This is a genomic window from Mesorhizobium sp. WSM4837 (assembly GCF_055811435.1).
Window position 1 is genome coordinate 1 of the sequence record NZ_JBVVQE010000054.1, and the last position, 49,582, is coordinate 49,582.

The 49,582-nt window shown below is 63.4% G+C and carries 44 protein-coding genes and 1 pseudogene; 19 read left to right on the top strand and 26 right to left on the bottom strand.

What is annotated here, in order from left to right:
• Positions 1–171: 171 nt before the first annotated feature.
• The 5 genes from AC0L3D_RS25900 to AC0L3D_RS25920 form a co-directional block, all read right to left on the bottom strand.
• Positions 172–1,284 (bottom strand): ABC transporter ATP-binding protein, encoded by a 1,113-nt coding sequence (locus AC0L3D_RS25900; RefSeq protein WP_027151436.1) that lies wholly within the window; start codon positions 1,282–1,284, stop codon positions 172–174.
• A 25-nt stretch (positions 1,285–1,309) separates the two neighbouring features.
• Positions 1,310–2,974, bottom strand: coding sequence for a beta-galactosidase BglA (bglA, locus tag AC0L3D_RS25905; RefSeq protein ID WP_473626936.1), 1,665 nt, complete (start codon positions 2,972–2,974; stop codon positions 1,310–1,312).
• Between the two features lie 4 nt (positions 2,975–2,978).
• On the bottom strand, positions 2,979–4,133 hold the full coding sequence (locus AC0L3D_RS25910; RefSeq protein WP_027151438.1) for a carbohydrate ABC transporter permease: 1,155 nt from the start codon (positions 4,131–4,133) through the stop codon (positions 2,979–2,981).
• Position 4,134: 1 nt separating this feature from the next.
• A complete protein-coding gene (locus tag AC0L3D_RS25915) occupies positions 4,135–5,148 on the bottom strand; it encodes a carbohydrate ABC transporter permease (RefSeq protein ID WP_023796848.1) in 1,014 nt (337 codons plus the stop codon).
• Positions 5,149–5,378: 230 nt separating this feature from the next.
• Positions 5,379–6,734 carry an ABC transporter substrate-binding protein gene (locus tag AC0L3D_RS25920; protein WP_473626937.1) on the bottom strand — a complete coding sequence of 452 codons (1,356 nt, stop codon included), beginning with the start codon at positions 6,732–6,734 and terminating at the stop codon, positions 5,379–5,381.
• A 362-nt stretch (positions 6,735–7,096) separates the two neighbouring features.
• On the opposite strand from AC0L3D_RS25920, the gene AC0L3D_RS25925 reads away from it, so the two are divergent.
• The 3 genes from AC0L3D_RS25925 to AC0L3D_RS25935 all read left to right on the top strand — a co-directional run bounded on the left by AC0L3D_RS25925 (position 7,097) and on the right by AC0L3D_RS25935 (position 9,671).
• Complete coding sequence (locus AC0L3D_RS25925; protein ID WP_473646257.1) at positions 7,097–8,119, top strand: substrate-binding domain-containing protein; 1,023 nt, start codon at positions 7,097–7,099, stop codon at positions 8,117–8,119.
• A 351-nt stretch (positions 8,120–8,470) separates the two neighbouring features.
• Positions 8,471–8,893: a GFA family protein gene (locus AC0L3D_RS25930; protein WP_473626940.1), complete on the top strand. Its 423-nt coding sequence runs from the start codon at positions 8,471–8,473 to the stop codon at positions 8,891–8,893.
• Between the two features lie 247 nt (positions 8,894–9,140).
• The gene (locus AC0L3D_RS25935; protein WP_473646259.1) at positions 9,141–9,671 is read left to right on the top strand and encodes an imm11 family protein; all 531 of its coding nucleotides are present in this window, start codon (positions 9,141–9,143) and stop codon (positions 9,669–9,671) included.
• A 158-nt stretch (positions 9,672–9,829) separates the two neighbouring features.
• On the opposite strand, the gene AC0L3D_RS25940 is transcribed toward AC0L3D_RS25935, so the two are convergent.
• From AC0L3D_RS25940 to puuE, 13 genes are all read right to left on the bottom strand, one after another.
• The gene (locus AC0L3D_RS25940; protein ID WP_473626943.1) at positions 9,830–11,308 is read right to left on the bottom strand and encodes a S8 family serine peptidase; all 1,479 of its coding nucleotides are present in this window, start codon (positions 11,306–11,308) and stop codon (positions 9,830–9,832) included.
• Positions 11,298–11,963, bottom strand: a complete 666-nt coding sequence (locus AC0L3D_RS25945; RefSeq protein ID WP_473626945.1) for an anti-sigma factor — start codon at positions 11,961–11,963, stop codon at positions 11,298–11,300. The genes AC0L3D_RS25940 and AC0L3D_RS25945 overlap by 11 nt, the downstream gene beginning before the upstream one ends.
• Entirely contained in the window at positions 11,960–12,526 is a 567-nt protein-coding gene (locus AC0L3D_RS25950; protein ID WP_192355652.1) for a sigma-70 family RNA polymerase sigma factor, read from the bottom strand. The genes AC0L3D_RS25945 and AC0L3D_RS25950 overlap by 4 nt, the downstream gene beginning before the upstream one ends.
• A 324-nt stretch (positions 12,527–12,850) precedes the next feature.
• Positions 12,851–13,690: an alkaline phosphatase family protein gene (locus AC0L3D_RS25955; RefSeq protein WP_473507824.1), complete on the bottom strand. Its 840-nt coding sequence runs from the start codon at positions 13,688–13,690 to the stop codon at positions 12,851–12,853.
• 8 nt (positions 13,691–13,698) lie between these two features.
• Positions 13,699–15,351, bottom strand: coding sequence for an ABC transporter ATP-binding protein (locus AC0L3D_RS25960; RefSeq protein ID WP_473626947.1), 1,653 nt, complete (start codon positions 15,349–15,351; stop codon positions 13,699–13,701).
• The gene (locus AC0L3D_RS25965; RefSeq protein ID WP_128244537.1) at positions 15,351–16,175 is read right to left on the bottom strand and encodes an ABC transporter permease; all 825 of its coding nucleotides are present in this window, start codon (positions 16,173–16,175) and stop codon (positions 15,351–15,353) included. Before AC0L3D_RS25965 ends, AC0L3D_RS25960 begins: the two co-directional genes overlap by 1 nt.
• Before the next feature lie 11 nt (positions 16,176–16,186).
• Entirely contained in the window at positions 16,187–17,146 is a 960-nt protein-coding gene (locus tag AC0L3D_RS25970) for an ABC transporter permease (protein ID WP_023796836.1), read from the bottom strand.
• Positions 17,147–17,162: 16 nt separating this feature from the next.
• Positions 17,163–18,752 (bottom strand): ABC transporter substrate-binding protein, encoded by a 1,590-nt coding sequence (locus AC0L3D_RS25975; protein ID WP_128171041.1) that lies wholly within the window; start codon positions 18,750–18,752, stop codon positions 17,163–17,165.
• Positions 18,753–18,908: 156 nt separating this feature from the next.
• Positions 18,909–20,894: a CocE/NonD family hydrolase gene (locus AC0L3D_RS25980; protein ID WP_473626949.1), complete on the bottom strand. Its 1,986-nt coding sequence runs from the start codon at positions 20,892–20,894 to the stop codon at positions 18,909–18,911.
• A gap of 84 nt (positions 20,895–20,978) precedes the next feature.
• Positions 20,979–21,572 carry a nucleoside deaminase gene (locus tag AC0L3D_RS25985; RefSeq protein WP_473626951.1) on the bottom strand — a complete coding sequence of 198 codons (594 nt, stop codon included), beginning with the start codon at positions 21,570–21,572 and terminating at the stop codon, positions 20,979–20,981.
• On the bottom strand, positions 21,572–22,075 hold the full coding sequence (locus AC0L3D_RS25990; RefSeq protein WP_027151451.1) for an ureidoglycolate lyase: 504 nt from the start codon (positions 22,073–22,075) through the stop codon (positions 21,572–21,574). The genes AC0L3D_RS25985 and AC0L3D_RS25990 overlap by 1 nt, the downstream gene beginning before the upstream one ends.
• Entirely contained in the window at positions 22,072–22,935 is an 864-nt protein-coding gene (locus AC0L3D_RS25995; protein ID WP_473626953.1) for a bifunctional allantoicase/(S)-ureidoglycine aminohydrolase, read from the bottom strand. The genes AC0L3D_RS25990 and AC0L3D_RS25995 overlap by 4 nt, the downstream gene beginning before the upstream one ends.
• 29 nt (positions 22,936–22,964) lie before the next feature.
• Positions 22,965–24,398, bottom strand: coding sequence for an allantoinase PuuE (gene puuE / locus AC0L3D_RS26000; protein ID WP_128172888.1), 1,434 nt, complete (start codon positions 24,396–24,398; stop codon positions 22,965–22,967).
• Between the two features lie 175 nt (positions 24,399–24,573).
• Between puuE and uraH the strand changes: the two genes are divergently transcribed.
• The 4 genes from uraH (at position 24,574) to xdhC (ending at position 29,853) form a co-directional block, all read left to right on the top strand.
• Positions 24,574–24,948, top strand: a complete 375-nt coding sequence (gene uraH / locus AC0L3D_RS26005; RefSeq protein WP_128172889.1) for a hydroxyisourate hydrolase — start codon at positions 24,574–24,576, stop codon at positions 24,946–24,948.
• 3 nt (positions 24,949–24,951) lie between these two features.
• Complete coding sequence (gene xdhA / locus AC0L3D_RS26010; protein WP_473626956.1) at positions 24,952–26,433, top strand: xanthine dehydrogenase small subunit; 1,482 nt, start codon at positions 24,952–24,954, stop codon at positions 26,431–26,433.
• Positions 26,433–28,781, top strand: a complete 2,349-nt coding sequence (xdhB, locus tag AC0L3D_RS26015) for a xanthine dehydrogenase molybdopterin binding subunit (RefSeq protein WP_473626957.1) — start codon at positions 26,433–26,435, stop codon at positions 28,779–28,781. The genes xdhA and xdhB overlap by 1 nt, the downstream gene beginning before the upstream one ends.
• A 76-nt stretch (positions 28,782–28,857) precedes the next feature.
• Positions 28,858–29,853, top strand: coding sequence for a xanthine dehydrogenase accessory protein XdhC (xdhC, locus tag AC0L3D_RS26020; protein ID WP_473626959.1), 996 nt, complete (start codon positions 28,858–28,860; stop codon positions 29,851–29,853).
• Positions 29,854–29,874: 21 nt separating this feature from the next.
• Here the strand turns inward: xdhC and AC0L3D_RS26025 are convergent, their stop codons facing one another.
• A complete protein-coding gene (locus AC0L3D_RS26025) occupies positions 29,875–30,795 on the bottom strand; it encodes a LysR family transcriptional regulator (protein ID WP_023796825.1) in 921 nt (306 codons plus the stop codon).
• 243 nt (positions 30,796–31,038) lie between these two features.
• Between AC0L3D_RS26025 and AC0L3D_RS26030 the strand changes: the two genes are divergently transcribed.
• From AC0L3D_RS26030 to AC0L3D_RS26045, 4 genes are all read left to right on the top strand, one after another.
• Positions 31,039–32,256, top strand: coding sequence for a urate hydroxylase PuuD (locus tag AC0L3D_RS26030; RefSeq protein WP_128168396.1), 1,218 nt, complete (start codon positions 31,039–31,041; stop codon positions 32,254–32,256).
• Between the two features lie 2 nt (positions 32,257–32,258).
• Positions 32,259–33,572 (top strand): guanine deaminase, encoded by a 1,314-nt coding sequence (gene guaD / locus AC0L3D_RS26035; RefSeq protein WP_473626961.1) that lies wholly within the window; start codon positions 32,259–32,261, stop codon positions 33,570–33,572.
• Between the two features lie 74 nt (positions 33,573–33,646).
• Entirely contained in the window at positions 33,647–34,150 is a 504-nt protein-coding gene (locus tag AC0L3D_RS26040; protein WP_473626962.1) for a heme-degrading domain-containing protein, read from the top strand.
• The gene (locus tag AC0L3D_RS26045; RefSeq protein ID WP_473626964.1) at positions 34,147–35,412 is read left to right on the top strand and encodes a glycerate kinase type-2 family protein; all 1,266 of its coding nucleotides are present in this window, start codon (positions 34,147–34,149) and stop codon (positions 35,410–35,412) included. Before AC0L3D_RS26040 ends, AC0L3D_RS26045 begins: the two co-directional genes overlap by 4 nt.
• 3 nt (positions 35,413–35,415) lie before the next feature.
• Here the strand turns inward: AC0L3D_RS26045 and AC0L3D_RS26050 are convergent, their stop codons facing one another.
• The 5 genes from AC0L3D_RS26050 to AC0L3D_RS26070 form a co-directional block, all read right to left on the bottom strand.
• A complete protein-coding gene (locus tag AC0L3D_RS26050; protein WP_280806757.1) occupies positions 35,416–36,138 on the bottom strand; it encodes a UdgX family uracil-DNA binding protein in 723 nt (240 codons plus the stop codon).
• 86 nt (positions 36,139–36,224) lie between these two features.
• Positions 36,225–37,646, bottom strand: coding sequence for a glutamine synthetase family protein (locus AC0L3D_RS26055; RefSeq protein WP_473626965.1), 1,422 nt, complete (start codon positions 37,644–37,646; stop codon positions 36,225–36,227).
• Positions 37,647–37,659: 13 nt separating this feature from the next.
• Positions 37,660–39,042 carry an aspartate aminotransferase family protein gene (locus AC0L3D_RS26060; protein ID WP_473626967.1) on the bottom strand — a complete coding sequence of 461 codons (1,383 nt, stop codon included), beginning with the start codon at positions 39,040–39,042 and terminating at the stop codon, positions 37,660–37,662.
• A 126-nt stretch (positions 39,043–39,168) separates the two neighbouring features.
• Positions 39,169–40,143, bottom strand: a complete 975-nt coding sequence (locus AC0L3D_RS26065; protein ID WP_473626969.1) for a WD40 repeat domain-containing protein — start codon at positions 40,141–40,143, stop codon at positions 39,169–39,171.
• Positions 40,144–40,404: 261 nt separating this feature from the next.
• Positions 40,405–41,463, bottom strand: a complete 1,059-nt coding sequence (locus tag AC0L3D_RS26070) for a CobW family GTP-binding protein (RefSeq protein ID WP_473626971.1) — start codon at positions 41,461–41,463, stop codon at positions 40,405–40,407.
• Between the two features lie 197 nt (positions 41,464–41,660).
• On the opposite strand from AC0L3D_RS26070, the gene AC0L3D_RS26075 reads away from it, so the two are divergent.
• Entirely contained in the window at positions 41,661–42,392 is a 732-nt protein-coding gene (locus AC0L3D_RS26075; RefSeq protein ID WP_287363626.1) for an intradiol ring-cleavage dioxygenase, read from the top strand.
• 218 nt (positions 42,393–42,610) lie between these two features.
• Positions 42,611–43,081: a MarR family winged helix-turn-helix transcriptional regulator gene (locus AC0L3D_RS26080; RefSeq protein ID WP_023796815.1), complete on the top strand. Its 471-nt coding sequence runs from the start codon at positions 42,611–42,613 to the stop codon at positions 43,079–43,081.
• A 16-nt stretch (positions 43,082–43,097) separates the two neighbouring features.
• On the opposite strand, the gene AC0L3D_RS26085 is transcribed toward AC0L3D_RS26080, so the two are convergent.
• Positions 43,098–43,976 (bottom strand): AraC family transcriptional regulator, encoded by an 879-nt coding sequence (locus AC0L3D_RS26085; protein ID WP_473646261.1) that lies wholly within the window; start codon positions 43,974–43,976, stop codon positions 43,098–43,100.
• 35 nt (positions 43,977–44,011) lie between these two features.
• Between AC0L3D_RS26085 and AC0L3D_RS26090 the strand changes: the two genes are divergently transcribed.
• The 5 genes and pseudogenes from AC0L3D_RS26090 to AC0L3D_RS26110 all read left to right on the top strand — a co-directional run bounded on the left by AC0L3D_RS26090 (position 44,012) and on the right by AC0L3D_RS26110 (position 47,181).
• Positions 44,012–44,419, top strand: a complete 408-nt coding sequence (locus AC0L3D_RS26090) for a DUF2000 family protein (RefSeq protein WP_473646263.1) — start codon at positions 44,012–44,014, stop codon at positions 44,417–44,419.
• 50 nt (positions 44,420–44,469) lie between these two features.
• Positions 44,470–44,577 (top strand): annotated as a pseudogene (locus tag AC0L3D_RS26095) (EamA/RhaT family transporter); the annotation flags it as partial.
• Positions 44,578–44,700: 123 nt separating this feature from the next.
• Positions 44,701–45,723 carry a LacI family DNA-binding transcriptional regulator gene (locus tag AC0L3D_RS26100; protein ID WP_077375012.1) on the top strand — a complete coding sequence of 341 codons (1,023 nt, stop codon included), beginning with the start codon at positions 44,701–44,703 and terminating at the stop codon, positions 45,721–45,723.
• Positions 45,720–46,703, top strand: a complete 984-nt coding sequence (locus AC0L3D_RS26105) for a 2-hydroxyacid dehydrogenase (protein ID WP_473646265.1) — start codon at positions 45,720–45,722, stop codon at positions 46,701–46,703. Before AC0L3D_RS26100 ends, AC0L3D_RS26105 begins: the two co-directional genes overlap by 4 nt.
• An 82-nt stretch (positions 46,704–46,785) precedes the next feature.
• Entirely contained in the window at positions 46,786–47,181 is a 396-nt protein-coding gene (locus tag AC0L3D_RS26110) for a hypothetical protein (protein WP_236393435.1), read from the top strand.
• Positions 47,182–47,202: 21 nt separating this feature from the next.
• Here the strand turns inward: AC0L3D_RS26110 and AC0L3D_RS26115 are convergent, their stop codons facing one another.
• Positions 47,203–47,976: a gamma-glutamyl-gamma-aminobutyrate hydrolase family protein gene (locus AC0L3D_RS26115; protein WP_473646267.1), complete on the bottom strand. Its 774-nt coding sequence runs from the start codon at positions 47,974–47,976 to the stop codon at positions 47,203–47,205.
• Between the two features lie 288 nt (positions 47,977–48,264).
• On the opposite strand from AC0L3D_RS26115, the gene AC0L3D_RS26120 reads away from it, so the two are divergent.
• Entirely contained in the window at positions 48,265–49,374 is a 1,110-nt protein-coding gene (locus AC0L3D_RS26120; RefSeq protein WP_473515169.1) for a TRAP transporter substrate-binding protein, read from the top strand.
• Positions 49,375–49,582 lie beyond the last annotated feature (208 nt).

Sequence of the window (49,582 nt, forward strand, 5' to 3'; positions counted from 1 at the left end):
TGCCTTTTACCGCCAACCCCGGCCCCCCCTTTAACTGGTTGCCCCGTCTTTTTGGCGCCCCCCCGGCCCCCCCGGGCCGATAAAACCGCCCCCCCACCCCACACCCGCGGGGGGTTTCCCCCGCCGCTCTTGTTTTTGGGTCACCAAACTCCATCAGTTCGGCTGCCGCTCTCAGGCTGCCTTTGCTTCCGCTTTGTGGAGCGTGAATGAATGTCCGTCGGCATCGAAAATATGCAGGTCGCCGGCATCGGCATTCAACCGCAGCGCAGCGCCGCGCTTGACCTCGACATTGCCTGGCAGCTTGGTCACCAGCGGCAGGTCGGCGCGGCCGATGTCGACATAGACGAGCTGGACCTCGCCGAGCTGCTCGACATAGTCCACTGTTCCCTCGAAAAGATAATCGGCGCCGGTGGCGATCGTCAGATCCTCCGGCCGCACGCCGAAGCTCACCGAAGCGCCCGTCGCCGAGGCCGGCGTGGCGATCGGCACCGTCGCCTTGCGGCCGCCGACATGGCTGACGATGGTCGGGTTGCCTGATTTGTCGATCGTGGCCGGCAGGATGTTCATGGCCGGCGAGCCGATGAACTGGGCGACGAACAGATTGCCGGGTCTCTTGTAGAGCTCCATCGGCGTGCCGACCTGCTCGATATGGCCCTCCTTGAGCACCACGATGCGGTCGGCCAGCGTCATCGCCTCGACCTGGTCGTGGGTGACGTAGATCATCGTTGTAGCAGGCATCGATTCCTTGAGCTTGGCGATCTCGATGCGGGTGGCGACGCGCAGGGCCGCGTCGAGGTTCGACAGCGGCTCGTCGAACAGGAAGACCTTGGGGTTGCGCACGATCGCGCGGCCGATGGCGACGCGCTGGCGCTGGCCGCCCGACATCGCCTTGGGCAGGCGGTCGAGATATTTGGTCAGCTGCAGGATTTCCGCCGCCTGGCGCACTCGCTTGTCGATCTCGGCCTTGCTCTCCTTGCCGATCTTCATCGAGAACGCCATGTTGTCGTAGACGGTCATGTGCGGATAGAGCGCATAGGACTGGAACACCATGGCGATGCCGCGCTTCGACGGCGGCACGTCGTTCACCACCTCGCCGGCGATCTTGAGCTCGCCGGAGGTGATTTCCTCAAGCCCGGCGATCGACCGCAGCAAGGTCGACTTGCCACAGCCCGAAGGGCCGACGAAGACGATGAACTCGCCCGACTTTATGTCGAGGTCGATGCCGTGGAGAATGTTGAGATTGCCGTATGATTTCTTCACTTGCCTTAGCGTGACATCGGCCATGGGTTCCCTCCAGTGAACTGCAAATTCAATCGATACGCCCGAACCAGGCGCCGTAGCCGCCGAGGCGGATAAAGCGGGCGTCAGTCTGTCCCGAAAACCCGTGCCCCGGCAAGGGCTGCAGCGAGCGTCCGCCGAGATCGACTTCGGCCGGTCGGCTGCCGAGATTGAAGGCGCAGACGATCTGCTCATTGCCCTGGCGGCGCGTGAAGGCGACCGTATCGCCCTGGCTTTCGATGAACTCGATGTCGCCCTTGGCCAGCGCCGGATGCAGGCGGCGGAAAGCGAGAAAGCGCCGGTAGTGTTCCAGTAGCGAGCTGTCGTCGCCCTGCTGCACATCGACCGCCTGCGAAAGGTGCTTGGCAGGCACGGGCAGCCAGGGCTTTGCCGTGGAGAAGCCGCCATTGCCGTCGGCGCCATTCCAGACCATCGGCGTGCGGCAGCCGTCGCGGCCCTTGAATTCCGGCCAGAACCGGATGCCGTAGGGGTCCTGCAGGTCCTCGAATTGCAGCTCGGCCTCGCCGAGCCCAAGCTCCTCGCCCTGATAGATGCAGATCGAGCCGCGCAGCGACATCAGCAGCGCCGAGATCACCTTGAGATAAGCGGTCTGGTCGGCCTCGCCGCCCGCCCAGCGCGAGGCAGTGCGCATCACGTCGTGGTTGGAGAAGGCCCAGCACGACCAGCCGTCTCTGGCGACCTCGCCAAAGGCTTCCAGCACCGAACGCACCTTTGCCGCGCTGATCTTTTCAGGCGCCAGGAAGTCGAACGAATAGCACATGTGCACGCGCTTGCTGCCGGCGGTATAAGCCGCCACCACCTCCAGTCCGCGCTGCGAATCGCCGACTTCGCCGACCGCCGCCGTCGCCGGATATTCGTCGAGCAGGGCGCGGAAGCGTTCGAGAAAGCCGAGGTTTTCGGGGCGGCTCTTGTCGTAGAGATGGTCCTGGTAGTTGTAGGGGTTGACGGAAGGAGCGGTCTGGTCGTTGCGCTGTTCGGGCGGCAGCGGCGGATTGTCCTCCAGGCCCTGGCTGTGGAAGTAGAAATTGATGGTGTCGAGGCGGAAACCGTCGACGCCGCGCTCCAGCCAGAAGCGGGTGACATCGAGCAGCGCGTCCTGGACTGCGCGGCTGTGGAAGTTGAGATCGGGCTGCTCGGCCAGGAAATTATGCAGGTAATATTGCTGGCGGCTGGTGTCCCACTGCCAGGCCGAACCGCCGAAGATCGACAGCCAGTTGTTGGGTGGCGTGCCGTCGGGCCTGGCGTCGGCCCAGACATACCAGTCCGCCTTCGGGTTAGTGCGGCTCGAGCGGCTTTCCTTGAACCATGGATGGATGTCGGCCGTATGCGACAGCACCTCGTCGATCATCACCTTGAGCCCGAGCCTGTGCGCCTCGGCGGTCAGGGCGTCGAAATCGGCCAGCGTGCCGAACATCGGATCGACGTCGCAATAGTCGGACACGTCGTAGCCGAAATCCTTCATCGGCGACTTGAAGAACGGCGAGATCCAGATGGCATCGACGCCGAGCGCCGCGATATAGGGCAGCCTGCCGATGATGCCCCTGAGGTCGCCGATGCCGTCGCCGTTCGAGTCCTGATAGCTGCGCGGATAGATCTGGTAGATCACGGCACCTCGCCACCAGTCGCGGTCGACGGCGAGGTCGGGGCTCAACGTCGCTTTCACAGCGGATTGCATGATCTCAACCTCCCTTCACCGAGCCGGCGAGCAGCCCGCGGACGAAATAGCGCTGCAGCGAGAAGAACACGATCAGCGGCACGACAATGGTGATGAAGGCCGATGTCGTCAGGATCTCCCAATCGCCGCCGCGCGAGCCGAGCAGCGCGTTGAGCTTGGCGGTCAGCACGATCTGGTCGCCCTCGGTGCCGAGGAAAACCATCGCGACCAGCAGATCGTTCCACACCCACAGGAACTGGAAGATGGCGAAAGAGGCCAGCACCGGGAACGACAGCGGCAGCACGATCTTGACGAAGATCTCGAAATCGCTGGCGCCGTCGATGCGCGCCGATTCCATGATTTCTCGTGGCAGGCCGGCAATGTAGCTTCTCAAGAGATAGATGGCGAAGGGCAGGCCGAAGCCGGTATGCGCCAGCCAGATGCCGAGATAGGTTTTCGACGGCACGCCGAAGAAGCTGCCGACGCCGTTGTAAAGCTTCAGCAGCGGGATCAACGACATCTGCAGCGGCACGACCAGGAGCCCGATGATCACCGCTATGAGCAACGCCCGGCCGGGAAAGCGCATCCAGGCCAGCGCATAGGCCGCGAACGCCGCGATCAGGATCGGGATGACGGTCGCCGGAATGGTGACGGTCAGCGAATTCATGAAGGAGCGGCCGATGCCCTCCGAAAACAGCACCGTATTGTAATTGTCGGTGGTGAATTTCGGTGGCGCCGACGAGGCGTAGTAGACGCGCTGGCCACGCTCGCCCTCGAACGGCTTGGTCGAGGTCATGACGAAACTACCGTCGGGGTTGAGCTGCAAGGTCTCGCCGTCGCCGAGATCGGCTGTCGTGCCGGCGGGATATTGCGTCGGCGCCGACGACTTGACGCCAAAGGCGCTGATGTCGCGGGCCGGATCATCGCCGAAGATGTTGCCCTCGAGGACGAACTTGCCGTCCTTCTCGACTTGCGCCGAGGCGGGTGGCAGCCGCCCCGCTTCCGTCTGCGTGGAACTGGCGAACGAGTTCCACCAGCCCGAGGCGATGATCTGGTCCTTGTCGCGCAGCGACGAGACGAGAATGCCGAGCGTCGGGATCGTCCAGATCGCGACGAAGAGGAAGACCGCGATATGGACGCCGAAACGGCTGGCAAAGGACTTTCCGGTCGAGACGGCCATCTCAATGTCCTCCCGTCTCTTTGTTGGCCTGGCGGATGTTCCAGATCATGATCGGAATGACCGCGATCATGATGATGATGGCGATGGTGGCGCCACGGCCGAAATCGCCGCCGCCGCGGAACATCCAGTCGAACATCAGATTGGCCAGCACCTGGCTGTTCCATTGGCCGTTGGTCATCGTCAGCACGATGTCGAACACCTTCAGCACCAGGATGGTGATGGTGGTCCAGACAACGGCGATCGTTCCCCAGATCTGCGGCACCATGATCTTCCAGAAGATCTGGAACGGATTGGCGCCGTCGATGACGGCCGCCTCCAGCGTCTCCTCGGGAATGCCCCGCAAGGCAGAGGACAGGATGACCATCGCAAAGCCGGTCTGGATCCAGATCAGGATGATCATCAGGAAGAAATTGTTCCAGAACGGCAGCGATATCCAGACCTGCGGCTGGCCGCCGAAATATTGGATGATGGCGTTGAGCAGGCCGATCTGCGTCTGGCCAGCACCGCGGTACTCGTAGATGAATTTCCAGATGACGCTGGCGCCGACGAACGAGATGGCCAGCGGCAGGAAGATGAGGCTCTTGGCGATGGTGCCCCACCAGATCTTGTCGGTGAGGACGGCGATGATCAGCCCGAGGAAGGTGCAGGCGGCAGGCACGACCGCCAGCCAGATGATGTTGTTGAGGATGGAGGTGCGGAATTCGCGGTCGCCGAACGCCCATTCATAATTGGCGAAGCCGACGAAATTGGCGCCACCGCGATCGAGGAACGACAGCCTCAGCGTCTCCACGACCGGGTAGATCAGGTAGATGGTGAGGATGATCATGGCCGGGCCGACGAACAGCCACGGCCGGATCATCCCCTGCCGGCGCAGATTGTCGATGGCCGCCGCACCTGCAACGCCGCGCGACGGGAAGATGATGTCCACCAGCTTGTTGGCGCCCCAGAAATAGGCGACGCAGCCGCCGACGCCGACGACGATGACGAATATGGCCGAGAAAATCTGAGCCGCCACGGGTCCCTCCCTCTGCGCATGATCCGCCAGTCGGGAATGACTTTGGCGATGCGATCACAGGCCGATTCAGTTATTTGGAACGCGATCGGATGCAAGGCAGGGTTTTGCACTTGCTGGTCGCGCGTCATGCCGGAATGTGCTCATAAAAATTGCTGCTGTGCGGGCCGCCGGTCGGATCCGGGCCATCGAGGCCCGGATCCATGCAGGATCGGACGTTCAGCCGGGACCGCCTACTTGATCGCGTCCCAGCTCTTCTGGATGTCGGTGGCGACATCCTGGGCGGACTTGCCGCCGACGAGATCGATCATGCCGGTCCAGAAGGCGCCGGCGCCGATCTTGCCCGGCATCAGATCGGACCCGTCGAAGCGGAAGGTCGAGGCCTCGGCGAGGATTTCGCCCTGCTTCTTCAGCGCGTCGCTGGCATAGGCGTCCTTGTTGACCGACTTGAACGGCGTCACAAAGCCGCCCTGGGCCATCCAGATCTCATGGGCGAGCGGCATCTTCAGGAATTCGATGAACGCGCGGGCACTCTTGCTATCCTTGGTGATCATGGCAAGCGTGCCGGCGCCGAGCACCGGTGTGCCGAGGTCGGGCTTGGCAGCGTAAGGTGGGAAGTAGAAGAAGTCGGCGTCCTGGCCGATCTCGGTGCCTTCCGGGAAGAAGGTCGGGATGAACGACGCCTGGTGGTGCAAATAGCATTTCGGCGGCACCGAGAACAGGCCTTTCGGGCTGTCGCGAAAATCGGTCGCCGCCACCGCCTTGGCGCCGCCGTCGACCATCTTGTCGTCGGTCGCGATCTTGCCGAAAATGTCGATGGCGTTGACCACCGCGGGGTCGTTGAACGGAATCTCGTTCTTCACCCACTTGTCGTAGGTCTCGGGCGTCTGGGTGCGCAGCATGATGTCCTCGACCCAGTCGGTCGCCGGCCAGCCGGTGGCGCCGCCAGAACCGAGCCCGATGCACCATGGCGTGCCGCCGTCGGCGATGATCTGCTTTTCGAGCTCGGCGAGCTCTTCCTGCGTCTTCGGCACCTCGTAGTCGGCTTCCTCGAAATTGTCCGGCGAGTACCAGACCAGCGATTTCACGTCGGCCTTGTAGGGGAAGGCGAAAAAGCCCGGCTTGCCATCCTTGTCCTTGAAGGTGCCGAGATCGACCCATGACTCGCCGGCGCCGTAATTGTCCTTGATCCAGTTGGCGGTGTCGTCGCCGAGCGGCGTCAGCAGGCCCTTGGACGCCAGATCCTGGATCAGGCCCGGCTGCGGCAGCACGGCGATGTTGGGCGGGCTGCCGGCCTGCGTGTCGATGACGATCTGCTGTTCGTAATTTTCCGACGAGGAGTATTTGACCTCGGCGCCGGTGGCTTCCGAGAAATAGTCGAGAACGGTGCGGATGAGGCCCTCGTCCTCGCCGCGCCATGGCCCGAAGATCGACAGCGTCTCGCCCTTGAGGTCGACTTTCTTGAGCTCTTCGTAATTCGCCCAGTTGAAGCGGGGGTCTTCGCCCGGCTTGAACTTCAGTTCGGCTTGCGCCGGTGCGCCCAGGGCGAGCGCGACAAAGGCGGCGCTCAGCAGAAGCATTTTCCTCATTGGTATTCCCTCCCAGTGGTGACAGGCACCGGACGGAACCTCCATTCCGTCCGCCGACGCAGCAGGACTGTGACTCACTCGGAAAGGAACCGCAACCTTTCGAAGAGTCTTCCAAAGCGCTTTGGTCTTTGCAATCACGCCACTGAATTAATCAGAAGTCAAGAGGCTGGTAAACTAATCGATTTAATTCCACGACCGCAAGAGCAAACAAAGTGCGCTGCAGCACCATTTTGGGCGCTGCAATAGCAAATTTTGCTTCAAACCGGTTAGAAAGGGTGCTTATGATCGTCGCATCGGTAGCGCTCGCCGCCGTGGCGCGAGCGACCCATAGTTAAAGCGCTTTGAGGCTTGGAGGGCCTCCGGTGAACCTCAAACAGCTTTCCCATATGCTGGCGCTTTCGCAGACGACGGTAAGCCGCGCGCTGAACGGCTACCCGGAAGTCAACGAGGAAACGCGCCGGCGGGTGATCGACGCCGCCAAGCGCCACGGCTATCGCCCCAACCCGAGCGCGCGTCGGCTGGCTACCGGCAAGACCGGGATGATCGGTTATGTCTTGCCGACCGGGGCGGCCGTCGACATCGACCCACATTTCGTCGAATTCCTCTCCGGTCTCGGCGACTACGCCCGTTCGCACGAACTCGACCTGGTGCTGTCCCCCGCCGATGCCGACGATCAGGAGACGACCTATCGGCGCATCGTCGCCAACCGGCAGGTCGACGCCGTCTACATCTCCTCGCCGAGGCCGGCCGACCGGCGGGTGGCGCTGGTCAGCACGCTCGGCATCCCCTTTATCGTCCATGGCCGCAGTGAAGGGCTCGATTTCGATTACCCTTTCACCGACATCGACAATGAGGGCGCCTTCCACGAGGCGGCACGGTTGCTCGTCCAACTCGGTCACCGGCGGCTGGCGCTGATCAACGGCGACGGCCGCGAGACCTTCGCCATTCACCGCGAGCGTGGTGTGCGCCGAGCGCTGGCGGCAAGCGGTCTGGCGCTTGGCGAAGGCGATGTCTGTTCCCTCGCCATGACCGAGGAGAACGGCTACCGCGCCGCCAGGCGCTTACTTGAGCAAAGCGATGCGCCGACCGCGATCGCCTGCTCCAGCCTGATCATGGCGCTCGGCGTCGTGCGAGCGGTGCGCGATCTCGGCCTGACCATTCCGGGCGACCTGTCGCTGATCGCCCATGACGACGTCTTCCCTTGGCTGAAGCCGGAGAATTTTTCGGTGCCGTTGTCGACGACGCGTTCGTCGATCCGTTTGGCCGGCGCTCGTATCGCCGAGCGGCTGGCGGCGCGGATTTCGGGGTTGGAGGAGGGCGCCCGCGGCGAAGTCTGGCCGGTCGACCTGGTCATCAGGGGATCGGTCGCCGGCGCACCTGGCTAAGGATCACTCGATCGACTGAGTTCGACCCTTTGGGACCTGCGCGGTCTTGCGGGAGTATGACAAGGTCGCTCGCGAATGCGCGCGACGGCGTCGATCTTCCCGCTATCTGCCTCGCCTGGTCGAACTGGAACTGATCGACCGCCATCGCCGTGTAGTCGAGAGACGCATCAGAAAGGCCCGGGAAATGCGCTGCGGTTGACAGCTTCCGTGAGCCGCATCATTGTTGGCGTTGCGCATCTCGATCCTCGATAGGGTCACGTCCTACGCGTTGCCTGTCTGCAACAGCGGTTCGAACTGCGCCTCACCCCTACACCGCAAAGTTGTTTCACCGAGAAAGACGGAGGATTCTTCATGGCCGATGCCCAATGCGTATGCGGCGCACTCAGACTTATGATGCGAGAGCCAACAAAATTGGTTGCCGCGTGTCATTGTTTAGCTTGCCAACGGCGAACCGGTACATCATTCAGCGTCAACGCGTTCTATGCGACTGATACCGTCGCGATTTCGGGAGCTGCAAGGGAGTTCATTCGCGTTGCCGATAGCGGCCGCAATGTACGCATGTATTTTTGCCCGACCTGTGGTTCGACAGTCTATTGGAAGCCTGATGCTCTGCCTACGATGATCGGCGTAGCCGTTGGCGCATTGGCCGATCCAAACTTCCCGGCCCCAACCGTGTCGATCTTCGAGCGATATCAACATCATTGGGTAACTCTTGCGGAAGAGGTCGAGCGCTTCCAGGCAAGTCTGATACAACAGTACTCGCCTGATATCTGACGCCCGCGGCGAAGCCTGGCCGGTCGATCTGGTGGTCAGGGGATCGGTCGCCGGCGCACCGGCCTAGTGGTCAAACTCAATCACTCTGAGCGACCGAGTTCGACCCGGTTGCGGACCTTCCGACGATTACCAGCAGTTGCTAACCTTGCTTGCCAGCAATTTCTAACTATTCCGAAATCGCCGGCGCCGACCAGGGCGCGGACTTCGGACGTCGCGGCGATCCAGTCGATGGTGCGATCGCCGGAAGGTGTTCCCGGCCGGGTTCGAATTCCATCCGGTCACGAATTCGGCGAGGCTGGAAGATGGAACGTGGGTGGACAAATCGGCCACCTACCAGGGCGTCCCGATCGATCCCACCCACCTGCCCACGAAGATAAAGGTGGGAGGGGGGAAGATCATGCCGGCGGACCTGATGATGCACAACTCCTTCTTCGTCAGTGGCAAATTCCGTGAGGTGGTCGAGAAACTGGAGCCCGGCCTGCATCAATTCGTTCCAGTCGAGCTGCTGTGGAAGGACGGCAGCCATGCCGCCTCCTATTTCTGGTTTTACCCATGCAACCGCATCGACGGCACGGATAGAGAGCAAACGACGCATGAGTTCCGCGAAAAGTCGGGACTCTGGATGAACAGACCCGGTGGTTCCTATGTCGTCAATCTGCAGCGGGTCCGCGGGCGCAACGTCTGGATCGACCCGCGCATGAGCGGGTTTGATCTTCCTTTCGTGTCAGAAACCTTCAAGCTGGCAATGTCAGAGGCCGGTATCAGAGGCATCGGCTAGCACGCGATGGAGACGACATAGCGCAAGGCCGCACTCCACCCATCTCGGTCATTTGCGGCAACCGGCTGATTGAGTTTTGACCCCAATATCTGTTGCCGAAAATTATGCAGCGGCTGGGAAAACGACGTGCATAAAAGCAGATGCTTCAAGCCCGAGACTTATTCTTTCGCCGCCTCGGCCGCCTTGGTATTGAGCAGGCCATAGCCGAAATCATTGTCTCGTCCCTTGGGGCCGAGATCCCTTGCCGTGGCGGCCAGCGCTTTCTCGACCCAGTCGGCGGAACGGTCGGGTGCGGTATGCAGCAGATTGGCGATCGCGCCGGTGACGATCGCTGCGGCAAACGAGGTGCCGGTGACGACATCCGAACCGGCGCCGCTCGGCGCCACCATCTCGACGCCGGGAGCGGAGAGGAAGACGTAGGCGCCGCGATTGGCCTGCTGCATCAGCCCGTCCTTGGCATCGGTGGCGGTCACCGCGATGACGCCGTCGAAGGCGGCCGGATAGCCGTAGGGCGCCTTCGGTCCGTTGTTGCCGGCGGCGGCGACCAGCACGATGCCCAAGGCGCGAGCATTGCGGCAGGCGACGCCGAGCAGGTCGTTCTTCGGGCCGACGAAGCTCATATTGATGATGCGGACGTCCTGCTCCGCCGCCCAGTCGAGCGCCGCAAGGATGACGTCCATCGTCGATTTGCCGCCCTCGAAGGCGCGGGCGTGGTAGATCCTGGCGCCCGGCGCCATGCCTTTGAGCGCGCCGACGCCGGCGATCAGGCCGTCGATCGAGGTGCCGTGATCGCGCGCCTCGATCGGCACGTCGGGCATGGCGTCGAACTGATCGGCGATGACGCCGGAGAGTGCTGGATTGGTGTCGTCGATGGCGGTGTCGACGACGGCAATGCGCACGTTCTCGCCGCTCGCCCCTTTCGCATCGAGCGCAATGCGCTCGAAGGCATAGTTGACGATGGTGGCTGCCTGCTGCAGCGAGTAGATATGGTTGGGCTCGCGCCGCAAAGCACGGCCGTCGGCGGCAAGCTGCGCCAGCACGACGCCGACCGGACGGCCATCGGGAATGCCGAAGCGCACCAGCGTGGAGCCGAGCAACTGAGACTGGCGCTGCGAGCGCACCTCGAGGCCAAAGGAGGCGGCGATCTGCTGGACGGCATCGCCCTCCACCGTCACCAGCACCTCGTCCGGCACGAAATCACCGACGATGGCGCGCGGCGGCTCGGCCGCGACGAGATCGCTGGGCGAAACGATCGGGCCGCCCGCCGCAGCGGCTTGTATTGCTGTCGCACCGGCAGGCGGGACCGGCGGCGGCAACGCACCGCTGGCCGGATCGCGGCGCGGATCGGGCGTCGGCAGCGGCGCTTGGCCGCCGCCGATCGGATTGGGGAACAGGTCGACGATCAGCGCGGGAAGAAGCACGGCATTTGTCGCGGCAAGACCTGCGCCGGGCCTTTCGCCGCTGCCATCCTTTGTGTCGCGCTTGATGCAGTCGGCCGCCGTCGCCCCTCGGTTGAGGCAATCGATTTCAGTCTGCGTAAGGTTCGGATCATTGGTCTGCGCCAAGGCCGGCACAGCGCCGATTATCATCGCCGCCACGAGCAGCGCCGCAAATCGGATGACCGCCCTAGCCGCCATCGACCGGTTTCCTTCCCTCGACCACAGCCTCCGCGAAAGGCTGGGCGGCAATCAGGCCGAGCACTTTTTCATAGTCGGCTGCGGTCGCGGCCGGGATGCCAAGACGGAAGACACCTTCGGCGGTTGGGCCGGCGGCAATCTTCAGCTGGTGCTCGCCAAGAAAAGCGACAATGTCGGCTATCTTCGCATCCGGCTTGAACGTGACCAGCGCGAACGGCATTTTCGCAAGATCGCCTTGCTGGCCGGCAATTTCGAAATCGCTGTCGATGCCGCCAGGCTGCTCAAACGACTGCACCACAACAAGCGCCAGCAGAGCCGCGGCCGCAGCCCAGGCAACGCCGGCGGGAACTGCCGTGAAGCGGCCCCACGCTTGCGCCAGCCAGGACGCCGCCGGCGCGCGCGCTGGACCGGCCTCGGCGTCGAGCGCCCGGGCGAAGCGGCTGAGCGCATCGGCCGGCGGACGGATCGCTTCATTGGATGCAGCGGTGCCGGAGAATTCGGCTTCGGCCTCGCCGAGTGCGGCAAGCGCTGCCGGGTCGGTCGCCAGCCATTCCTCGACGGCTTCGAGCTCTGCACCTTCCAGCGAGCCATTCAGATAGAACGGCAGCAGCGTTTCCATTTCATCGCGGCGCGACATCTTTTCAGCGGCGCTCATGGCCACCCCCTGTCGTAACCGGCGGCCTTGAGGGCCTCGCCAAGTTTCTTGCGGGCGTAGAACATTCTGGTCTTGACGGTGGCGACCGGGATACCGAGCACCTCGCCGATCTCGCTCACCGACTGTCCGTGGTAGTAGGCAAGGTCGATCACCGTTCGGTGTTCTTCCGGCAAGGCATCGACGAAGCGCCGCAACGCGGCGCCCTTGTCTTCCTTCATGGTGACGACTTCCGGCGTATCGGCGCCGTCGGCGATCTGGGCGGCGTCATCGTCGTCGATCCAGTCTTCCTTTTTCTTGCGCAACGACGACAGCGCCTTGAAGCGGGCGATGCCGAGCAGCCACGTCGAGACTTCCGAGCGCCCCTCGAAGCCGGGCGCCTGGCGCCAGAGTTCGAGAAACACCTCGTTGGCGATATCGTCGGCCATCATTTCCGATCCGGTCTGGCGCACCACGAAACGGTAGACCCGCGCGTGGTGGCGCATGAACAGGAGCCGCACGGCGGCGCGGTCGCCCTTCGCGACCCGGCCGACAAGCGCACGATCGGTTTCCGTCGCTGCCGTCATGGCCGATCGAGCCGCCTGGCTCCTGTCTGCTCTGTCGCTGATCGGCCCAAAAAGGTTCACCGCTTTCCGCCCAAATTCCCTGAAAGCTAGCCGAAGAGCGGCAGTGTTGCCAGAGGGAGGTTCTTCCCTTCTCCCCCTGTGGGAGAAGGTGGCCGAGCGAAGCTCGGTCGGATGAGGGGTGCTGGACGGATCGCTACACCGAAGAAATAAGCGCTTCAAATCCCTCAATATTTTCACGCCGAGTTTCTTCCAACACCCCTCATCCGTCTTGCCGCTTCGCGACAATCCACCTTCTCCCACAAGGGGAGAAGGGAAGACGCGCGCTCAGTCGAGGAACGGCCTGGCCTTCATTGTCGCGGGCACCGGGACGCCGAGGCGCGCAAGCACCGTCGGCGCAAGCTGCAGCTGGTCTAGCAGCGTGTCGGCCTCCGGCCCGTTGCCCTGTCCGAAATAATACAGAGCAAAATCCTGCATCTCGTCGTCGTGGCCGCCATGATGGCCGCGATCGGTCTGGCCGTGATCGGCGGTCACGATGACCTCGTAGCCGGCTTTCCGCCAGCGCGGCAGGAAGGCGGCGAGCATGCCGTCCATCGCATAGACGGCATGGTCCATCTCATGGCAGTCATGGCCGAAGCGGTGGCCCATCGAGTCCAGCGTGCAGGTGTGCAGGATGCCGTAGTCGATGCCGTGGCGTCTGGTCAGCATGGTCAGCGTCGCGAACAGGTCGACGTCGCTCGGCGTCATCTGGTTGCGGGCATTGTAGCCGGTCATGGTGTGGAACCGGCCATGGGTGATCGGCCCGCCCGGCTCGTCGAACTCCATGTCCTCGACCAGATCGAACGGATAGGCCCGGAAGAATTCGGACCAGTAGGAATGGGTGACCGCACCTGTCTTGCCGCCGGCCCTGCTGACCTCGGAGAAGATATCCGGCTGCTCGACGCGGAAGCGGTTCTCGTTGGTCAAGATGCCATGCACCTGCGGCGCTACGCCAGTGTGGATCGAGGCATAGCAGCAGGCAGAGGTCGACGGCAGCACGGAACGCATCTTCCAGACGCGCGCTTCGCCCGATTGCACCCAGCCTTCGAGGTTGCCCATCAGCCGGCGCCAGTTGCGGTAAGGCACGCCGTCGAGGATGATCAGCAGAAGTTTTGTCTTCAGCGCCACCGGTGTGTCTAATTGCCCGCGCTGGCCATGCGCCGTCCCTTGATCGCCTTTTCCAGCCAGCCGATCTCCATTTCGGGGACTGAGGACAAGAGAAGGTCGGTATAGGCATCGAACGGCGGCGCCAGCACCTGGCTCTTGGCGCCATAGCGCACCACCTCGCCGCGATACATCACCGCGATCGAATCGGCGATCGACTTCACCGTCGCGAGGTCGTGGGTGATGAACAAATAGGCGACGTTTTCCTCCTTCTGCAGCTCGAGCAGCAGCTTCAGGATGCCGTTGGCGACCAGCGGGTCGAGCGCCGAGGTCACCTCGTCGCAGATGATCAGCTTCGGCTTGGCGGCAAGCGAACGGGCGATGCAGACACGCTGCTTCTGGCCGCCGGAAAGCTCGGCCGGGTAGCGGTCGATGAAACCCTTGCCCATCTCGATCTTGTCGAGCAGCTCGGCGACGCGCTTGTCGCGCTCGCGGCCGCGCAAACCAAAATAGAATTCGAGCGGCCGGCCGATGATGGTGCCGACGGTCTGGCGCGGGTTCATCGCCACGTCGGCCATCTGGTAGATCATCTGCAACTGGCGCAGATCCTCCTTGGGCCGATCGGCAAGCCGGTTGGCGAGCGGCCGCCCGTCGAAGGTGACGGTGCCTTGTTCGGGCGGCAGAAGGCCGGTGATGGCGCGCGCCAGCGTCGACTTGCCCGAGCCGGACTCGCCGACCACCGCCAGCGTCTGGCCAGGATAGATGTCGACCGAGACGTTCTTCAGCACCTTGATGTGGCTGCGGCCATAGGCGGCGGTGATGTTCTTGACCGACAGGAACGGCGTCGTGCCGGGCCTTTGCTCCTGGTGCTCGATCTCGTGCACTGACACCAGCGCATTGGTGTATTCCTGGCGCGGCTCCTTGATGATCTGGCGGGTGCCGCCCCATTCGACCAGCCGGCCATGGCGCAGCACCATGATCTCGTCCGAGACCTGGGCGACCACGGCAAGGTCATGAGTGATGTACAGCGCCGCGACATGCGTGTCGCGGATGGCGTCCTTGATCGCCGCCAGCACGTCGATCTGCGTCGTCACGTCGAGCGCCGTGGTCGGCTCGTCGAAGACGATCAGGTCGGGCTCGGAGCACAGCGCCATCGCAGTCATCACGCGCTGCAGCTGGCCGCCTGACACCTGGTGCGGAAACCGTTCGCCGATGCTTTCGGGGTTCGGCAGGCTGAGCTTCTTGAACAGCGCGATGGCGCGCTTTTCGGCCGCGGCCCGTGTCGCCGTGCCATGCAGCAGCGTCGCCTCGACGACCTGGTCCATCAGCCTGTGCGCCGGGTTGAAGGCGGCGGCAGCCGATTGCGCGACATAGCAGACCTCGCGGCCGCGCAGCTTGCGAAAGCCCTCCTTGCCGCCTTTGAGGATGTCGCGGCCGTTGAGGATGACTTCGCCGCCGGTGATCCGCACGCCGCCGCGGCCATAGCCCATCGACGCCAGGCCGATGGTCGACTTGCCGGCTCCAGACTCGCCGATCAGGCCGAGCACCTTGCCCTTCTCGAGCGACAGCGAGACGTCGTGGACCAGCACGATGTTCTTCGGCGCTTCGCCCGGCGGGAACACGGTGGCCTCGATGCGCAGATTGCGGATATCGAGCAGCACGGACTTTGCTCGCTGGTCAGCCATTACCCGCGCCCTCCCTTCAGGCTCGTCGTGCGGTTGAGCACCCAGTCGGCGACAAGGTTGACGGAAATCGCCAGCATGGCGATCGCCGCGGCAGGGATGAGCGCCGCCGCGATGCCGAAGACGATGCCGTCCTTGTTTTCCTTGACCATGCCGCCCCAGTCGGCGCTAGGCGGCTGCACGCCGAGGCCGAGAAAGGACAGCGTCGACAGGAACAGCACGGCATAGATGAAGCGCAGGCCGAGTTCCGAAACCAGCGGCGACAACGCATTGGGCAGGATCTCGCGGAAGATGATCCACACGCTGCCTTCGCCGCGCAGCTTGGCCGCCTCGACGAAATCCATGACGTTGATGTCGACGGCGACCGCCCGCGACAGGCGGTAGACACGGGTCGAGTCGAGAATGCCCATGACCAGGATCAGCGTCACCAGATTGGTTGGCAGCACGGAGAGCACGACGAGGCCCATGATCAGCGTCGGGATAGACATCAGGAGATCGACAAGGCGCGACATAAGCGTGTCGAACCAGCCGCCGAAAACCGCCGCCGAGAAGCCAAGGATGGCGCCGAGCGAGAAGGACAGCGCGGTGGCCAGCACCGCGATGAACAGCGTGACGCGGGCGCCGTAGATCATGCGCGAAAGAAGGTCGCGGCCGAGGTTGTCGGTGCCCAGCAAATGTGTCGCTGACATCGGTGCCCAGACGTCGCCGACGATCTCGCCATTGCCGTAAGGCGCGATCCAGGGCGCGAAGATCGCCGCCAGCACGAACAATGCCGTCAGCACCAGGCCGATCAGCGCAGGGATGGGGATGCGTTTTATGTCGAGCACAGCGCCGCCCCTCACTTCGGATGTCTGAGACGCGGATTGGCGACGATCGCCGCTATGTCCGCAATGATGTTCAGGCTGATATAAACCGCGGCGAAGATCAGGCCGACCGCCTGCACCACCGGTACGTCACGCTTGGTGACGTGGTCGACGAGATACTGCCCCATGCCCGGATAGACGAAGATCACTTCGACAACGACGACGCCGACGATCAGGTAGGCGAGGTTGAGCATGACGACGTTGATGATCGGCGCAATCGCATTGGGGAAGGCATGCCTGCGAATGACGGCGAATGCCGAAAGCCCCTTGAGCTCCGCCGTCTCGACATAAGCCGATTGCATGACATTGAGGATCGCGGCGCGCGTCATGCGCATCATGTGGGCGAGCACCACCAGCGTCAGTGCCGCCGCCGGCAGCATGATCGCCTGCATGCGCTCGCCGAACGGCATCCCATCATAGACCGTCGAGATGCCGGGGAAGATCTGGTATTTCACGGCAAAGAAATAGACGAGCACATAGCCGATGAAGAATTCGGGAAACGAGGTCGAGGCAAGCGCCAGTCCGGAGATCAGCTTGTCGACCCAGCCATTGCGGTAACGCACCGCAATCAGGCCGAGGATGATCGCCAGCGGCACGGCAACGACCGCCGCCCAGAAGGCGAGGAACAGCGTGTTCCACAACCGCCCCTTGATCGACGTCGCAATATCCTGCCCGCTGGACATGGCGGTGCCGAGATCACCGGTCACGACGCCGCCGAGCCAGCGGAAATAGCGGATAAAGGCCGGATCGTTGAGGCCGAGCTGCTCGCGCAAATTGGCAAGCGACTCCGGTGTCGCCGACTGTCCGAGGATGGCTTGCGCGACGTCGCCGGGCAGGATCTGGGTGCCGGCGAAGATCAGGACCGATACGGCCAACAGCAGGAGGATGCCCAGCGCAATGCGCTGGGCCACCAGTTTCACGATGGGTGAGGACATATCCGCAAGGCCGGGCTCAGGCTTCGAGCCAGCACTTTGCCAGAGCGTACCCGTTCATCAGCTCCTGATGCGGATCGTCGACCCAGCCGGCGACCTTGGCGCCCGTCGCGTCGATGAACTGGTTGAACATCGGCAGGATCAGGCCACCTTCGTCGCGGACGAGCATCGCCATGTCGCGATACATCGCCTTGCGCTTGGCTTCGTCGAGCTCGGCACGCGCCGCCAGCACCATCTTGTCGAACTCGGGACGCTTGAAACGCGTGTCGTTCCAGTCGGCCGTCGACAGGTACGCAGTCGAGTACATCTGGTCCTGCGTCGAGCGTCCGCCCCAGTAGGAGGCGCAGAAGGGCTGCTTGTTCCATACTTCCGACCAGTAGCCGTCGCCCGGCTCGCGCTTGATCTCCAGCGTGATGCCGGCCTTGGCCGCGCTTTGCTGGAACAGCTGCGCGGCATCGACGGCGCCGGGGAAGGCGACGTCCGATGTCCTGAGCAGGACGGCGCCGTCATGGCCCGACTTCTTGAAATGAAACTTGGCCTTGTCGGGATCGTATTTGCGCTGCTCGATGTCCTCGGAAAACAGCGGATAGGCCGAGTTGATCGGGAAGTCGTTGCCGAGCGAGCCATAGCCTCTGAGGATCTTGTCGAGCATCTCCTCGCGGTCGATCGCCAGCTTCAGCGCCATGCGCAAATCGTTGTTGTCGAACGGCGCCGTGTTGCAATGCATGATGAAGACGTAGTGGCCAGGACCCGCATGGTTGCGGATGGTGACGCCGGGCAGCCGCTTGATCAGGTCGACGATCTTCGGCTCGACGCGGTTGATCATGTTGACCTGGCCGCCCTGCAAGGCCGAAGTGCGCGCCGTGGCGTCGTTGATGACGATGATCTCGATCTGGTCGGCATGGCCCATCTTGTCGGCCTGCCAGTAATTGGCGAATCGCTCGCCGCCATGGCGCACGCCGGGCTCGTTGGTGGTGATCTTGTAGGGTCCGGCCGAGATGCCGGCGTCGGCCTTGTCCTTGCCGCCATTGGGCTGGATGATCAAATGGTAATCGCTAAGCAGATAGGGCAGGTCGGCATTGGCTTCTTTCAGCGTCAGCACGACTTCCTTGCCGCTGGCCTTGATGCTCTCGATGCCTTTCATGTAGCCGAGCGCGCCCGACTTCGACTTCTCGTCCGAATGGCGTTCGAGTGTGGCGGCGACGTCCTCGGCGGTTACCGTCTTGCCGTTATGGAATTCGACGCCGTCGCGAATCTTCAGCGTCCAGACCTTGGCGTCGTCAGACGAGCCGATCTCCTCGGCGATGCGGTTCTCGAGCGTGCCTTCCGGGGAAAGCTCGACGATCAGTTCGCCCCACATCTTGCCGAAGGCGAACGGCACCTGCGTCATGAACAGGGCCGGATCGAGGCTGTTGGTGGACTCGCCGCCGACCAGGCCGGCCTTCAACGTGCCGCCCTTGACCGGACCCGCGGCGCGCGCTGCACTTGAAAGCAGCGAGTTGGCGAAGGTCGCGGTGACGCCGAGCGCTGCCGCCCGGCCGAGAAAATCACGACGGCTCAGTTTGCCGGATGCGACGCGCAGGCTAAGAAATTCCAGTTCGTTTGACATGTTGAGTTCCTCACTCTGTTGGTTCGACCTTGTGGTCGTTTTTTATGGTTTCTTGTGAGGAGAATAATGACCGCAAGGGACCGCCGTAAGCAAGACCGAATGCGACATGCCGTGGCGTAAATCGTACGTCGCAATTGGACCAATCCGCATAAGCGCTCAAAGCAGATCGCGCGGGATTTTCTCTTCGAAATTACGCTCGAAAACCAGTTCCTCGCCTTCATAGGCTTCGATTCTGGCGCTAATAATGAAGTTTTGCGCATCGGACCGCATCTCGGCTGACGTTTCTGTGCGCACCGACCATCCATTTCGCGACAGCGTCTGCGTCCAGTGCGTCTTGCCCGACGCTGACAGTGGATTGTCAGGATGGATCGCCCATGTCTCGCGGGCGACGCTGCCATTGGCGAGGCCATGCTCCAGGTCGCGCACCTCGCCGAAATCGTCGACAATGGAAAGCGTGACGATTCCGGTCTTCTCGTCGCGATCAACATGACGCTCCGAATTGGCGGCACGGACCGTTTCGGTTGCCCAGGGCACGGCTGCCTCGGGCGTAGGGAACGTGACTTCGTCGCCTTGCGCCGGCGGACGCAGCGGCAGCTTCAGCGTAGCCGCCGAAAGGTCGAGCCGAACCGGTTCCGGCGATGGCCAGATCATCGGCCAGTAGGCGTTCGAAACGGCAATACGCAGGCGATGGCCTGATGGCACGCGATAGGCGCATTGGTCGAGCACCACCCGCGCCAAAACGGTCTCTTCCGGCACCAGCGCCTCGGGGAATTCATGCGAGTTGCGGTGCGTCAGGTTGAGCACGCCGTAGGAGATCAATTCGGATGCGCCGTCAGGATGCACGTCGCACAGCCGCACCGCGATGTTCGCCTGCGGTCGATCCGAGGCGACCTGGATCAAAACCTCCGGCGCGCCGACAATGTCGATCGCCTCGCCGAGCGGGGGCTGGTCGAAACACACCGACAGCGTATCGTCGGGGCGCTGGTCGCCGGGCAGTTCCGGCCCGAAGGTGAAGGGGAAATATTCGCCGCCGGCGAGGCCGCAGCTTTGTGGCGAAGCCACGATTGCAGGCCTGGCGCCTTCCGGGATCAGTTCGATGGCCTCAGCCTTGATGTTGGGCGATGGCCAGTCTGCTTCGGCAACCCAGCGGCCGGGCCGCTCGGGATGCCAACGCGCGGGGCGCACGCTGTCCATCACATAGGCGCGGTAGGCCGGGTCGGCCTCGACGCCGGTGTCGATGCCTTTCAACCACCGGTCCCACCAGCGCAAGGCCTCCTGCAGGAAGCCGATCGCTGGTTTCGGTGCGGCGTAATGCGGGTACTTGTGGATCCACGGGCCGACGATGCCCTTGACCGGCGCCTCGATATTGGCCGCGAGGTAGGAAATCGTATTGCGATAGCCGTCATGCCAGCCGCCGATCGACAGCACGGCGGCTTGGATGGCGGAATAGTCCTCGCAGATCGAACCGCGCTTCCAATAGGCGTCGCGGTGCTGGTGTCTCAGCCACAGCGGCGCCAGGAAGGGCTGGTTCTCCAGCCGGGTCAGCCATAGGTCGCGCCATCTGTTGTCGCCGGCCAGCAGCGGGTCCGGTGGCCGCGACGAATAGGACAGCATGGTCGAGGCCCAGCCGAAATTCTCGATCAGCAGGCAGCCGCCCTTGTAGTGGATGTCGTCGGCATAGCGGTCGACGGTCGAGCACAGGCTGATGACTGCCTTCAACGCCGGCGGCTGCTTGGCTGCAACCTGCAGGCAGTTGAAGCCGCCCCAGGAGATGCCCATCATGCCGACATTGCCGTTGCACCAGGGCTGGGCGGCCGCCCAGGCTATCACATCGCAGGCGTCCTGCAATTCCTGCTCCGAATATTCGTCGTCCATCAGCCCTTCGGAATCGCCATTGCCGCGCATGTCGACGCGGATCGATGCATAGCCATAGCCGGCGAAATAGGGATGCGTCAGCTGATCGCGAAAGATCGTGCCGTCGCGCTTGCGGTAGGGCAGGTGCTCGAGGATCGCCGGCACCGGATCGTCGGCGGCATCGGCCGGCATCCACACGCGCGCCGACAGCCGGCAGCCATCCGGCATGCCGATGCCCATGTCCGGAAACTCGACGACCTTGCGGGGAAATTCAGTGACGGTTTTCATGCGGGCGACTCCAGGACCGCCAAATGATGGAGCCCGTGGGACGTCGTCGTGGGCCAGCCAACGAATTCGATTGGTCAATCCGCGTCAACTCAACGGAATGTCGTTTTCGTCCTTGCTCGCCTGGTAAGCGCTGGACAGTTCGTCGTAGCGCGCCGAGATCTTGCCGATCCGTGCTTCCAGCCGCTTGCGCTCGGCCCCGGGCAGCGACCGCACCAGTCTTCGGATCGAAAAGCTCTTCCAATAGGCGTTCTCGGCATTGTAGCCGCCAGGGTCGAGGGTGAAGACCTCCTTCAGGATCTTCAGGTCGTGTGGGATGGCGAAGCTGTCGCGCGAATCCTCGTGCGAAAACAGATAGTAGAAATTGTCGAAGCCGGTCCAGGTGATCGCCGACAGGCAGAGCGAGCAGGGTTCGTGCGTGGCGAGGAAGATCGCGTCCTTGGTGTCGACGCGCTCGGCCTTCGGCATTTCGTAGAACCGCTTCAGGCAGTGCACCTCGCCATGCCAGAGCGGATTTTCCGCCTCGTTGTTGGTTTCGGCGAGCACCAGCGAGCGGTCATCCTTTCTCAAGATCGCCGCGCCGAACAGCTTGTTGCCATGGGCGACGCCTTCGGCCGTCTTCGGCACGATGTCATGCTCGATGACGTCGAGCAGGCGGTCGATCAGCGAAGTATCGGCCATTATTGGCTCCTGTCCGGCAGATCGATCTCGTAACCGTGCGAGAAATGGCACTCTTCGAGGTTGGAGCCGTCGCCACCGCGGTCGACGACGAGAAAATCCTGGGCCTCACCGATCGGCGTCAGCACGCCGTGCCACCGATTGCGTGGGTAATTGACGCCTTGCCCGGGCGCGGTGATGAATGCGTGCGGCTCTCCTGGGCCTTCGTCGCTGTCATGGCAGACGACGACCAGGAACGGCCGTGGCGACAGCGGGATGAAAGCCTGGCTGCCGAACGGGTGACGCTCGACCATGGTGAGCTTCAGCGGAAAATCGTAAGGCGTGCCGCGCACCATAGAGATCAGCACGCGCGCATTCGGTCCCTGCGCCTCGGCGGTGGCGAGGTCGTGGTAGCGTTCCGCCTTGCCGCCATTGATCGGGTAGTGATTGTCGCCGCCCATATCGATGACGTCGCCGAATTCAGCGAAGTTCTCGCGGGTCAGCGGGCGCGCCACAATGCGGCTCATGGCGCGCGCCTCGCGACGCCGGCGCCGCCAAGCTTGGCATGCCGGTTGACGTCCTTGTAGAGCAGATATCGGAACTGGCTCGGACCGCCGGCATAGCAGGCCTGCGGGCAGAAGGCGCGCAGCCACATATAGTCGCCGGCCTCGACCTCGACCCAGTCCTGGTTAAGGCGGTAGACCGCCTTGCCCTCCAGCACATAGAGGCCGTGCTCCATGACATGGGTCTCGGCGAAGGGGATGACCGCGCCCGGCTCGAGTGTAACCAGGGTGATGTGCATGTCGTGGCGCATGTCTTCGGGATCGACGAAACGCGTTGTCGCCCATCTGCCTTCGGTGCCGGGCATGGGCGTGGGCGCGATGTCCTGTTCGTTTGCAAAAAGGGCTTGCGGCGTATCGATGCCCTCCACGGATTCGTAGGCTTTTCGGATCCAGTGGAAACGAACGGGTGCGCCGCCCTCGTTGCGAACGGTCCATCCGCTGGCCGGCGGCAGGAAAGCAAAGCCGCCCGGCTGCAGGACATGTTTCTCGCCAGCCAGCAAAACGGTCAGCTCGCCCTCGACCACGAACAGGGCGCCCTCGGCGCCGGCATCCGGTTCCGGCCGGTCGCTGCCGCCGCCGGGCGCGACCTCGACGATGTATTGCGAAAACGTCTCGGCAAAACCCGACAGCGGGCGCGACAGCACCCAGACGCGGGTCTCGTCCCAGAACGGCAGGGCGCTGGTGACGATGTCCTGCATCACCCCCCGTGGAATGACGGCATAGGCCTCGGTGAAGACGGCCCGGCCGGTCAGCAGCTCACTCTGGCCGGAGTGGCCGCCCTGCGGCGCGTAATAGGTTCGGTCGGCCATTTTCATCGTATCCATCAGTTCAGAGCCTGTTGCGGAAGCCAGGCCTATTGCGGAAGCATGTCCTTGAGGCGGAGCAGTGCGATACGCTCGACCTGTTTGCAGGCGGTTTCGAATTCAACGCCGCGGCTGTTGCCGATGCGCGCCTCGAACTCCGCCAGGATTTCTTCCTTGGTCTTGCCTTTCACCGCGATGATGAAGGGGAAGCCGAAACTGGTGACGTAGGCGGCATTGAGCTTGGAGAACAGCTCGCGCTCTTTATCGGTCAGCGCCTCGAGCCCGGCGGAAGCCTGTTCCCTGGCCGATTCCGTTGTCAGCCGCTTGGCCTGAGCCAGTTTTCCGGCAAGGTCGGGGTGGGCGTTGAGCACGGAGAGCCGCTCGGTCTCGCTGGCGCCGCGAAAGACACGGCACAGCGCATTGTGCAGACCGCCGGCACTGTCATGCGCCGGACCGAGCTCCAGCTCATAGGCGCGCTCGGCGATCCACGGCGAATGCTCGAATACGCCGCCGAATGCCTGGACGAAAGCCTCGAATTCCATCTTCGACGGGCGCAGCGTCGGTGGCCGGAACGGATGGTTCTCTTGCCAGTGCCTTGCAATGTCGATGCGTCGCGCCAGCCAGACCCTGTCGTGCGATTTGACGTAGTTGACGAAGCGCTTCAGCGCCGCGACCCGGCCCGGCCTGCCGACGAGGCGGCAGTGGAGGCCGATATTCATCATGCGCGGCCGCCCTGCCTTGCCCTCGGCATAGAGCGTGTCGAAACTATCCCTGAGATAGGCGAAGAACTGGTCGCCCGAGTTGAAGCCCTGCGGCGTGGCGAAACGCATGTCGTTGGCGTCGAGCGTATAGGGGATGATGAGCTGCGGCTTTGCCGACCCGTCCGGCCCACCATGCTCGAACCAGTACGGCAGCTCGTCGTCATAGGTGTCCGACACATAGTCGAAGCCGCCCTCTTCCGCCGCCAGCCGCACGGTGTTGATCGACGTGCGGCCGGTGTACCAGCCGGTCGGCCGTGCCCCGGTCACCTCGTAGTGCAGCCGGATTGCCTCGTCCATGTCGCGGCGCTCGTCCTCCGGCGCATGGTCGCGGTAGTCGATCCATCTCAGCCCGTGCGAGGCGATCTCCCAGCCGGCCTCCTGCATCGCCACGACCTGGTCGGGCGAACGCGCCAGTGCTGTGGCGACGCCGTAGCAGGTGATCGGCACCTCAGCCTCGGTGAACAGGCGCAGCAATCGCCAGAAGCCGGCGCGGGCGCCATATTCGTAGATCGATTCCATGTTCCGGTGGCGCTGCCCGGGCCAGGGTGCAGCGCCGACGATCTCGGACAGGAAGGCTTCCGAAGCCTTGTCGCCGTGCAGGACGCAATTTTCGCCGCCTTCCTCGTAATTGACGACGAACTGCACCGCGACATGCGCCCTGCCGGGCCATTTCGGATCCGGCGGATTGGCGCCGTAGCCGCGCATGTCTCGTTCGTAACGCATTGTCGCTCCTGCCGGATAGTGTGATCAGGATAGTCGAAAGGATTGCTTGCGCATTCCCCCGAAAATTTTTGAAAGTGTTTTTGCAGCACTTCACTCGACCGGGACTTATGCATCGCCTTTAATTGGCGCACAATTCGTCAAGCACGTTTTGAGTGTACCGGAATGGGAGCAGCCAGTGGCGGAAACGTCGAAAGCCGAAGGCGGACGTCTGACGACCCATGTCCTCGACACCGCGACCGGCCGGCCGGCGGCCGGCCTGTCGATCGAGCTTTACCGCATCAACGACGACATGCGGACGCATCTGAAGACAGCGATCACCAATGCCGACGGCCGCTGTGACGCGCCGCTGCTTGCCGACGCGGAATTCAGCACCGGCGAATACGAGCTGGTCTTCGCCGCCGGCGACTATCTGCGCCGGCAGGGGCTGAGACTGCCGGAACCGGCCTTCCTCGACAGCGTGCCGATCCGCTTCGGCATGGCCGAGCCGATGCACTATCATGTGCCGCTGCTCATATCGCCCTACGGCTATTCGACCTATCGCGGGAGTTGAGGCATGGCCACGCTCAACATACGCAGCGAGATACGCTTCATTCTCAATGGCGAGCAAATTGCGCTGACCACGGTCGCGCCCGACGAGACCTTGCTCGACTGGCTGCGGCTCGAGCGCTCGCTGCGCGGCACCAAGGAAGGCTGCGCCGAGGGCGACTGCGGCGCTTGCACCGTGCTGGTCGGAAGACTGTCAGGCGGCCGGCTGGTCTATGAAAGCGTCAATGCCTGCATCCGCTTCCTTGGCTCGCTCGATCGCACGCATGTGGTAACCGTCGAGCATCTGCGCGGCGACGGCGAAAAACTGCATCCGGTGCAGCAGGCGATGGTCGATTTCCACGGCTCGCAATGCGGCTTCTGCACGCCGGGCTTCGTCATGTCGCTTTATGCCCTGTGGATGCGGTCACCGGAGCCGTCGGATGCAGCCATCGAAAAGGCGCTTCAGGGCAATCTCTGCCGCTGCACCGGCTACGAGGCGATCATGCGGGCGGCACGTGCCATCTCCAGCTACGGCAAGGCGGCAAAGGATCCGCTGGCAGCGGAGCGCGAGGCGATCACGAGCAAGCTCGAAGCGATGAAAGACGGTTCGCGCATCGAGATCGGCGCCGGCAAGCAGCGCCTGGTCGTCCCGGCCGATGCCGACGACCTCGCCGCCGTGCTCGACAAGGAGCCGGGCGCCACCATCGTTGCCGGTTCGACCGATGTCGGCCTGTGGGTGACCAAGCACATGCGCGAGATTGCGCCGGCGATCTTCATCGGCAATCTCGACGGGCTGTGCCGGATTTCCGAAGACAAGGGCATCATCTCGATCGGCTCTGGTGTCACCTACACCGAGGCTTTCTCAATGCTGGCGAAACGCATCCCGGCGCTGGGCCCGCTGTTCGATCGCATCGGCGGCGACCAGGTGCGCAACATGGGCACGATCGGCGGCAACATCGCCAATGGCTCGCCGATCGGCGACACGCCGCCGCCGCTGATCGCACTCGGCGCGCGGCTGACGCTGCGCCGCGGCAACAAGCGGCGGACGATCTCGCTTGAAGACTTCTTCATCGCCTATGGCAAGCAGGACCGACAGCCGGGCGAATTCGTCGAGGCCGTGCATGTCCCAGTGCCGGGCAGGGATACCAAATTCGCCGTCTACAAGATCACCAAGCGCCGTGACGAGGACATCACCGCCGCACTTGGCGCATTCCTGCTGGCCCTGGCCAAGGACGGCACGGTGGCGGAGGTGCGCATCGCCTATGGCGGCATGGCGGCAACGCCGAAGCGGGCTTTCGGCGTGGAAAAGGCGCTGCTCGGCAGGCCCTGGACGGAACCGATGGTCGAGACCGCCATGGCCGAGTACGCCAAAGACTTTACCCCGCTGACCGACATGCGGGCGAGCGCCGAATACCGGGCGCTGGCGGCGCGCAACCTGCTGTTGCGGTTCTTGGCCGAGACCAGCGGCACCAAAGCACCGATCCAGATATCGCGCCACGAGGCGGCGTGATGACCAAGCACGCTCCAAACCTCAAGTCGCAGAAAATCGCTGGTGGCGTTGCCACCGACCAGCGTCATGATTCCGCGCACAAGCATGTCCGCGGCACGGCCGTCTATATCGATGACATGCCGGAATCATCCGGCATGCTGCATGGCTGCCTCGGGCTTTCGACGGCCACGCATGCCACCATCAGCAGCATGGACCTGGCGGCGGTGCGCGCAGCACCCGGCGTCGTCGACGTGCTGACGGCGAGCGACGTGCCGGGCGAAAACGACATTTCGCCGACCGGCCGCCACGACGAACCGGTGCTGGCCGACGGCAAGGTGCAGTTCTTCGGCCAACCGATCTTTTGCGTCATCGCCGAAACCCGCGAGCAGGCGCGCCGCGCCACAAGGCAGGCCAAGGTCGAATACAAGGAATTGCCTTTCGTCACCGACATCGGCGTCCTCGATCCCAGGAAGGACAAGCTGGTCACGCCGCCGCTGACCCTGAGGCGCGGCGATGCCGCGGCTGCGATCAGGGCGGCGCCGCGCCGGCTGAAAGGAAAAATGCGCATCGGCGGCCAGGACCATTTTTATCTCGAAGGCCAGATCGCCATGGCCATTCCCGGCGAGGATCAGGACGTCACGATTTATTCGTCGACCCAGCATCCGAGCGAAATCCAGCACATGGTCAGCCATGCGCTCGGCGTGCCGAGCCATGCCGTCACGGTCGAGATCCGCCGCATGGGCGGCGGCTTTGGCGGCAAGGAAACGCAAGGCAACCAGTTTGCCGCGCTCGCGGCGATTGCTGCGAAAAAACACCATCGCGCGGTGAAAATCCGGCCCGACCGTGACGACGACATGATCGCCACCGGCAAGCGCCATGACTTCCTCGTCGATTACGAGGTCGGCTTCGACGACGAGGGCAATATCCTCGGCGTCGATTTCATGTTTGCGGCGCGCTGCGGCTTCTCGGCGGACCTGTCGGGCCCGGTCACCGATCGCGCGCTGTTCCACTGCGACAACACCTATTTCTGGCCGGCGGTTCATGCGCAATCGGCGCCGCTCTACACCAACACCGTGTCGAACACCGCCTTCCGCGGCTTCGGCGGGCCGCAAGGCATGGTCGGCGCCGAGCGTGTCATCGAAGAGGTCGCCTTTGCCGTTGGCAAGGACCCGCTCGAGATTCGCAAGAAGAATTTTTATGGCACCAGCGACCGCAACGTCACGCCCTATCACCAGACGGTCGAGGACAACATCATCCACCGCATCGTCGCCGAGCTGAATGCGAGTTGCGACTATGCGAGGCGTCGCCGCACCATTGAAGCTTTCAACGCCAACAGCCGCTTCATCAAGCGTGGATTGGCGCTGACGCCGGTCAAGTTCGGCATCTCGTTTACCGCGACGCACTACAATCAGGCCGGCGCGCTGGTGCATGTGTACACCGACGGTTCGGTGCATCTGAACCATGGCGGCACCGAGATGGGGCAAGGTCTCTACGTCAAGGTGGCGCAGGTGGTGGCGGAAGAATTCCAGATCGACCTCAACCAGGTAAAGATCACCGCGACCACGACCGGGAAGGTCCCGAACACCTCGGCGACGGCCGCATCGTCCGGTTCCGACCTCAACGGTATGGCGGCGCAGAACGCGGCCCGGCAGATCAAGGAGCGGTTGACCAACTTCGCAGCCGAAAAATACCAGGTGCCGCGCGACCAGGTGCTGTTCCTGCCCAACCGGGTGCGCATTGGCAACCAGGAGATCGCCTTCGCCGATCTCATCAGGCAGGCCTATATGGCGCGCATCCAGCTTTCGGCGGCGGGCTTCTACAAGACGCCGAGAATCCATTGGGATCGCGACAAGGGCGAGGGTCGTCCCTTCTACTATTTCGCCTATGGCGCCGCGTGCTCGGAAGTCTCGGTCGACACGCTGACCGGCGAATATGTCGTCGAGCGCACCGACATCCTGCACGAGACCGGACGCTCGCTGAACCGCGCCATCGACCTTGGCCAGGTCGAAGGCGGCTTCATCCAGGGCATGGGATGGCTGACGACGGAGGAGCTTTGGTGGGACGAAAACGGCCGGCTGCGCACCCATGCGCCGTCGACCTACAAGATTCCGCTCGCCTCGGACCGACCGAAGATCTTCAATGTGACGCTGGCCGATTGGCCGGAAGCGAGCGAGCCGACGGTGCACCGCTCCAAGGCGGTCGGCGAGCCGCCGCTGCCGCTCGGCATCTCGGTGCTGCATGCGCTGTCGGATGCGGTGGCAAGCGTTGCCGACCACCGGATCTGCCCGCGCCTCGACCCACCGGCGACGCCGGAGCGGGTGCTGATGGCGATCGAACGGCTGAAGAGGGAAGCCAAGGCTGGTGCTTGAAGTCGGTCCCGGGTTCGTACAAGGCGTGCAATCCGGGCCGAAAAACCCTATGTTTCCCGATAGGGAAAGCAAAAACATGACCTCGAAAGTGCAAACCCTGAAAGCATTTCTTGGCGGCGCCGGCCGTGTCGCGCTGGTCGAGGTGGCCGGGACCAAAGGCTCGACGCCCCGCGAGAAGGGCGCCTTCATGCTCGTCTCGGGCGCGGCGATTTTTGGCACGATCGGCGGCGGCCAGCTCGAATTCATCGCGATCGATAAGGCACGGCAGCTGCTTTTCTCCCCCCTTGAGGGGGAGATGGCCGCGGAGCGGCCAGAGGGGGTCGGTAGAGGAAGCACGCGACCTAAGAAAATGTCGAGCACTGGCGCGGCGACCCCACCCGACGGCTTCGCCGCCACCCTCCCCTCAAGGGGGAGGGATGTCCGCGCTACCCTCGATGTCCCGCTCGGGCCCGAGATCGGGCAGTGCTGCGGCGGCAGGGTCGAGGTGCTGATCCGGCTGGTCGACACGGCGTTGGCGCAAGAGCTGGTCGCGGCGGCGGACGCCGAGCAGGCGCAGCTGCCGCATGTCTACATCTTCGGCGGCGGCCATGTTGGCCAGGCGCTAGCCTCGGCGGTGGCCTTGCTGCCGGTCCGTGTCGTCGTTGTCGAGACGCGGGCCGAGGCGCTGGAGGGCATGCCGGACACGGTCGAAACCAGCCTGACGCCAATGCCCGAGGCGATGGTGCGCAAGGCTTCGGCTGGCGCCGCATTCGTCGTCCTCACTCACGACCACGCACTGGATTTCCTGATCGTCGCCGAGGCACTGAAACGCCGGGATGCCGCCTATGTCGGCATGATCGGCTCGAAGACCAAGAAGGCGACATTCAGGAACTGGTTCCTGAAGGCGGCGGACGGCAGCGAGGCGCAATTTGCCGGCCTCGTCTCGCCGATCGGCGGCGATGCGGTCAAGGACAAGCGTCCGCAAGTCATTGCGGCCTTGGCGGCGGCCGAGATCATGACGGCACTGGCCGCCCATGCTGGCGCGCGAGCCGCGCCGCACCCCGTCTCTCGTGGCAAGGCAATGGCCGGCTGACGGCCAGAATTCGAGCAACGCTCATTTGCCGGCCAGAATTTCCTTGATCAGCCGTTGGCAGCGCTCGGCCATGAAATCGAGCAGCAGCCGCACCTTCGGGTCCTGCAGCTTCTTGTGCGGGTAGACGGCGGCGAACTGCACCGGCGTCGGTGGAGTGTCGGGCAGGATCACCTTCAGACGGCGGTCGCGGATGAACGGCTCGACCTCGAAGCGCGGCTTGTTGATGATGCCGCGGCCCGACAGCGCCCAGCCGGTCAGCACGTCGCCATCGTCGGTGTCATAGGGTCCGTGCACCTCGAATTTCCGCGGACCGTCGGCCGTCTGCAGCGTCCACACATATTCGCGCGCGCCGGCGTAGCGCAGCATCAGGCAGTCGTGTTTGCTGGCGATCAGTTCCTGCGGCTCGGTCGGTTCGCCGCGCGTCTCCAGATATTTCGGCGCCGCCACCAGCACCCGCTCGCACTCCATGATGCCGCGCATTCTCAGGCTGGAATCCTCGATGATACCCAGTCTGAACGCGACGTCGATGCCTTCCTTCATGATGTCGACATTGTGGTCCGAAAGCCTCAGCCGAACCTCGATGTCAGGATATTTGTCGTGGAAATCGGGGATTCCCGACGCCACCAGCCGCCGGCCGAGGCCAAGCGGCGCTGTCACCTTGATGGTGCCACGCGGCTGGCCGGACAAAGCGCTGACAGCGGCTTCCGCCTCGGTGACCGCCTCAAGCACCTGCTTGGCGCCGGAGTAGAACACCGTGCCGTGCTCGGTCGGCATCAATTGCCGCGTCGTGCGATTGAACAGCCTGACACCGAGATGTTTTTCGAGCTCCTTGATGCGGTTGGAGGCGACCGCTGGCGAAATGCGCATGTCGCGCCCCGCCGCCGACAGATTGCCGAGCTCGACGACGCGAACGAAGACGGAGATGTTGTCGAGATAGGCCATGCGGCTTTGGGGCTCTCATGCGGCTGCGCAGGGATAACCCTAGTGCATGACCCCGAAAAATCGGAATCGATTTTCGGAAAGGATCATGCACCAGATAAAAGTTCTACAGCGTCCTTTGCGCGTCCAAGGGACGCGCGGCGCTGTAGTATTTTCCATTTTTTTTTGAAAGTCATCGTGCCGCTCGGCCCTTTCCGTTTGCGCTCCAGTCCGTAAAGTCACCCAATCGGCAGGGACGACTTTTCAATGATCGATTTTGCGATTTTCTGGGACTGGCTGAGTTTCGCCGTGCGCTGGCTGCATGTCGTCACCAGCATAGCCTGGATCGGCTCGTCCTTCTATTTCGTCGCGCTCGATCTCGGCTTGCGCCAGCGTCCGGGCATGCCTGTCGGCGCCTTCGGCGAAGAATGGCAGGTGCATGGCGGCGGCTTCTACCACATCCAGAAATATCTCGTGGCGCCGACCGAAATGCCTGAGCACCTGACCTGGTTCAAATGGGAATCCTACGCTACCTGGCTGTCGGGCTTTGCCATGCTGTGCGTCGTCTACTATGCCGGCGCGGACCTCTTCCTGATCGATCCCAACGTGCTTGCCATGTCGGTGCCTACAGGCATCTTGCTGTCGCTGGCGACGATCGGCGTCGGCTGGGTGGTCTACGATCTCTTATGCCGTTCGCCGCTTGGCAGGAGCGACACCGGCCTGATGCTGGTGCTCTATGGCGTGCTGGTGTTCATCGCCTGGGGTCTTACCCATCTGTTCACCGGCCGCGCCGCTTTCCTGCATCTTGGCGCCATCACCGCGACGATCATGTCGGCCAATGTCTTCATGGTCATCATTCCGAACCAGAAGATCGTCGTCGCCGATCTGATCGCCGGCAGGAAGCCAGATCCGAAATACGGCAAGATCGCCAAGCAGCGCTCGCTGCACAACAATTACCTGACGCTGCCCGTTCTCTTCCTGATGCTGTCGAACCACTACCCGCTGGCGTTTGCTACCCAGTTCAACTGGGTGATCGCCTCGTTGGTTTTCATCATCGGCGTGCTGATCCGGCACTATTTCAACACCATGCATGCGCGCAAGGGCAACCCGACCTGGATCTGGCTGGCTGCCGCCGTCCTGTTCGTCGTCATCATCTGGCTGTCAACCGCGCCGAAAGTGCTGACCGGCGAAGTCAAGGCGTCCTCGACGGCACAGGTCTATATCGCCTCGGCGCATTTTCCCGCAGTGCGCGATACGGTGCTTGGCCGTTGCTCGATGTGCCATGCGCAGGAGCCGTCCTACGAGGGCATCTATCACGCGCCGAAAGGTGTGATGCTCGACACGGACGCCGGTATCGCCGGGCAGGCCCGCGAGATCTACCTGCAGGCCGGCCGCAGCCACGCGATGCCGCCCGCCAACGTCACCCATATCACCGACAAGGAGCGGACGCTGCTGGTGGCATGGTTCGAGGAGGCGGGGAAATAAGCATGACCAGCACCCTCCTGCGCGGCCGCACGCTGTCCTTCCTGCGCTGGCCTGAGACCGTCGACGACCATTCCGCCTGGCGCTACGAGGACGACGGCGGCCTGCTGCTTCGCAACGGCAGGATCGTTGCCGCGGGCGCCTATGCCGACGTCGAGAAAAAGGCTGATGAAGGCGCAAAAAAGATCGACCACCGTCCGCATGTGCTGCTGCCTGGTTTCATCGACCCGCATGCGCATTTTCCGCAGATGCAGGTCATCGCCTCCTACGGCGCCGAACTGCTCGACTGGCTGAATACTTACACCTTTCCCGAGGAAACCAAATTCCAGAACGCCCAGCATGGCCGCCGCATCGCCAGGCTGTTCCTCGACGAGATGCTGCGCCACGGCACGACGACCGTCGCCGCCTATTGCTCGGTGCACAAGGAATCGGCCGAGGCGTTCTTCGCCGAGTCGCATCACCGCAACATGCTCAACATCGCCGGCAAGGTGATGATGGATCGCAACGCACCGGAGGGCGTGCTCGACACGCCGCAATCGGCCTATGACGACAGCAAGGCGCTGATTAAGGAGTGGCATGGCAAGGGGCGCCAGCACTATGCCATCACGCCGCGCTTCGCCATCACCTCCTCGCCCGAACAGTTGGAAATGGCGGGCGCGCTCTGCCGCGAATATCCTGATCTGCACATGCAGACGCATCTGTCGGAAAACCACGCCGAGATCGCCTTTACACTGCAACTCTATCCGCAGGCACGCGACTATACCGATGTTTACGAGCGCTATGGGCTGCTCGGGCGCAAAAGCCTGTTCGGCCACTGCATCCATCTTTCGGAACGCGAGGCGGATGCGCTTTCGGACACGGGCTCGGTCGCCGTGTTCTGTCCGACCTCGAACCTGTTCCTCGGCTCGGGCCTGTTCGATTATCAGCGTTACCGCCGCCGCGAAAAACCACTCCGCATCGCCACCGCCACCGATATCGGCGGCGGCACTAATTACTCGATGCTGCGCACCATGGATGAGGGCTACAAGGTGATCGCGCTGAACGGCGAGAAGCTCAATCCGTTCCAGTCGTTCTGGCAACTCACCCGCGGCAATGCCGAGGCGCTGTCGATCGTGGAAAGGATCGGCACGCTCGACCAAGGCAGCGATGCCGACATCGTCGTCCTCGATGCCCGCGCCACGCCGGCCATGCGGCTGCGGATGGAGACGGCGGACACGCTGGCGGAGGAGCTGTTTCTGCTGCAGACGCTGGGCGACGACCGTGCCGTGCGCGAGGTCTACGTCGCCGGGCGGGCGATGAAGACCGATATGGCGGTTTAGCTATCCCACACGCCCCGCTTGACCCAGCGGCAGCCATCGGTCAAAGGGTGCCGCGACGTTGATAGGGGAACGACATGGCGGTTGCAGACGATATCGCTCTGATCCAGAAACAGGAAGCCGAGCTTGTCTTCTCGGTCTTCGACGAAGCTGTCGCCTTCAAGATCGGCTCGACGATCCGCGACCGGGCACTGGCCCAGAGCTTGCCGATCATCGTCGACATCAGGACCTTCGACCGGCCGCTGTTCTACGCGGCAATGCCGGGCTCGAACGCCTCCAATCCGGATTGGGCGCGGCGCAAGATCAACGTGGTGCAGCGGTTCCTGAAAAGCACCTACCGCATGGTGCTGGAGCAGCAGCGTCCCGACCGCAGCTTCAAGCCAGGCGAGGGGCTCGACATATCGGACTATGTGCTGGCCGGTGGTGGCTTTCCCATAACGGTCAAAGGTTCCGGCGTCATCGGTGTGATCGCGGTCTCGGGCCTGCCGGAGCGTGAGGATCACGGCGTCGTCGTCGATGCGCTGTGCAGCCACCTCGGCGTCGACGGGCGCGAGCTGGCACTGCCGCCGGAAGCAAAATGACGGCGCTCGATCCCAAATCCTTCCTCGCCGCCATCTTCAATGCCGCCGTTGCCGCCGCTGATCCGCAGAGGACGATCAGGGATCATCTGCCGGCAATGCCGAAGGGGCGCACCATCGTCATTGGTGCAGGAAAAGGCTCGGCGCAGATGGCGGCGGCTTTCGAAAAAGTGTGGGACGGGCGGATCGAAGGGCTGGTCGTCACCCGCTACGGCTATGGCGCGGCATGCCAGCGCATCGAGATCATCGAGGCGGCGCATCCGATGCCGGATGCCGCAGGGCTCGAAGCGTCGCGCCGGCTGCTCGAAAAGGTGCAGGGGCTGACCGCGGACGATCTGGTCGTGGCGCTCATCTCCGGCGGTGGCTCGGCGCTGCTGCCGGCGCCCGCCGAAGGTCTGACGCTGGCTGACGAGATCGCCGTCAACGAGGCGCTGCTCGCCTGCGGCGCGCCGATCGCCGCCATGAACACCATCCGCAAGCATGTTTCCACCATCAAGGGCGGCAGGCTGGCGGCAGCTGCCTATCCGGCAAAGCTGGTATCTTTGGTGGTCTCCGACATTCCCGGCGACAATCCGGCGCTTGTCGCTTCCGGCCCGACCGTTCCCGATTCCGGCAACCGCCAAGAGGCGCTGGCATCGATCGCCGCCTATGGCATGAAACTGCCGGCTGCCGTGATGGCGCATATCAATTCGCCGGCCGCCGATGCGCCGCGCGTCGATGATCCGCGTTTTTCGCGCAACGAAGTGCATCTGATCGCCTCGGCCGGTGTCTCGCTGGAAGCGGCTGCGGCCGAAGCCAGGCGCCATGGCATCGAGGCGGCCATCCTCTCCGATTCCATCGAGGGCGAAGCGCGCGAAGTTGGGGGTGTCCATGCGGCAATCGCCCGTGAAGTCGCGACGCGCAACCGGCCTTTCCCGAAGCCCGTGCTGATTCTATCAGGCGGCGAGACGACGGTGACCGTGCGGGCGAAGGGCAAGGGCGGTCGTAACACCGAGTTTCTGCTTGCCTTCGCCATCGGCATCAGCGGCATGGAGGGCGCCCATGCACTGGCCGCTGACACCGATGGCATCGACGGTTCGCAGGACAATGCCGGCGCCTTTGCCGACGGCTCGACGGTGTCGCGGATGCGGGCGGCAGGCGTCGATGCCAAGGCGATGCTTGCCGGCAACAATGCCTGGACGGCATTCAACGCCGTCGGCGATCTCTTCGTGCCCGGCCCGACCGGGACGAACGTCAATGATTTGAGGGCAATCCTGATCAGATAGGGGTCAGGCGGCCATCAGCTTTTTCACTGCCTTCATGTCCTGCAGGAACCGCTCGCGTTCGGCCTGCTTGTCCGCCGGCTCGCGAATACGCAGGATGAAGGACGGGTGGATGGTGACGAACACAGGCAAGCCATCGTCCCGATCCACGACCGCGCCGCGCATCTTCATGATCGGCACGACCTTGCCGAGCAGTGACTGCGCCGCCGTTGCGCCGAGCGCCACCGCCAGATTGGGCTTGATCAGATCGAGTTCCCTGTCGAGCCACCAGCGGCAGGCCTGTACCTCGCCGGTATTCGGCTTCGAGTGGATGCGCCGCTTGCCGCGCGGCTCGAACTTGAAATGCTTGACCGCATTGGTGACATAGACTTTCAGCCGGTCGACGCCGGCATCGTCCAGGATGGCGTCGAAGACTTTTCCCGCCGGACCGACGAAAGGTTTGCCGGCCAGATCCTCCTGGTCGCCTGGCTGTTCACCGACGAAAACCACCTTGGCCTTGTCAGGCCCTTCGCCGAACACGGTCTGCGTTGCGTTGCGCCACAGCGGGCAGCGGCGACAGGCCTTCGCCACTTCGCTGAGTTCGGGAATGGTGCTTGCGCCATCGTCTTCTGCCGTCTCAGGCAATTCAGGCTTGGGCCAGCGTCTTGCCTGCACCTTGGCGTGGTGTGGAGAATTTGTCTGCATCCTGGCGATCATGGCTGATGCGGCCTTGCCCGCTGCTGCGATCAGATGCGGAATGAGCGAAGCCCCCGAAAGGTTCCTTCAAATAGCCGGGACCCGGCTTTCGCTGGGCGAATGACCGGCGATGCGATGCCTCACACCTCGTGCAGATAGAGATGATAATCCAGTTCGCTGACCGTACGCGCCACCCGCAGATATTCGGATTGCTTGATCGCCACGAATGTTCGGTGCAGATCTTCCCCCAGCGCCGCTTTGAGGAATGTCGAGGCCCTTGCCGCCTCGATCGCGGCGCGCCAGTCCACCGGCATGGTGGTGCGCGTGATTGCTGATTCGTAGCCATTGCCGGTGGTTTCGGGGCCTGGATCGAGGCTCTCATCGAGACCCTTGACGATGCCGGCCAGCACGGTTGCCGCCACCAGATAGGGGTTGGCGTCGACGCCCGACGGCCGGTGCTCGATGCGCCGGTTTTTTGCGTCGCCAGCCGGCACGCGCAATGCCACCGAGCGGTTGTTGACGCCCCAGGTCGGCGCCACCGGCGCATAGGATTGCGAAACGAAACGCCGCCATGAATTGGCGTGCGGTGCAAACACCAGCATCGATTCGGCCATGGTCTGGATGAGGCCGCCCAGTCCGCGCAGCAGCGGCAAGGACCAGGTCTCGCCGCTGGCTTCGGCAAAGACGTTGTTGCCGGCCTTGTCCTGCAGCGAGACATGGAAATGCATCCCGGAGCCGGCGTATTTCTCGATCGGCTTGGCCATGAAGCAGGCGGTGACGCCGTGGCGGCGCGCCTGCGCCCGCACCAGCCGCTTCAGCATGACGAGGTCGTCGGCGGCCCGCATCACGTCCTTGCGATAGTTAAGCGTCAGTTCGTACTGGCCGGGCGCATATTCGGAAATGACCGTCTCGGCCGGGATGCCTTGCACCCTGGCCGCGGCATAGATATCGGAAAACAGCGGCTCCATGCCGTGCAGATGGTCGACGGAATAGACCTCTGTCTTGGCCGAGCGGCGGCCGTCGAGCACCGCGTGCGCCGGCTGCACCTTGCCGTCGGCGTCGCGCTCGTTGGCAAGCAGGAAGAATTCGAGCTCGAAGGCGCCGGCCGGATGCAGGCCCTTGGCCGCCAGTATCTCCACCTGCCGGCCCAACGCCAGGCGCGGGTCGGAGGACATCGGCTGGCCATCGAGATGGTACATCGCCATCAGCACCTGGCCGCGCGGCGGCTGTGTGCCGAACAGCGGCACCAGCGTGCCGGGGATCGGCCATGCCCGCAGGTCGCCGTCGCCCGTCGTCCAGATCAGTCCGGTCTCGTGCACGTCCTCGCCGGTGATGTCGAGGCCGAGGATCGAGATCGGCATATGCCTGCCGCCCTCGAAGATGCTCATCAACTCGTGCCGGCGCACGATCTTGCCACGCCCGACGCCATTGGCATCGGTCAGCACGATGTCGAACGCTTCGATCTCGGGATGGGCGTCGAGAAAGGTATGCGCCTCGGCGGGCGTTGAGCCCGAAGGGGAGGCGATGATGGCGTTCAAAGTTTGCTTGTGCGCTTCTCTCATGTGCAAGCTTGTCTCATGCCGCGAGCCTTGCCGCAACCGCGCCGAAGGCGGTGATCAGGCGGTTCACTTGGGCAGCGCTGGTCGCCGGCGAGATCAGCATCATGTTGTGGAACGGCGCGATCAGCACGCCGCGATTGACCAGCGCGACATGGACAGCCGCTTCGAGCGCCGGTGCGTGCGCTGCTTCCGCCTCGCCGCCATTCCTCAGCGGGCCGGGTGCGCAGATGAACTCGACGCGGGCGCCGACTCGGGCAACATGCCAAGGCAGGCGGTAACGGGCGATGACGGTGGTCAGCCCGGCGTCGAGCCGCCGCGCCAGATGGTCCATATGGCTATAGTTCTCGTCGGTCATCACCTCTTCGAGCGTGGCGCGCATCGCTGCGAACTGCAGTGGATTGGCCGAGAGCGTCGTGCCCATGCCGGAATAGCCTGGTTCCTTGGTCCTGACATAGTCGGCATAGCGGGTGGCGACGCCATCGCTCATGCCCCAGACGCTGGCTGGCACGCCGCCGGCGATTGGCTTGCCGAGCACGAACAGGTCCGGCTCCAGGCCATGTTTCCTGGTGTAGCCGCCGGGACCGGTCGAGATCGTGTGCGTCTCGTCGATCAGAAGCAGGGTGCCAGCGGCGCGGGTGAGACGCCGCAGCGCGTTGTGGAAGCCGGGATCGGGCAGCACCATGCAGGAATTGGTCAGCACCGGCTCGGTGACGACACAGGCGATTTGCTGGTCCCGGAGTGCTGTCTCAAGCGCCGGCACATCGTTGAACTCGACGACATCGGTCGCCCCGGTCAGGTCGCGGAATTCGCCGGCCAGTCCTGGCCGGTTGGCCGGTCTGCCGTCGACCAGGCGCACCATCGTCTCGTCGACCGAGCCGTGATAGCAGCCGTTGAAGACCAGGATCTTGCCCCGGCCGGTGATGGCGCGGGCGACGCGCAGCGCGAAGCGGTTGGCATCGGTCGCCGTTGTCGCAATCTGCCAGAACGGCAGGCCGAAGTGCTGTTGCAGCAGCGGGCCGATGGCGAGTGCATCTTCCGAAGGCAGCATGTAGGTCAGGCCGCGTCCGGCCTGCCTACGGATGGCGTGGGCGACCGGCGGCGGCGAGTGGCCGAACATCGAGCCGGTGTCGCCGAGGCAGAAATCGTCGAGCCGATTGCCGTCGATGTCAGTGATTGTGGCGCCTCTGGCGCTGTCGACCAGTATCGGGAACGGCGTCGGCCAGTCGTTCATCCAGTGCATCGGCACCCCGCCGAAGAAGCCCGGCAGGCCGTTGCCGACCTTGGCTGCTGATTTCGGCCTTGCCTTGCGGAAGGCTTCGGCCTCGGTCTCGCGCAGATCCGCGATGCGAGCAGTGCTGATGCCACCGATCGCCATCTTTGAATGGTCGATTGTATGCATGAATACCCCCTCATGCGTCACTCTAGCCAATCGACGGCCGGAACCGCAATTGGCCGCGCGGTTCAGTGACAGAGGGCAATAGGGGAATGTGTTCCTACTCCCTTACTGCCCTACTCCCCTACGGCCCTAGGCCGAAATATCGATGACGCCGCAGTCGCCGGCGGCGCTGCCGAAGGCGACGCGGCGTTCCTCCTTGTCCCACATCATCGAGGTAATGGCGCCCTTGCCCGGTCGGCGCAGAAGCACCTCCTTGGCGTCCGCGAAACGCACCGCCATCACCATGCCGTCGTCATAGCCGACGGCGACGACATCCTGGCTCGGATGGCAGGCGACCGAGGTCACCATGGCGTTGCCGCGCGTGCCGAGTTCCAGCGGCGCCTTGCCCATCGGCCCGTCCTTGCCCGAAAACGGCCAGACGATCGCCGCCGGGGCTCCGGAACTGGCCAGCCATTTTCCCTTGGGCGCCCATGCCAGGCTTTTGACTTTGCCGGGATAGCCGGTCATCCGCATGTGCTTGCCATCGGCGAGCTTCCAGCCATGCAGCGCGTTCTCCTGCATGGTGGTGACGAGGAAGGCGCCATCCGGCGAGAAGGTGATGCCGGTATGGGCGCCGGCCCATTCCAGCTCGACCGGCTTGCCGTTCGCCGCCGGGAAATGCAGCGTCGCGCCATTGTAGCGGGCGACGCCGAAGCGCATCCCCTTGGGCGAGAACGCCAGCCCCTCTACCGAACGCGGATGCAGGAATTCCTTGGTCTTGCCGTCGGAGAAACGCACGAAGGCGATCTTGCCCGAGGCATAGGCGATGGCGCCCTGTGGTCCGGCGGCAACGCTGGTGATCCATTTCTTCCCGGCGCTTGCCAATTCTGCCGCATTGCCGCCGGCGGTAACGGAAAAAATCTTGCCGTCCTCGCCGCCGGTGATCAGCCGGTCGTTGGCCGCATCGTGGAAGGCGGCGAGAAGCCCGTCATTGGCCTGCGCCGTCTTGTGGCCATGGTCCAGCCGATGGATTGTGCCGTCGGCCAGTGCGAAATGCGGCACGTCGCCAAGGAAGACGGCGGCGATGCAATGTCCCTGGAGATCAAGCGGGGCGACTGTCGGCATGGGAGATTCCGTTCGAGATTTCCGCTGGTCGTCTACCTCCGCGGGGGAGCCGCCAGCGCGGATAGGTGCAGCTTGCCTTCTCTCCTTGTTGTGGGAGAAGGTGGATTGGCGCGCAGCGCCAAGACGGTTGAGGGGTGCTGGACGGAGTGCCGTCGTTGCCAAGCTGGAACACCCCTCATCCGACCGAGCTTCGCTCGGCCACCTTCTCCCACAAGGGGAGAAGGAGAGAACGTGCAGCGCTAGCGTTATAAGGCCCGAAAATCAAGCCGCCTGGCAGGCATCAAAACTCTTCTTCAGCCGCTCGGCGTCGAGTTCGCGGCCGATGAAGACCAGCCGGCTCTCGTGCTTCTCGCCGTCCTTCCAGGCGCGCTGGTGGTCGCCCTCGATGATCATGTGCACGCCCTGAATGACGTAGCGCTCGTCATCGCCTTTAAGCGCGATGATCCCTTTCAGACGCAGGATGTTAGGGCCTTCCATCTGGGTGATCTTCTCGATCCAGGGGAAGAATTTTTTCGGGTCCATCTCGCCGCCCCGCAGAGACACCGACTGCACCGTCACGTCATGGATATCGGACGGGTGCGCGTGGTCATGGTGATGATGCCCGTCATGATCGTGATGATCATGGTCATGATGGTCATGATCATGATGGTCGTGGTCGTCACGCGCCTCGAGGAAATGCGGATCGTTCTCCAGCGCCCGGGAAAGGTCGAAGGCGCCGCGGTCGAGCACCTCGGACAGCGCCACGCCGGCGCGCGTGGTGCGATGAATCCGGGCCGCCGGGTTGATCGCGCGGATCGTCGCCTCGACCTTGCTCAGTTCCTCCGGCGTGACGAGATCGGTCTTGTTGAGCACGACGACATCGGCAAAGGCGATCTGGTCCTCGGCTTCGCGGGAATCCTTCAGCCGCAACGGCAGGTGCTTGGCGTCGACCAGCGCCACCACCGCGTCGAGCCTGGTCTTGGAGCGCACGTCGTCGTCCATGAAGAAGGTCTGCGCCACCGGCACCGGATCGGCGAGGCCGGTCGTCTCGATCACGATGGCGTCGAAGCGGCCTGGCCGGCGCATCAAGCCCTCGACGACGCGGATCAGGTCGCCGCGCACCGTGCAGCAGACGCAACCATTGTTCATCTCGTAGATTTCCTCGTCGGATTCCACGATCAACTCGTTGTCGATGCCGATCTCACCGAACTCATTGACGATGACGGCGTAGCGCTTGCCGTGGCTTTCCGAAAGGATGCGGTTTAGCAGCGTCGTCTTGCCGGCGCCAAGATAGCCGGTGAGAACGGTTACGGGGATTTGTATCGTCTGTGCATCGCTCATGTTGGGCCTCGAAAAGGATTGTTGGCTCCATATAGGATGCACGCCGTGCTTTTGCACGTGGCAACCGATGGGCCAAACAGGTCGCCAACATTGCCGGGTTTTCCCAAATTTGCTGGGTTTTCATTGGCGTTGGCTGGTCTCACTGACTAGATAAGACCAAGCCAGCTTGCTCGACAGAAACCAAAAAGAGGCGCCGGATGTCCGACAAACCGTCCTCCTTGCCGTTGAGCCGGCGCCAGGCGCTTGGCCTCATTGCCGTTAGCGCGAGCGGCGGTGTCTTTCTGCCGGGCATCGCGCTGGCGCAGCAGGCCTCGCCCTATGCCGCGCTTGCCCTGTTCGACAGCGGCGCCGGCGTCTGCGCGATCACACCGGAAGCGACCGAGGGCCCGTTCTATTTCGACCCGAAGCTCGAACGCGCCGATATCACCGAAGGCAAAGCGGGCATTGCCCTCAATCTGCGGCTGCAGGTCATCGACGCAGGCTGCCGGCCGCTTGCCGGCGCGCGGGTCGATATCTGGCATTGCGACGCGCAAGGCCATTATTCAGGCTATCCGGGACAAGGCGACGGCCAGGATGTCGATACGTCAGGCCAGAGTTTTCTGCGCGGTTGGCAAAAGACCGATGACAGCGGCATCGTCTCGTTCGCCACCATCTATCCCGGCTGGTATCGCGGCCGCACCACCCACATCCATTTCAAAGTCTTCCCCAACGACAATTCGGTGATGACCGGCCAGCTGTTTTTCCCCGACGGCCTGAGCGAACAGATATTCACTACTGTCGCGCCCTACACCGACCGGTCCGGCAAGCGGGATACGTCGAACGCCAGGGACGGAATCGCGCGGCGCGCCGGGCCGCTTTCGCAGGCGGCGCTGCGCGAGGTGGCGGACGCCTACCAGGCCTTGATGATCGTCGCGGTGAGGGCTGATTGAGACCCGCATCGGTGCGGCGTTCCTGCCGAACCCGACCACCTGCGCTGAAAAGTCGTTTGTCATCTAACTGAAATAAACATCTGGCATTAGCCTCGGCGGACACCGCATTGCTTGCCGGCAAAGCTGTTTTGCAAAGCCGGATCTTTTTTGATCGTCCATTGCCAACCGGGCGGCTGCCTCTATGCTGTCCACACCGGTTCGGCCGAAGAGGGATAGCCATGGCCAAGGCGGACAAGACTGCGACAATGAGCCGGCTGCATTCGGCGGCGCGGCTGGCGCGTACGGCACTCGCCGCGCGGCTTTTGGCGCACGGCTTCTATGCCGGCCAGGACCAGATCATGCTGGCGCTCGACCGTGAGGACGGGCAGACGCCCGGCAATCTTGCCGGTCGCCTCGGTGTTCGCCCGCCGACCATCACCAAGACCATCAACCGGCTGCAGGCGCAAGGCTTTCTGGAAAAACGCGCTTCTTCCGCCGATGCCCGCCAGGCCCATATCTTTCTGACCGACACTGGCCGCGAAATCATTCATGCCATCGAGAAATCGGTGAAGAAGACCGAGAAGCAGGCGCTGAAGGGGCTCGATAAAAAGGACCAGAAGGCGCTGTTCAAGCTGCTCGCCCGCGTTGAGGCGAACCTCTCGAACGGAGAGATGGTTCTCGTCGATGACGAGATCGACGCCGACGAATGATCCGCGGCTGACGCCATCAGGCAGCGGCTGCTGACGATCCATGCACCAATGCCGACCAGCGGCCCGGCGTGACACCGAACGCCTTCTTGAAGTGCCTGCTGAAATGACTTTGGTCGTTGAAACCGGCCGCTATTGCGATCTGCGCCAATGACTCGCTCGCCTCGATCATGCGGCGTGCTCGTTGAAGCCGGCGCATCAAGAGAAAGCGGTGCGGACTGGTGGAGAAAGCGGCACGGAAATGCCGCGACAGGGCGTAGCGATCGAGCCCGGTGATCGCCTCCAACTCGTCGGAACGGACGGTACGGAAAACATTTTCTTCCAGATAGTCGCGTGCCAGGCTGACAGCCCGCCACGCTGTCCTTGGGATCGGTTTCGCCGGCCGGCCTGAATGCCGTGCCAGGCTTTGCATCAATTGCGTGACGAAGTCGGCGACAAACAGATCGTCCAGCTTCTGGTCCAACGGCCCCAGCGCCGAAAGCAGCCGCGTGCGGAAAACAGGATCCGTCACCACGGCATTCCTGACGAAAGGCAGCGATGCGCCTGTCTGATCGAGGCAGTCCAGCACGATGGACGGCTCCAGATAAAGTATCCTGTAACGCAAACCGTCTTCAGTGCCGGCGCCGCCATCGTGCAATTCGTCGGGATGGAGCACGATAATCTGGCCGGGCAGGCTGTGATGCGTCGCGCCGCGATACCGGAAAGTCTGGACGCCATGCAGCGTCACGCCGATGGCGTAGGTATCGTGACGATGGAGATCGAAGGCGCTGCCGTGGAACCGGGCCTCGATACGCTCCATTCCGACGCAATCGGGCGCCGAGATGACGCAGTTCTCAGCCGCGTCAACGCACAAACGTCCAAGACCCTGAAAGGCCTCGCCATCTAGACCGTGTGACATCACTTCATTCACAAACCTCGAATGGCAAATGTCTCATGTTCGACACGAAATTTGCAATCGTGCTGCAGGATAACCTTCCGGTCTGGCAAAAGCTCAACGTAACCGCGTTCCTGACCAGCGGCATCGTCGCTCAGTATAGCGACATCATCGGCGAACCCTATCGCGACCGCGCCGGCAATATCTATAATCCGCTCTCGATCCAGCCGATCATTGTGCTTTCGGCCGATCGCTCGACGCCCAGTGCGATCCACCGGCGGGCGCTGGAGCGCGGTGTGACGACCTCGCTCTACGTCGACGAAATGTTTTCGACCGGCCACGACGCGGCGAACCGCGCCGTCTTTGCCGAGTTCGCACCCGACGATGCCAAGGTCGTCGGAATCGCGCTGCGCGCCGAAAGGAAGCTTGTCGACAAGATCACCAAGGGTGCCCGCATGCATCCCTGATGCATATCGACACTGGTTCATCCTGTTGACGCTCGGTGTCCTCGGTGCTCGTCATCGTCGCCAGCGGCTTTTATATCGTTCATCGCGAGCACCGGCTTCGCGTGCGCAACCGCGCTGCCCTCGACGTCGAGGTGGATGCGCTGGCAAAAAAACTTTGATTTGTTTCGGAAGGGTGGCATAAGGCCGCGTTTAAACTGTTTAGACCATGATCCCGAAAACGGGCATCCGGTTTTCGCTGGAGATCATGGATTAGCTCTGGATCGTCGGGGGAGCGCAAGGCGCTGGCACAGAAGATCAAGCTTTCGACGATCGCGGATGCGCTCGGTGTGTCCACGGCCACGGTCTCGCTGGCCCTGCGCGACAGCCCGCTGGTTGCTGGAATCACCCGCGACCGCATCAAGGAACATGCCCGCGCCATCGGCTATATCTACAATCGCCGCGCCGCCAGCTTGCGCACCTCGCGTTCGGGCATCGTCGGCGTCGTCGTCCACGACATCATGAATCCTTTTTTCGCCGAGATCCTGCGCTCGATCGAAAGCGAGCTCGACCGCAGCCGGCAGACCTTCATCCTGTCGAACCATTACGACCAGCTCGAAAAGCAGCGCACCTTCATAGACACGCTTCTGCAGCTTGGCGCCGACGGCGTCATCATGTCGCCGGCCATCGGCACGCCGCCCGAAGACATCTTCATGGCCGAGGAAAACGGCCTGCCGGCGGTGCTGATCGCACGCACCGTCGAAGGCGCTGACGTGCCGGTGTTTCGTGGCGACGACGCCTATGGCACCGGGCTAGCCACCAACCATCTGATCTCGCTCGGCCATAAACGCATCGCCATGATCGGCGGCACCGACCAGACCTCGACCGGCCGCGACCGCTACCAGGGCTATCTCAACGCCATGGAGGCGGCAGGGCTGGAGGTCAGGCCGTCCTGGCGCATCCCCGGCCCCCGCACCAAACAGGCTGGCTTCGAGGCCGCCGGGCAGTTCTTGGCGCTGAAGGACAAGCCGACCGCGGCCTGCTGCTGGAACGACCTCGTCGCCATCGGCCTGATGAACGGCATTGCACGCGCCGGACTCGTGCCGGGCATTGACATATCCGTGACCGGCTACGACGATCTCGAGGAAGCAGCGATCGCGACGCCGGCGCTGACCACCGTGTGGAATGGCCAGCGTGAAGTTGGCCGCCGCGCCGCCAGCGCGCTGCTCGACAAGCTCAATGGGCAGATGGTGCGGCCGTCGCAGGAACTGATCAAGCCGGAACTGCATGTGCGCCAGTCGACCGGCAAACCAGTGGAACGTGCATGACAAAAGCCGAACAGCAGCAAGCAGTCGCCATTCTGGTGCCGGGCCAATTCAACGAGCACGCGGTCGGCCGCATCGACCAGACGTTCAGCCGCGCCTGGATCGAACGGCCGGATGCGTCGCTGGTCACCGACGAGATGCGCCGGACGGTGCGCGGCATTGCCGCCTTTGGCGGGATCAACGCAGCCCTCATCGACGCGCTGCCGAATCTCGAGATCATCGCCAATTTCGGCGTCGGCTATGATTCGGTCGATGCCCGTCACGCAGCGCAGCGCGGCGTCATGGTCACCAACACGCCGGATGTGCTGACCGAGGAGGTCGCCGATACGGCGATCGGGCTTTTGATCAACACCGTTCGCGAGCTGCCGCGCGCCGAGACCTGGCTGCGCGACGGCAGTTGGGCACGCGATGGCAACTATCCGCTGAGCCGGCTGACCTTGCGCGGCCGTCGTGTCGGTATTTTCGGCATGGGCCGCATCGGTCTCGCCATTGCGCGCCGGCTGGAGGCCTTTGGGCTGCCGATCGCCTATCACAACCGGCGCCAGGTCGAAGGCTTGCCCTACGAATACCACGGCACGCTGAAAGGCCTTGCCGAGGCGGTCGATACGCTGATCTCGGTGGCGCCCGGCGGCGCCTCGACGGAAAAGGCGGTCAACGCCGAGATCCTGTCGGCGCTCGGCCCGAATGGCGTCTTCGTCAACATCGGTCGCGGCAGCACGGTCGACGAGGCAGCTCTTGCCGCGGCGCTTGCCGGCGGCACCATCGCCGCTGCCGGGCTCGACGTCTTCGCTGACGAGCCGAACGTGCCGCCGGCGCTGCTCGCCGCCCCCAACACTTCACTTTTGCCGCATGTCGGCTCAGCTTCGGAACATACCCGCCGCGCCATGGCCGATCTGTGCGTCGACAATCTGATTTCCTGGTTTTCGAAGGGGAGGGCGTTGACGCCGGTGCCGGAAACGGAAAAGCTCAAGGCGCGCAGCTGAGCGGCACGCTTTCCTATTTGTTAACCACGGTTTAACGCTTTGAAATCATCTTTATCTATCGCCAAACACCCGGAGAACGCAGATGAAAGCACTTGCTGCATTGATAGCGGTGGTCGCGCTGTTCGGCAGCGTTCAGCTGTTTCACAGCGGCGCAGGCGAAGGCCGCACAGCCGATGAGTCAGCGCAGTCGCCCGGCGACTACCGGCTGGTGGCCAATGGTGACGAAGCGTCCTGCGCGGTCAAGCGCGGCACTGAGGTTGCGCATGGCCTGTCGCTGTTGACAGTCACTGCGAATTGCCACCGGGTCTTGCCCGGCATCGAGCGCGCGAAATTCTGGCGCGAGCAGGATGATGGCACGGTCACCTTCAGCGCGAACGGCATCGACCCGATCGTCACTTTCGGCGTCGCCGACGGCGACGGTTATGAATCCTACGCACCAGCCCTGCCGCTGCTGTCGCTGGCGGCTAGCAGCGATTGACGTTGACGTCCGACGGCTGAACTATTCCGCGGCGGCCCGTGCGCCAGATTTCGCCGCGGCGTGCAGGCGCACCGCGTCGCCAAAGGCGCGGAATATCCTTGCTGAGACGCTGTCCGACTTGACCCAGTATTCGGGATGCCACTGGACGCCGACGGCGAACGCGCGGGCGTCGCGCACCGAAACCGCCTCGACCGTGCCATCGCTGGCGACCGCCTCTATCTGCAGCTTCGGGCCGAGCCGGTCGATGGCCTGGCGGTGCACCGAATTGACCATGATGTCGCCTGCCCCGAACACGCCGGCGAGGCAGCTTCCGGGCTTGATCGAAATGGTCTGGCGGATGGCGAAGCGTTCGTCCTGATTGTCGCTCGCCGGTGCCCGATGGTCCAGCGATCCGTCGCGCTCCTGGATTTCTGCGGCCAGCGTGCCGCCCAGCGCCACATTCATCTCCTGGATGCCGCGGCAGATGGCGAGCAGCGGCACGCCGCGCTCCACTGCCTTGCGGATCAGCGGCAGCGTCGTGGCGTCGCGGGCCGGATCGTAGGGGCCGTTGGCCTCGCTGGCATCGCCGCCATAGTGCGAGGGATGAACATTGGACTTCGAGCCGGTGATCATGACGCCGTCGACCGATGACAGGAGTTCATCGAAATCGAGCCGGTCGCCGAAGGACGGCACCAGCACCGGGAACACGCCGGCCGCCGAAAGCGCCGCCTCCAGATACTGCTGCGGAGCGGCATGCCAGGTGTAGTTGTCGAACTGGCGGACGTCGGTCGATATGGCGACTAGCGGCTGCTGCATTTTTAATCCGGGTCCATTCAGTGCAAGGATTGTTCTGCCTTTTAAAATAGGCGATCCGACGGCGCTTTGCCATGACAAGTTCGGCATGTCGCATGGGCCACGGAAGGGCGTTAGACTTAAGTTGCAGGAGGTGTGTTCGCGCCCGCGTTTTTCGCGAAAACGCCGCCGGCAAAACCGGCTCCCATGGCTGGACTCGACTTCTTGCCCGTGTATTGTTTGCCGCGAAGCCGATCCGGGGTACAGAGCATCTCCCGAACGTCGGTCTGTTGATCCAATAGGGAGGACTTCATGGATCGTCGATCATTCATCCGCAAGGCCGGTGTGACCGGTGTCGGCGCTGCGGCGGCTACGGCGGCGCTTGCCGCGCCGGCTATCGCCCAAACCAACCCGAAAGTGACATGGCGCCTGGCGTCGTCCTTCCCGAAGTCCCTCGATACGATCTATGGCGGCGCCGAGGTCTTTTCCAGGATGCTCTCAGAGGCGACCGACGGCAACTTCCAGGTGCAGGTCTTCGCTGCCGGTGAACTGGTGCCCGGCCTGCAGGTCGCGGATGCCACCACCGCCGGCACCGTCGAGGCCTGCCATACGGTGGCATATTATTATTGGGGCAAGGACCCGACCTGGGCTTTGGGTGCCGCGGTTCCGTTCTCGCTCAACGCGCGCGGCATCAATGCCTGGCACTACCACGGCGGCGGCATCGACCTGTTCAACGAGTTTCTCGCCACGCAGGGCCTTTTTGGCTTGCCCGGTGGCAATACCGGCGTGCAGATGGGCGGCTGGTTCCGCAAGGAAATCAACACCGTCGCCGACCTTTCGGGCCTCAAGATGCGCATCGGTGGCTTTGCCGGCAAAGTGGTGCAAAGGCTCGGGGTCGTGCCGCAGCAGATCGCCGGCGGCGACATCTATCCAGCGCTGGAAAAAGGCACCATCGACGCCGCCGAATGGGTCGGCCCTTATGACGATGAGAAGCTCGGCTTCTACAAGGTCGCGCCCAATTATTATTATCCTGGTTGGTGGGAAGGCGGGCCGACTGTCCATCTGATGTTCAACAAGGCGAAATACGAGGAGCTTTCGCCGGCCTACAAGGCGCTGGTGCGCACCGCCGCGCAGGCCGCCGACGCCAACATGCTGCAGAAATACGACTTTCTGAATCCGGCGGCCGTCAGGCGGCTGGTGTCAGCGGGCGCCAAATTGCGTCCGTTCAGCCCGGAAATCCTGGCAGCCTGCTTCGAAAAGGCAAACGAGGTCTATGCCGAGATGGAAGCCTCAAACGCGCCGTTCAAGAAGATATGGGACTCGATCAAGGCGTTCCGCAAGGAGCACTATCTCTGGGCGCAGGTGGCCGAGTACAATTACGACACCTTCATGATGGTCCAGCAGCGCTCCGCCAAGCTCTGACAACAGTTTGGCGCCCCCCCGTGTTAGGGCGCCGGGCGCCCCACCGCGGGGATTTTGTGTTAAGCGCGGGCCCCCCCCCCCCCGGGCCCCCCCCGGCCCCCGCCCCCCGGGGGGGCTGGGCCCGGCCCCACCCCCCCCCCCCCCCCGGGCCGTCCGGGGCGGTGATGCCTTTGGCCGCCAGCCGCGGCCGCGGCGAGCAATCGTATTT

Coding starts and splice junctions, on each gene's coding strand:
- AC0L3D_RS25900 (WP_027151436.1), bottom strand. CDS start 1,284: ATGGCCGATGTCACGCTAAGGCAAGTGAAGAAATCATACGGCAATCTC.
- bglA (WP_473626936.1), bottom strand. CDS start 2,974: ATGCAATCCGCTGTGAAAGCGACGTTGAGCCCCGACCTCGCCGTCGAC.
- AC0L3D_RS25910 (WP_027151438.1), bottom strand. CDS start 4,133: ATGGCCGTCTCGACCGGAAAGTCCTTTGCCAGCCGTTTCGGCGTCCAT.
- AC0L3D_RS25920 (WP_473626937.1), bottom strand. CDS start 6,734: ATGAGGAAAATGCTTCTGCTGAGCGCCGCCTTTGTCGCGCTCGCCCTG.
- AC0L3D_RS25930 (WP_473626940.1), top strand. CDS start 8,471: ATGGCCGATGCCCAATGCGTATGCGGCGCACTCAGACTTATGATGCGA.
- AC0L3D_RS25940 (WP_473626943.1), bottom strand. CDS start 11,308: ATGGCGGCTAGGGCGGTCATCCGATTTGCGGCGCTGCTCGTGGCGGCG.
- AC0L3D_RS25945 (WP_473626945.1), bottom strand. CDS start 11,963: ATGAGCGCCGCTGAAAAGATGTCGCGCCGCGATGAAATGGAAACGCTG.
- AC0L3D_RS25950 (WP_192355652.1), bottom strand. CDS start 12,526: ATGACGGCAGCGACGGAAACCGATCGTGCGCTTGTCGGCCGGGTCGCG.
- AC0L3D_RS25960 (WP_473626947.1), bottom strand. CDS start 15,351: ATGGCTGACCAGCGAGCAAAGTCCGTGCTGCTCGATATCCGCAATCTG.
- AC0L3D_RS25970 (WP_023796836.1), bottom strand. CDS start 17,146: ATGTCCTCACCCATCGTGAAACTGGTGGCCCAGCGCATTGCGCTGGGC.
- AC0L3D_RS25975 (WP_128171041.1), bottom strand. CDS start 18,752: ATGTCAAACGAACTGGAATTTCTTAGCCTGCGCGTCGCATCCGGCAAA.
- AC0L3D_RS25980 (WP_473626949.1), bottom strand. CDS start 20,894: ATGAAAACCGTCACTGAATTTCCCCGCAAGGTCGTCGAGTTTCCGGAC.
- AC0L3D_RS25985 (WP_473626951.1), bottom strand. CDS start 21,572: ATGGCCGATACTTCGCTGATCGACCGCCTGCTCGACGTCATCGAGCAT.
- AC0L3D_RS25990 (WP_027151451.1), bottom strand. CDS start 22,075: ATGAGCCGCATTGTGGCGCGCCCGCTGACCCGCGAGAACTTCGCTGAA.
- AC0L3D_RS25995 (WP_473626953.1), bottom strand. CDS start 22,935: ATGGATACGATGAAAATGGCCGACCGAACCTATTACGCGCCGCAGGGC.
- puuE (WP_128172888.1), bottom strand. CDS start 24,398: ATGCGTTACGAACGAGACATGCGCGGCTACGGCGCCAATCCGCCGGAT.
- xdhA (WP_473626956.1), top strand. CDS start 24,952: ATGGCCACGCTCAACATACGCAGCGAGATACGCTTCATTCTCAATGGC.
- xdhB (WP_473626957.1), top strand. CDS start 26,433: ATGACCAAGCACGCTCCAAACCTCAAGTCGCAGAAAATCGCTGGTGGC.
- xdhC (WP_473626959.1), top strand. CDS start 28,858: ATGACCTCGAAAGTGCAAACCCTGAAAGCATTTCTTGGCGGCGCCGGC.
- AC0L3D_RS26025 (WP_023796825.1), bottom strand. CDS start 30,795: ATGGCCTATCTCGACAACATCTCCGTCTTCGTTCGCGTCGTCGAGCTC.
- AC0L3D_RS26030 (WP_128168396.1), top strand. CDS start 31,039: ATGATCGATTTTGCGATTTTCTGGGACTGGCTGAGTTTCGCCGTGCGC.
- guaD (WP_473626961.1), top strand. CDS start 32,259: ATGACCAGCACCCTCCTGCGCGGCCGCACGCTGTCCTTCCTGCGCTGG.
- AC0L3D_RS26040 (WP_473626962.1), top strand. CDS start 33,647: ATGGCGGTTGCAGACGATATCGCTCTGATCCAGAAACAGGAAGCCGAG.
- AC0L3D_RS26045 (WP_473626964.1), top strand. CDS start 34,147: ATGACGGCGCTCGATCCCAAATCCTTCCTCGCCGCCATCTTCAATGCC.
- AC0L3D_RS26055 (WP_473626965.1), bottom strand. CDS start 37,646: ATGAGAGAAGCGCACAAGCAAACTTTGAACGCCATCATCGCCTCCCCT.
- AC0L3D_RS26060 (WP_473626967.1), bottom strand. CDS start 39,042: ATGCATACAATCGACCATTCAAAGATGGCGATCGGTGGCATCAGCACT.
- AC0L3D_RS26065 (WP_473626969.1), bottom strand. CDS start 40,143: ATGCCGACAGTCGCCCCGCTTGATCTCCAGGGACATTGCATCGCCGCC.
- AC0L3D_RS26070 (WP_473626971.1), bottom strand. CDS start 41,463: ATGAGCGATGCACAGACGATACAAATCCCCGTAACCGTTCTCACCGGC.
- AC0L3D_RS26075 (WP_287363626.1), top strand. CDS start 41,661: ATGTCCGACAAACCGTCCTCCTTGCCGTTGAGCCGGCGCCAGGCGCTT.
- AC0L3D_RS26080 (WP_023796815.1), top strand. CDS start 42,611: ATGGCCAAGGCGGACAAGACTGCGACAATGAGCCGGCTGCATTCGGCG.
- AC0L3D_RS26085 (WP_473646261.1), bottom strand. CDS start 43,976: ATGTCACACGGTCTAGATGGCGAGGCCTTTCAGGGTCTTGGACGTTTG.
- AC0L3D_RS26090 (WP_473646263.1), top strand. CDS start 44,012: ATGTTCGACACGAAATTTGCAATCGTGCTGCAGGATAACCTTCCGGTC.
- AC0L3D_RS26105 (WP_473646265.1), top strand. CDS start 45,720: ATGACAAAAGCCGAACAGCAGCAAGCAGTCGCCATTCTGGTGCCGGGC.
- AC0L3D_RS26110 (WP_236393435.1), top strand. CDS start 46,786: ATGAAAGCACTTGCTGCATTGATAGCGGTGGTCGCGCTGTTCGGCAGC.
- AC0L3D_RS26115 (WP_473646267.1), bottom strand. CDS start 47,976: ATGCAGCAGCCGCTAGTCGCCATATCGACCGACGTCCGCCAGTTCGAC.
- AC0L3D_RS26120 (WP_473515169.1), top strand. CDS start 48,265: ATGGATCGTCGATCATTCATCCGCAAGGCCGGTGTGACCGGTGTCGGC.